The organism is Pelagicoccus mobilis (assembly GCF_016595505.1).
Lineage (GTDB): Bacteria > Verrucomicrobiota > Verrucomicrobiia > Opitutales > Opitutaceae > Pelagicoccus > Pelagicoccus mobilis.
On sequence record NZ_JAENIL010000027.1, the window covers coordinates 56,323 to 101,633 of the forward strand.

39 protein-coding genes (1 of these 39 running past the window's edge) are annotated in these 45,311 nt (G+C 54.4%); 9 read left to right on the forward strand and 30 right to left on the reverse strand.

Going from position 1 to position 45,311, the window contains the following annotated elements:
* A protein-coding gene (locus tag JIN87_RS15105; protein ID WP_200356418.1) for a hypothetical protein crosses the window boundary here: on the reverse strand, positions 1-136 show its 5' portion. 797 nt of this gene lie to the left of the window's left edge; 136 of the gene's 933 nt are visible here — the first part of the coding sequence; it begins with the start codon at positions 134-136; its stop codon lies off the left edge, out of view.
* Between the two features lie 138 nt (positions 137-274).
* On the opposite strand from JIN87_RS15105, the gene JIN87_RS15110 reads away from it, so the two are divergent.
* Entirely contained in the window at positions 275-628 is a 354-nt protein-coding gene (locus JIN87_RS15110) for a Spx/MgsR family RNA polymerase-binding regulatory protein (RefSeq protein WP_200356419.1), read from the forward strand.
* Positions 629-702: 74 nt separating this feature from the next.
* On the opposite strand, the gene JIN87_RS15115 is transcribed toward JIN87_RS15110, so the two are convergent.
* The 3 genes from JIN87_RS15115 to recQ all read right to left on the reverse strand — a co-directional run bounded on the left by JIN87_RS15115 (position 703) and on the right by recQ (position 4,109).
* Positions 703-1,638, reverse strand: a complete 936-nt coding sequence (locus tag JIN87_RS15115; RefSeq protein ID WP_200356420.1) for an IS110 family RNA-guided transposase — start codon at positions 1,636-1,638, stop codon at positions 703-705.
* 315 nt (positions 1,639-1,953) lie between these two features.
* A complete protein-coding gene (locus JIN87_RS15120) occupies positions 1,954-2,238 on the reverse strand; it encodes an Rdx family protein (protein WP_200356421.1) in 285 nt (94 codons plus the stop codon).
* Between the two features lie 32 nt (positions 2,239-2,270).
* Positions 2,271-4,109 (reverse strand): DNA helicase RecQ, encoded by a 1,839-nt coding sequence (gene recQ, locus JIN87_RS15125; protein ID WP_200356422.1) that lies wholly within the window; start codon positions 4,107-4,109, stop codon positions 2,271-2,273.
* Positions 4,110-4,282: 173 nt separating this feature from the next.
* Here recQ and JIN87_RS15130 point away from each other — a divergent pair, with 173 nt between their 5' ends.
* The gene (locus JIN87_RS15130) at positions 4,283-5,188 is read left to right on the forward strand and encodes a TlpA family protein disulfide reductase (protein ID WP_200356423.1); all 906 of its coding nucleotides are present in this window, start codon (positions 4,283-4,285) and stop codon (positions 5,186-5,188) included.
* Positions 5,189-5,200: 12 nt separating this feature from the next.
* On the opposite strand, the gene JIN87_RS15135 is transcribed toward JIN87_RS15130, so the two are convergent.
* A complete protein-coding gene (locus tag JIN87_RS15135) occupies positions 5,201-6,370 on the reverse strand; it encodes an acyltransferase family protein (protein WP_325176392.1) in 1,170 nt (389 codons plus the stop codon).
* A gap of 10 nt (positions 6,371-6,380) precedes the next feature.
* Between JIN87_RS15135 and dusB the strand changes: the two genes are divergently transcribed.
* Positions 6,381-7,481: a tRNA dihydrouridine synthase DusB gene (dusB, locus tag JIN87_RS15140; RefSeq protein ID WP_200356425.1), complete on the forward strand. Its 1,101-nt coding sequence runs from the start codon at positions 6,381-6,383 to the stop codon at positions 7,479-7,481.
* A 9-nt stretch (positions 7,482-7,490) separates the two neighbouring features.
* Entirely contained in the window at positions 7,491-8,852 is a 1,362-nt protein-coding gene (locus tag JIN87_RS15145) for a glycosyltransferase family 39 protein (protein ID WP_200356426.1), read from the forward strand.
* A gap of 140 nt (positions 8,853-8,992) precedes the next feature.
* Here JIN87_RS15145 and JIN87_RS15150 read toward each other — a convergent pair whose 3' ends face one another.
* From JIN87_RS15150 to JIN87_RS15245, 20 genes are all read right to left on the reverse strand, one after another.
* On the reverse strand, positions 8,993-11,839 hold the full coding sequence (locus tag JIN87_RS15150) for a chemotaxis protein CheA (RefSeq protein WP_200356427.1): 2,847 nt from the start codon (positions 11,837-11,839) through the stop codon (positions 8,993-8,995).
* Between the two features lie 267 nt (positions 11,840-12,106).
* Entirely contained in the window at positions 12,107-14,059 is a 1,953-nt protein-coding gene (locus JIN87_RS15155; RefSeq protein ID WP_200356428.1) for a hybrid sensor histidine kinase/response regulator, read from the reverse strand.
* 185 nt (positions 14,060-14,244) lie between these two features.
* Positions 14,245-15,237, reverse strand: a complete 993-nt coding sequence (gene galE / locus JIN87_RS15160) for a UDP-glucose 4-epimerase GalE (protein ID WP_200356429.1) — start codon at positions 15,235-15,237, stop codon at positions 14,245-14,247.
* A 131-nt stretch (positions 15,238-15,368) separates the two neighbouring features.
* Positions 15,369-16,835 (reverse strand): glycosyltransferase family 4 protein, encoded by a 1,467-nt coding sequence (locus JIN87_RS15165; protein ID WP_200356430.1) that lies wholly within the window; start codon positions 16,833-16,835, stop codon positions 15,369-15,371.
* A gap of 13 nt (positions 16,836-16,848) precedes the next feature.
* A complete protein-coding gene (locus tag JIN87_RS15170; RefSeq protein ID WP_200356431.1) occupies positions 16,849-17,958 on the reverse strand; it encodes a DegT/DnrJ/EryC1/StrS family aminotransferase in 1,110 nt (369 codons plus the stop codon).
* A 6-nt stretch (positions 17,959-17,964) separates the two neighbouring features.
* Entirely contained in the window at positions 17,965-18,993 is a 1,029-nt protein-coding gene (locus JIN87_RS15175; protein WP_200356432.1) for a Gfo/Idh/MocA family protein, read from the reverse strand.
* A 19-nt stretch (positions 18,994-19,012) separates the two neighbouring features.
* Entirely contained in the window at positions 19,013-20,185 is a 1,173-nt protein-coding gene (locus JIN87_RS15180; protein ID WP_200356433.1) for a biotin/lipoyl-containing protein, read from the reverse strand.
* Entirely contained in the window at positions 20,179-21,192 is a 1,014-nt protein-coding gene (locus JIN87_RS15185) for an alpha-ketoacid dehydrogenase subunit beta (protein WP_200356434.1), read from the reverse strand. The genes JIN87_RS15180 and JIN87_RS15185 overlap by 7 nt, the downstream gene beginning before the upstream one ends.
* A 2-nt stretch (positions 21,193-21,194) precedes the next feature.
* Complete coding sequence (locus JIN87_RS15190; protein ID WP_200356435.1) at positions 21,195-22,064, reverse strand: thiamine pyrophosphate-dependent dehydrogenase E1 component subunit alpha; 870 nt, start codon at positions 22,062-22,064, stop codon at positions 21,195-21,197.
* 58 nt (positions 22,065-22,122) lie between these two features.
* Positions 22,123-23,154, reverse strand: a complete 1,032-nt coding sequence (locus tag JIN87_RS15195; protein WP_200356436.1) for a glycosyltransferase — start codon at positions 23,152-23,154, stop codon at positions 22,123-22,125.
* A 12-nt stretch (positions 23,155-23,166) separates the two neighbouring features.
* The gene (locus JIN87_RS15200; protein ID WP_200356437.1) at positions 23,167-24,414 is read right to left on the reverse strand and encodes a glycosyltransferase family protein; all 1,248 of its coding nucleotides are present in this window, start codon (positions 24,412-24,414) and stop codon (positions 23,167-23,169) included.
* A gap of 1 nt (position 24,415) precedes the next feature.
* Positions 24,416-26,329, reverse strand: a complete 1,914-nt coding sequence (gene asnB, locus JIN87_RS15205; RefSeq protein WP_200356438.1) for an asparagine synthase (glutamine-hydrolyzing) — start codon at positions 26,327-26,329, stop codon at positions 24,416-24,418.
* Positions 26,330-26,332: 3 nt separating this feature from the next.
* A complete protein-coding gene (locus JIN87_RS15210) occupies positions 26,333-28,114 on the reverse strand; it encodes a hypothetical protein (RefSeq protein WP_200356439.1) in 1,782 nt (593 codons plus the stop codon).
* A gap of 14 nt (positions 28,115-28,128) precedes the next feature.
* Positions 28,129-29,874, reverse strand: a complete 1,746-nt coding sequence (locus JIN87_RS15215; RefSeq protein ID WP_200356440.1) for an SDR family NAD(P)-dependent oxidoreductase — start codon at positions 29,872-29,874, stop codon at positions 28,129-28,131.
* Positions 29,841-30,821, reverse strand: a complete 981-nt coding sequence (locus JIN87_RS15220) for a class I SAM-dependent methyltransferase (RefSeq protein WP_200356441.1) — start codon at positions 30,819-30,821, stop codon at positions 29,841-29,843. The genes JIN87_RS15215 and JIN87_RS15220 overlap by 34 nt, the downstream gene beginning before the upstream one ends.
* Positions 30,818-31,774, reverse strand: a complete 957-nt coding sequence (locus JIN87_RS15225) for a glycosyltransferase family 2 protein (RefSeq protein WP_200356442.1) — start codon at positions 31,772-31,774, stop codon at positions 30,818-30,820. Before JIN87_RS15225 ends, JIN87_RS15220 begins: the two co-directional genes overlap by 4 nt.
* Before the next feature lie 3 nt (positions 31,775-31,777).
* Complete coding sequence (locus tag JIN87_RS15230; protein WP_200356443.1) at positions 31,778-32,962, reverse strand: class I SAM-dependent methyltransferase; 1,185 nt, start codon at positions 32,960-32,962, stop codon at positions 31,778-31,780.
* A gap of 18 nt (positions 32,963-32,980) precedes the next feature.
* Positions 32,981-34,141 carry a radical SAM protein gene (locus tag JIN87_RS15235; RefSeq protein ID WP_200356444.1) on the reverse strand — a complete coding sequence of 387 codons (1,161 nt, stop codon included), beginning with the start codon at positions 34,139-34,141 and terminating at the stop codon, positions 32,981-32,983.
* A gap of 1 nt (position 34,142) precedes the next feature.
* Entirely contained in the window at positions 34,143-34,523 is a 381-nt protein-coding gene (locus tag JIN87_RS15240) for a nucleoside-diphosphate sugar epimerase/dehydratase (RefSeq protein ID WP_200356445.1), read from the reverse strand.
* Positions 34,524-34,551: 28 nt separating this feature from the next.
* Positions 34,552-36,774 carry a hypothetical protein gene (locus JIN87_RS15245; RefSeq protein WP_200356446.1) on the reverse strand — a complete coding sequence of 741 codons (2,223 nt, stop codon included), beginning with the start codon at positions 36,772-36,774 and terminating at the stop codon, positions 34,552-34,554.
* A 160-nt stretch (positions 36,775-36,934) separates the two neighbouring features.
* On the opposite strand from JIN87_RS15245, the gene JIN87_RS15250 reads away from it, so the two are divergent.
* The 5 genes from JIN87_RS15250 (at position 36,935) to JIN87_RS15270 (ending at position 41,294) form a co-directional block, all read left to right on the forward strand.
* The gene (locus JIN87_RS15250; protein ID WP_200356447.1) at positions 36,935-38,092 is read left to right on the forward strand and encodes a glycosyltransferase family 2 protein; all 1,158 of its coding nucleotides are present in this window, start codon (positions 36,935-36,937) and stop codon (positions 38,090-38,092) included.
* Between the two features lie 98 nt (positions 38,093-38,190).
* Positions 38,191-38,766 (forward strand): cytidylyltransferase domain-containing protein, encoded by a 576-nt coding sequence (locus tag JIN87_RS15255; protein ID WP_200356448.1) that lies wholly within the window; start codon positions 38,191-38,193, stop codon positions 38,764-38,766.
* 91 nt (positions 38,767-38,857) lie between these two features.
* A complete protein-coding gene (locus tag JIN87_RS15260; protein ID WP_200356449.1) occupies positions 38,858-39,634 on the forward strand; it encodes a hypothetical protein in 777 nt (258 codons plus the stop codon).
* Between the two features lie 2 nt (positions 39,635-39,636).
* On the forward strand, positions 39,637-40,881 hold the full coding sequence (locus JIN87_RS15265) for a tetratricopeptide repeat protein (protein ID WP_200356450.1): 1,245 nt from the start codon (positions 39,637-39,639) through the stop codon (positions 40,879-40,881).
* Positions 40,882-40,904: 23 nt separating this feature from the next.
* On the forward strand, positions 40,905-41,294 hold the full coding sequence (locus JIN87_RS15270; RefSeq protein ID WP_200356451.1) for a hypothetical protein: 390 nt from the start codon (positions 40,905-40,907) through the stop codon (positions 41,292-41,294).
* A 55-nt stretch (positions 41,295-41,349) separates the two neighbouring features.
* Here JIN87_RS15270 and JIN87_RS15275 read toward each other — a convergent pair whose 3' ends face one another.
* The 5 genes from JIN87_RS15275 to JIN87_RS28300 form a co-directional block, all read right to left on the reverse strand.
* Positions 41,350-43,107 carry a SpoIIE family protein phosphatase gene (locus JIN87_RS15275; protein WP_200356452.1) on the reverse strand — a complete coding sequence of 586 codons (1,758 nt, stop codon included), beginning with the start codon at positions 43,105-43,107 and terminating at the stop codon, positions 41,350-41,352.
* Between the two features lie 174 nt (positions 43,108-43,281).
* Positions 43,282-43,650, reverse strand: a complete 369-nt coding sequence (locus tag JIN87_RS15280; protein ID WP_200356453.1) for a response regulator — start codon at positions 43,648-43,650, stop codon at positions 43,282-43,284.
* A gap of 162 nt (positions 43,651-43,812) precedes the next feature.
* The gene (locus tag JIN87_RS15285) at positions 43,813-44,508 is read right to left on the reverse strand and encodes a response regulator (protein ID WP_200356454.1); all 696 of its coding nucleotides are present in this window, start codon (positions 44,506-44,508) and stop codon (positions 43,813-43,815) included.
* A gap of 1 nt (position 44,509) precedes the next feature.
* The gene (locus JIN87_RS15290; RefSeq protein ID WP_200356455.1) at positions 44,510-45,025 is read right to left on the reverse strand and encodes a hypothetical protein; all 516 of its coding nucleotides are present in this window, start codon (positions 45,023-45,025) and stop codon (positions 44,510-44,512) included.
* Positions 45,026-45,087: 62 nt separating this feature from the next.
* The coding region (locus JIN87_RS28300) for a hypothetical protein (protein ID WP_234033430.1) at positions 45,088-45,311 on the reverse strand (224 nt) is incomplete at its 5' end.

The window sequence follows — 45,311 nt, forward strand, 5'->3', positions numbered from 1 at the left end:
CCATGATCAAGCGGACGGGGTATTGCTTAGGCCAGTTATTTGCTAGCCAATCGAGGATGAGTTCTTCGCTGACCTTGTCTATTTGGTAGATGATGTCTGCTTTGGTTTCGGCGGCGACGGCCGAAAGCGCTTCCACGCTTTGGCTTTGTTGGCGATAGAGCGTGTCGCGGATCTCGTCGGAGAGTGAACAGAGGAGGGATTGAAGAGTGAAAAGTGAAGGCTGAATCGTGAAATGGGGTTGAGTGATTTGTGGGAGGCGTTTGGCTAGTTTGCGATGACGAAGCTTTACATGTACAAGGGGTGCGACGGTTGTCGCAAGGCGAAGAAGTGGCTAGCGGAAAAGGGCGTGGATTTTGAGGAGATCGCGATTCGCGAGGTGACTCCGAGCAAGGGGGAATTAAAGGAGGCTCTTGCGTCTCATGATATGAACCTGCGGAAGCTCTTTAATGTGTCTGGAGGCGACTATCGTAGCATGGGCTTGAAGGAGAAGCTACCCCAGATGGAGTTGGACGATGCGTTGGAGCTTTTGGTGTCGAACGGAAATCTTGTGAAACGTCCGTTTTTGGCGACGGATCGTGGGTGTATCAGCGGATTTGATACGGTGGTCTGGGAGCAGCTGGTTGGGTAGGTTGTTTTGCCCACGAAGTGCACGAAGATGTTATTAGCTGGGTAAGCGATCGGCAACGACGGAGCAACTGTGTCTCATGCAAGCTGTAAGTTGAGTTTTTTCAGTACGCTTTGCATGTGGATTATGAGCTTTCGCATGGCTGCTGTGATGGCGACGTTGTAGGGCTTGCCCGATTCGTTGAGCAGCCTGTCGACCTGCTCGCGTATGACCTTGTTGTGGGTGGCCGCGGTTCTCGCGGCCATGTAGAGGGCTTTCCTGACCTTGGCCTTTCCGCATTGGATGTAGCGCTTGCCTTTCTTGTTTCCGCTGTCGCGGTTGAAGGGGGCGAGCCCGGTAAGGGCGACGAGCTGGTTGCGTCCCATGGTCTCGATCTGCCCCATGTAGGCGATCACGCTCCATGCGGTGACTTCCCCTACGCCGCATATGCTTTGCAGGGCTTGGCTGCGCTGCTTTTGCTCGCGGTCTTCGGCCAGCCGTTGGCGTATTAGCTTGTCGACTTGGTCTATCTGTTCCTTGGCGTGGTCGAGGGTGCTTCGAATGAGCGGGGCGGTCGTTTCGCGGGCCTTTTGCAGGCGGTTCTTTTCCCTTGCGATCAGATCGCTGAGATGGGCCCTACGGTCGAGCAGCTCGGCGACTTGCTTTTGCGTAGCGTTTGGCTTGGCGCTTGGCTGGAGCTTCTTCTCCTTGGCGAAGCGGCTTAGCAGCTGGGCGTCTATGGGGTCGGTCTTGGCCTTTGTCCCTTCGCTTGCGGCGAAGCCCTTGACTCTGCGGGTGTCGACGAGGTGGTAGGCTATGCCTGCCGAGTCGAGGGCGTCCACGAGCTTTCTTTCGTAGCCTCCCGTGGGCTCGAGCGCCACCAGAGGGGAGTCGAACCTCGCTATCTTCTCGAGGATTCCCGGGAGGGAGTCCTTGTTGTAGGCGAAGGACTCGTTGCGTTCGCCGGTGTGTATTTGTAATGACTGTTTGGCTACGTCGATTCCGACGTAGTGGTATTGTTTATTGTAGGACATGGCGTATATCAGGCTTGTGAGGCGAACTCGTCGGCGCTTGGCTGAAGGTTCCGGCAACTGTTCGATATCATGCCAGGAAGGCCGCCCGGGCGGCTATGCTCCGTCTCGAACTCGATGGGTTCCCGCGTTGCCTGGCCTTTCCCTTGCGGCCGCCGGCCCCGAGATGCCTCTCGGGTCCGGCTTCCTGAACGAAAGCGATGGTGCAGCCTTGGGTATGGCAGTTCGAGCCCTTCCTCCGACGAGTTTTATTCCCATTCTCGGAAGGGCTCGAACTACCGCTTGAGGCTATTGAGCTAACCTACAAGCGTTGCCCTCCTATCGGTCGCTGTGGCCTAGAGGGCGGTCGGGGTCGATGCGATCGCGGACGAGCTGTTTGAGCTCTTTCGATTCTGGGAAGCGTCCGGCTTCTTTTCGGGAGAAGATGAGCTCGTCGTCGAGGCGGATTTCCATGATGCCCCCGGTGCCGGGCTGGAGGGCGACTTCGCCTAGGTCTTGGCCGAAGGTGTTGAGTAGTTCTTGAGCGAGCCAAGCGGCGCGAAGCATCCAGTTGCACTGGCTGCAGTAAAGAATGGATACGCGTGGAGATTTGGTGTCGGGCATGGTACTGGGTTTGATAAAAATGCTTCTGGATCTTACCGGAATTCTTCGGGGGCGTCGGGGTTGGTGATGATGAATTCGGTGATGGCTTCTAAGAAGGTCTCGCCGTAGGCGGCTAGCTTCTTGAAGCCGACGCCGGAGATCTCGGAGAGCTTGTCTTCGTTGGCTGGGAAGTAGCGGGCCATCTCGCGTAGGGTGACGTCGGAGAAGACGATGTACGGGGGAACACCTTGTTCGTCGGCGATTTCTTTGCGGAGGGAGCGGAGGATGGCGAAGAGTTCTTCGTTGCACTCGATGCCGCCGGAGGAGCGTTGGCGGTCGCGGCGTAGGGCGTTCTCGGATACGGGGAGTTTTGTGAGGGAGATGGGCGTGCGGTCGCGCAGGGCGGCTTTGCCTTTGTGGGTGAGGCTGAGCGCTCCGAAGGCGTCGGGATCTTGGTAGACGTATTCGTTACGGATGAGCTCGCGGCCGAATGCTTGCCACTCGGCTCGTTTGTGTTCGCCGCCGATGTTGTAGGTGGTGAGGCGGTGGTGCCCCCATTTGAGGACTTTTTCGTTTTTGGAGCCGAGGAGGATGTCGGTGATGTGGTTGATGCCAACGCCGAAGCTGGAGGCTTGGCTGACGCGGAAGATGCAGGACATGAACTTCTGGGCGGGAATGGTGCCGTCGAATGTTTCTTTGGGGGAGTTGCAGTTGTCGCAATTGCCGCAGTTTCCGTCGGTCCACTTTTCGGAGAAGTAGCCGAGTAGGACTTCGCGGCGGCAGCTGGAGGACTCGGCGTAGTTGACCATCTGGCGTAGTTGCTCTTTGGCGACTTCGCGTTCCTGGGGCTCTTTTTCGGCGATGAAGTTTAGCTGCTTGGCGACGTCTCCGGGGGAGAAGAAGAGGAGGCAGTCGGAGGGTAGGCCGTCGCGTCCGGCGCGTCCGGTTTCCTGGTAGTAGCCTTCGATGTTTTTGGGAATGTCCTGGTGGATGACGTAGCGGACGTTGGGTTTGTCGATGCCCATGCCGAAGGCGATGGTGGCGCAGACGACTTTGATCTCGTCTCGGATGAAGGCTTCCTGGTTTTCGGCGCGTTTCTTGGGAGTCATGCCGGCGTGGTAGGCGAGGGCTTCGACGCCTTCTTGGCGGAGCCGGTCGGCGGTTTGCTCGGCGGACTTGCGGGAGTAGCAGTAGACGATGCCGGACTCGAAGGGGCGGGATTGGACGAATTTGAGGATTTGGCGGAAGACGGCCTGCTTTTGCTCGATGCGGTAGGAGAGGTTGGGCCGGTTGAAGGAGGCGACGTAGTTGGTGGGGGCTCGGAGTTTGAGCTGCTTGATGATGTCTCCCCGCACGCGATCGGTGGCGGTGGCGGTGAGGGCCATGAAGGGGGTGTCGGGAAAGCGTCGGCGCAGCTCGGCGAGCTGGCGGTACTCGGGGCGGAAGTCGTGTCCCCACTCGGAGATGCAGTGGGCTTCGTCGACGGCGAAGCGGCAGACCTTCCACTTTTCGAGGTCTTCGAGGAAGCCGGAGAGCATGAGGCGCTCGGGGGCGACGTAGAGGACTTGGTATTCGCCGGCGAAGAGCTTGGCGTAGCGTTGGCGGGATTCGCCTTGGGCGAGGGAGGAGTTGAGGAAGGTGGCGGAGATGCCGTTTTCGGTGAGGCCGTCGACCTGGTCCTTCATGAGGGCGATGAGGGGGGAGATGACGACGGTGAGGCCTTCGGAGAGGACGGCGGGGAGCTGGTAGCAGAGGGATTTGCCGCCGCCGGTGGGGAGCAGGGCGAAGACGTCACGGCCGCTGAGGGCGTCGTTTACGATGTCTTCTTGGAGGGGGCGGAACTGATCGTGTCCGAAGTATTTCTTGAGGGCGGTGTGGACGCGGTCGGGCATTTCGAGAAAAAGGAGGAAGGATGATTTATGAAGTGGGAGGTGGAAAGGGAAAAGGCTGGGAATGGGTAAAGGGGCGTAGGGGGGATTCAAGAGGAAAGCTGGGAATTGACTTGCATGCGGGGGGAGCGGTGGGGCGTTGTTGGGGTATGGATTTATTTAAATGCGTTCGCTCAATGGTTTCTTTGATCGCGACAGTCTCCGTGTTGGCGGGGGCTGCGATGGCCGGGGAGGCTGAGCATGATGCTCTGGTCGCTTTGGCGAAGGACAAGGAGTCGGATTTCGAGACAGCGCTTTCTGAGGCGGTGGAGTCTGGGATGTCGGCGGACTGGATTTTGGAGGCGGAGATCGTGCGTATGTTGAGTACGGGCGACTTTGCGGCGATGACTGGATTGCCTGAACGCATCGACGCGGTGGGGGACGACTTTCGCTTCGGGGTTGGGCGTGATTTTTATTCGGCGGAGCAGCTGGAGGGATTTGCGGACACGCTGCGTTGTGTGATCGCTTACCAGGCGAGCGACAAGGAGGCGTTTGAGAAGTACGCGATTCGTTCTTACGCGAAGGCTCCTGGCTTCAACAGCGCCTTCGGGATTGGCGAGTTGCTGGCCCGCCAGAAAATGGAGGCTGCTCAGGAGATGGCGATGGCGGATTTTAAGGTGCCGATGGACATGGTTTTGGCCAATGCCGAGGGCGAGAGTAAAACGCTGTCCGAGTGGATGGGCCAGGACGAGGTGATGCTGGTCGACTTTTGGGCGAGCTGGTGCGGGCCTTGTATCCGCTTGATGCCGAGTTTGAAGGAGAAGCAGGAGAAGCTGTCCAAGCAGGGCGTTTTTGTGGCGGGGATCAATACCGACAAGCGTGACCAGCTAAACAATGCGACGACGGTTCGCGAGCGTCAGGGGATGGATTCGGTGCCTTGGCTTTTGGATCGCAACGGTGGCGACCTTAGCGGAATGTTGATGATCGATTCGATTCCTCGCATGGTGCTGATCGATCGTGAGGGTAGCGTGCTTTATAACGGGCATCCGCAGGATCCTTCGTTGAACGATGCCCTGGCGAGCGTTGGGGTGGACCTGCACTAAGCTCTTTAGCTTTCAGAATTTTTTGGCCAAGCGTCTACCGAGGTGGATGCTTGGCTTTTCTATGTACCGGTAGCAGAGGTGCGCGAGCGCGAAGGTGAGGGTCGTGCAGAGAGCAAGGAGGAGCTCCAGTCGGACTTGTGGGAGTTCGGCGTTTGTCCAGAGTTTCGCGACTAGGTCGAACACGATTGCGTGGAAGAGGTAGGCGGAGTAGGTGGTTCGTCCTGCGGAGGCTAGCCAGCTGGGAGTTGGTTTTAGGAGAAAAAAGAGGGCGAAGAGTCCAATGCCGAGGGCGTGTCCCCAGCCGTATCCGAACCATGGTGCTTCCCCGGTTAAGAATCCTTTTTGGATGCCCGAGAGGAAGGGCGAGAGGGTCAGGTAGACCATGACTCCGAGGAGGGCTTTGGCCGCCAGCTTGTGATAGTTGGTCTTGCCGAAAAACGGGTCGGTATCCAGTTCGCAGACACAACGCAGGGTGGCGGTGGTGAACATGATGCTGAGCAGATCGCCTAGGATGGGCAAGTTGCCTTGGTATTCCCAAAGTAGTTTGGACTGCCAGAGCGTATAGGACAGGGCGAAGCCGAGAAGGCAGGCCAGGAGTCTGTGGCGGGTGAAGGCAAGGTAGAGGGCGGCGACGAAGACGTAGAATACGAGCTCGATTTCGAGGGTCCAGTAGAGCCCCATGACATGGGGCTCGTTCATGAACGTGGCTCCCATCAGGAAGTTGGCGAGTAGGGTGGTGGCTGGCCACTCTTTGCCACTGCCCTGCCAGATGGCGAGGAGGCCGATAAGTATCGAGAGCCAGTAGATGGGGTAGAGGCGGAAGAAGCGATTGATCGCGAAACGTCTCAAAGCAGGGAAGCGCTCTCCTCTGAGGGAGTTGGGAATGACGAATCCGCTGATGCAGAAGAAGGCGACGACTCCGATGCGGCCGAAATCGTAGTGTTCGGCTACTTCTTTCATCCACGCTCCTCCAGAGGCGATTTGTAGGAGGGATTCGGATACGTGGTGCCAGATTACCAGAAAGCAAGCGATAGCTCGCAGACTGTCTAGGGAAGCGAAACGACTTTTTGAGGGATTTGAGATGTGGGACTTTCTGGGATAAGTGTTGATGCCTGACAAGCTTGCAGCGGTTGGCGGCAAAATTTGGGTTGTCCGAGCGGGTGCTTGGCGGTTTGGTGGCAATTGTCACAAGATGAAAATCGGTAGCTTAGAACTTGAATCGAATCTTTTCCTGTCGCCTTTGGCGGGGTATACGAATCTCCCTTTCCGACTGACTGCGAAGACTTTAGGTGGGCTTAGCCTGGTGACGACCGATCTCGTGAACGCGCGCTCTTTGCTAGAGGGGCGGGCTGTCGCCTACAAGATGATCGCGACGGATGCGCGTGAGCAACCGATGGCGGTGCAGCTTTTTGGTGGTGTTGCGGAGGAGATGCGGGATGCGGCGGTGATCGCTGAGGAGAAGGGGGCGCAGTCGGTGGACATCAATATGGGCTGCCCGGTGAAGAAGGTGGTTAAAACCGGCAGTGGTTCTTCGATGATGAAGGATCAGGACAAGACGCAGGCGTTGGTGAAGGGGATGATCGACGCGGTCGATATTCCGGTGACGGCGAAGATGCGACTTGGCTGGGATTCGGAGAACATCACTGCTCCAGATTTAGCGAAAGCTCTGGAGGATGTAGGCGTATCGGCAATTTTTATACATGGGCGGACGCGTGCTCAGGGATTTTCAGGCGGTGTCGACTTGGAAGGAATTCGGAAGGTGAAAGAGGCGGTGAGGTCGATCCCGGTGATTGGGAACGGCGATGTGACGACTCCGGAAGCGGCGAGAATTATGCTGGAACGCACGGGCTGCGACGGGGTGAGTATCGGGCGCGGGGCGTTTTATAATCCGTGGATATTTAAGCAAACGAACCACTATCTGAATACGGGGGAGTTGCTGGCTGATCCGACTTTCGAGCAGCGTGTCGAGTTGATGCGGGTGCATCTAGAGCGTATGATCGAGTTTTATGGCCAGCTGAAGGGCTGTATCCAATTTCGGAAGGTGGCTGTCTGGTACGCGAAGCGATTTGGTCCTTCGAAGTACTTTAAGGACCGTGTGATCCGTCTCGAGAGTATGGAGCACTTTGAGGAGGTGATGACAGGGTACCGCCAATGGAGGCTACGGTTCTGCGATGACGATGGTGAACTTTTGGAGAAGTATCGCCCGGTGGATCCCTATTCGTCGATTACGCACACGCCTCAAGAACCGCTGGACAAGATCAAGGTGCCGAAGGGGCCAGTTGAGAAGTGGTAGGTCTCTGATATGGATTCGTTTCGCAAGTACTGGTTCTCGATCGTGTTCGCCCTTTTGGCTGGTTATGCGATTTGGCTCAGTTCGGCGCCGGTTCGTAGTTCGTTTTCGTCAGTTGAAAAGCCGAGTAGTATTTATGGATGGGATACATCGTTCTACAACTTTTGGCTGAGGTCACTGGTATTTGACCAGGATGTAGATTTTTCAAATGAGATTGAGCTCTGCGATACGTTGCCCGGACCGCAGAAGCGGTTTGCTCTTTATTCATTGCCCCGGACTGAAAACGATCTGGTTCCCAATAAATACCCTATCGGATGGGCGGTTTTTCACGCTCCATGGTATCTGGTGGGGCATGGAGTCGCCATGTCTCTGGATGCGATGGGAGTGGAGGTCAGGACGGATGGGTTTGGGAAGGTGTATGAGGTTTTCGTATACGCCGGAAGTGTGTCCTATGCTTTCTTGAGCTTGTGGCTGACTTATCTTTTGTTGCGGCGCTATTTTGGAAAAAACAGTTCGGCCACGGCTTTGTGGGTGGTAACGGTTTGTGGCTTTTTGGTGTACTACCAGTTCGGGCAGTATGCTATGGCTCATAACTTGACCTATCTTTGCGTCGTGTCGGTCTTCTACTGGAGTTTGGCGGTTCGGGAGATGCCGCCTTTGGTGAGCAATTGGGTGATGCTAGGGCTTTCGACGGGGCTTTTGCTGATCACGCGCTATCAGGCGGGGGTGTATTTGTTTTTCCCCTTCGCAGTGGTTTTGGTGGATGTCTTGAAAGGTCGAACTGGAGTCAAGGCGGTGGCCTATGGGACGGTCGTATTGCTTGGGGTCGTGGCGTTGCAGCTGGTGGCTTGGAAGGCTCTTTATGGGTCTTGGCTTGTCTATTCCTATCAAGGCGAGGGATTTAATTGGGAGAGTCCGGCGGTGTGGAAGAGCCTCTTCGATCCTTTTCATGGGCTTGTTTACTGGCATCCGATCTTCTTGCTGGGAGGGGTTGGGTTGTTCGGCTTTTTGCTGCAACAGAAGCAGCCTATGGGATTGCTGGTTTTGTTGAGCGTTGCGGCGGTTGTTTATGTTAATTCCGCGTGGGAGACTTGGTGGTTTGGGGCTTCGTTTGGCGGGCGGGCTTATGAGGGGGTGACTCTTTTTGTCTGCTTTGGAATCGCTTGGTTGCTGGAGAAAACAGATGGTGTCGGCTTTGGAGTGGAGATCGGACTGAGGCTCTTTTTTGCGGCGCTTGCTGTTTGGAGTCTTGGTGTGCTGGAGGTTTGCGTGTTGAACTGGAGAAGCGGGATTAGTTTGGAAGAGCCGGTGACGCATGCCGATTTTTGGGAGGCGATCAAAGTGGTTTGGTTGGGGCGTTCTGGCTCTGGGTAGGCAATGACGGAGCATTGCCCTCCGAAAAAAGATTATTCACCAGGTAAGTCGCGCGGAATGTGTTGGCGGGGCAAAAAAGAGGCCCGTTTCCGAGGGTGGAAACGAGCCAACGTGTGGAGGGGGAAGTATTTGAAAGTTTGTTACGCGACCGAGACGAGCGTGGCTGGATCGAGGATGAGAGCGATGGTTCCGTCGCCAAGTATCGCTCCTCCGGATACGCCGGGGATGCCTTGCATCATGCCGCCGAGGGATTTGATGACGACTTCCTGCTTGCTGACCATGTCGTCTACGAGGAGTCCGCATGGCTTGCCGCCAGTCTCGACGACCACGACTGTGGCGTCTTTTGGTTCCGCGACAGCGTCGGGAATTGCGAAGTGCTGGTGAAGGCGGAAGAGTGGAATGACTTGGCCTCGGATGTTGAGGATCTCCTGGTTGCCTTGGATTTTTGCGAGCACTTCGTCGTCGGGACGGAGGGCGACCTTGACCGAAGTGGTTGGGAGGATGAAGCGATCGTTGCCGACCTTGACCACAAGGCCGTCGACGATGGCCATTGTAAGTGGAAGGAGGATACGGAAGGTTGAGCCTTTGCCGAGGGTTGACTCAATCTCTACCTTGCCGCGCAGCTTTTCGATGTTCTTCTTGACCACGTCCATGCCTACGCCGCGACCGGAGATGTCGGTGATCTGGGCGGCGGTGGAGAAGCCGGGAGCGAAGATGAGCTTGTAGATTTCCTCGTTTGTAAGCTGGTCGTTTTCGGAGACGATACCGTTGGCGATCGCTTTCGCGAGAACGCGTTCCGGATCGATGCCGCGTCCATCGTCGGCGAGTTCGATGACGATGTTTGAGCCTTGGTGGTAGGCTTTGAGGCTGATGTTGCCTGTCTCTTCCTTGCCGGCTGCTACGCGATCTTCCGGGGTGGCTTCGAGGCCGTGGTCGAGGGCGTTGCGAACCATGTGCACGAGGGGATCGCCGATTTCTTCGACTACGTTACGGTCGAGTTCGGTATCTTCTCCGTAGGTTTCGAAGCGAACCTTCTTGCCGCACTTGGCGCCGATGTCTCGGACGATGCGGCCCATCTTTTGGAAAGTCGGTTTCACCGGAATCATGCGCAGGGCCATGGAGGTGTGCTGCAATTCCTTGGTGATGCGGGAGAGCTGCGACATGTTGCGCTGCAGGAGCGAGTCTCCGCTGCTGGTGGCGCCGGTGGCGGCGTCTTGGCGTGAGCTTTCGAGAAGCTGCGACTGGACGATGACGAGCTCGCCCACCATGTCCATGAGGTTGTCCAGCTTGGTGGTGTTGACGCGAATGGTGGCGTTTTCGGCTGCTTTGCGTTTTGCTGCCGCGGCGGCCTTTGGATCCTTTGGAGCTTCCGCTTGCTGGGGCGATGGCTTGGAAGGGGCTGCTGCCGGGGCGTCTTGTGCGGCGAGCGGCTCTTCGGTTTCGTTGGCCTCAACCATTGGCTCCGGTTCTTCGGCTTGTGGAGCGGCGATGGTGTTGGAGCTTTCGCCTGTTTTGGCGGCGTAGTTTTCGGGGCCCTCCATTGCCCAGCGTGCGCGGGCCATGAGCTCGGAGACTTCGATGATCTCGGATGGCTCGGTGCCGTTGGCGAGGGCTTCGGTGATTTGCTCGATCAACTGGGTGATGGTGTCCTTGGAGGCGAGGACGAGGTCGATGATGCCGGTGAAGACGTCGAGCTTGTCGTTGCGGACGAGGTCCATGAGGGACTCGACTTCGTGTGCGAGTCGGTTGACCGGGACGAGATTGAGGAAGCCGGCTACGCCCTTGATGGTATGGAAGGAGCGGAACATCGAGTTGATGGCGTCGCGGCTGGTGACGTCTTGCTCGAGTTCTAGGACCGCGGACTCGATTTGCCCGAGGTGGTCGACGGCTTCGGTATGGAATTCTTGGAGCAGCTCCTCGTTTTCCTCCATGTTGAGGTCCATGACGATGTCGTACTGGGCGAACTCGGCGAGGAGGCCGTCGTCTTCGACTTCTGGATTGGAGGTGATGGTGGTGTCTGGCTCTTCCTGGGGAGCTTCTTCGGTATGGGTGAAGGCTTCGGGGTCGTTGCCGGCGTTTAGCTGGGTGAGGGCGGTTTCGAGCCAGACGTTGAACTCGGTGAGAAGCGAGATGGCGTAGTTGTCGTAGGCCGAGGCTTCGTCGAGGAGGTTGTCCATCTTGGCCAAGACGGGAGTGATGGCCTGGTGGACGGTCTCGTTTGTCTCGAACTCGTTTTCGAAGTCTTTGAGAAGGGAGTAGACGGGCAGCATGCCTTCGTCGCTGCCTGCGCTTGCGAGGAGGAGCTCTGCGGAGAATTGCTGGGAAAGCTTGGAGAAGGTTTCGATCTTCTCGGGAGCCCAGTTCGGATTTTGGGAGATTGCTGGCGAAAGAGATACTTCGTCGGGGATCTCGAAGGAGATGGTTTCTTCTCCAGAGTCCGCGACTAGGTCGTCGAGGGAATCGAAGTTCGGGGCGGCGATTTCTTCGGGGGTCGCGTCTTGCGCGGCGGCGAGGTCGTCGAAGCTGGGGACGTCTTCGTTTGCTGGAGTTTCCTCTGGAAGCTCGGCGGAGGAGAAATCGATGGAGTCGAAGCTTGGGAGCTCGGTTGGCTCCGGGGCGTCGGCTGGAATTTCGGTAACGGCTTCTGTTGGGGTGGAGGATTCGCCGATTACGAAGGGGCGGATAGCGGTCTCGTTGCGCAGGCTTTCGACTGCGTCGCAGCACCATTTGGCGAATTCGCGCATGGTCTGCACCGCTGCCTCGTCGAAGAGCTTGGCTTCGTCGAGCATGACCTGGATGACTTCCTGGACGGTGACGACGCCTTGTACGATCTCTGGGTCTTGCGGGAGGGACCAGGTGATCTCGTTGACGAGGCTGAAGATGGGGATGAGGCCGTTGTCGGTCTCGGGTTGGGCGAGGTGAGCTTCGGAAGTGAGCTTCGATGCTATCTCTTCAAATGTGTTAATTTCGTCGGGTGACCACGCCATGATATGAAATTCGTTTGGTGGGAAAGGTGAGTGAGTACGGGTGCCGTAACGGATCTCATCGTCTGGGAGCGGGGAATTCTTGAGTAGAAAAACCGAGAATCGCCCTGCTCTTTAGTCCGGATTACTCATTGGCGTGGGCAGCGGAGGCTATTTTGCGGATATTTTACATGCCGGGTGCCGGGGTGGTGGACTTCTACCGATTTACTCCTTGGGACGATAGGGGGCGACCTGCGATCCTGCATTTGGGACGCGGGCTGAAGCACCGCGCTACGATGCGTCGGCGGTAGCGAGGAGCTTTTGGGCGGCGGTGAGGACGGCCTTGAGGGCGAAGGGCTTTTTGAGAACGACGGCGTCTTGCGGGATGTCGAACTGGGAGAGCAGCTCTTCGGAGTACCCGGTCATGACGATGACTTTCATGCCGGGGTTCTTTTTCAAGAGGCGTTCGGCCAGCTCCGAGCCGCGCATCTTGGGGAGGATGAGATCGGTGATGAGGAGCTTGATGTCCTCGTGCGACTCTTCGAAGAAGTCGAGGGCGTCTTCCGCCTGGTTGGTGGAGTAGACTTGGTAGTTGTACATCCCGAGCAGTCCGGAGATGCAGTCGCACATGGTTTCGTCGTCCTCGACCACGAGAATGGATTCGCGCTCGGTGGAGGCGAGGTTTTCGGGGAGGCCTTCGTCGGTGTCTTCGTCTTCTGCCTTTTTGGAGGCGACGATGGGGAGGAAGATGCGGAAGCGTGTGCCTTTGCCTTTTTCGGAGGCGACCTCGATGTGTCCGTTGACCTGCTTGACGATGCCGTAGACGGTGGAGAGTCCGAGTCCGGTGCCTTTGCCTTGTTCTTTGGTGGTGAAGAAGGGCTCGAAGATTCGCTTTTGGGTTTCGGGGTCGATGCCGGTGCCTGTGTCCTGGAAGGTTAGGACCATGTAGGCGCGCGGGTCCATATAGTCAGGGAGGAGGATCTCGGATTCCTCGGCGTCGCAGCTGACGATGGAGAGCTCCATCTGCCCGCCGTCAGGCATGGCGTCGCGGGCGTTGGTGGTGAAGTTGATGAGGATCTGCTCGAGGGCGGTCCGGTTGATGTTGACGAAGACGGGGGTGTCGGAGAAGCGGAGGTTGTACTGGATGTTTTCCGGCACGAGGCGACGCAGGATCTTCTGCATGTCGCGGGTGACCTTGATGGCGTCGAGGACCTCGGGTTTGAGGTTCTTGTTGCGGCGCGAGAAGGAGAGGAGCTGCTGGGTGAGGTCGGCGGCGCGGTCGGCGGCTTTGCGGATCTCGGTGATGAATTTGCGGTTGGGGTCGTTTTCGTCGATCTTGTCGATGACGAGATCTGAGAAGGAGAGGATGACCGCTAGGATGTTGTTGAAGTCGTGGGCGATGCCTCCGGCGAGGCGTCCGACGGCTTCCATTTTCTGGGATTGGAAGAGGTCTTGCTCGAGGCGGCGGAGGTGGGAGACGTCGCGTTGGATGACGACGTGGTTGGTGACGTTGCCTTCGGGGCTGTGTACGGGGAAGGCTTTCCAGGAGATGATGAATTCGGCGCCGTCTTTCTTGTAGCCGACGGTTTCGCCGGCGGCGGGCTGGCCGGACTGGATGTCCTGGACCATTTCCTCGATGACGGACTCGTCGGTGGCGGGGCCGTTGAGGAGGGAGATGGGCTTGCCGATGACTTCGATATCGGAGTAGCCGGTGATCTGGCTGAAGCCGTCGTTGGTGTAGAGGATGCGGGCGTCGCCGTGTTCCCAGTTGGTGTCGGTGATGAGCACGCCTTCGCCGATGCTTTTGAGGGCGGTGGCGATGAGACGGATCTGGTTTTCGGTGGTGACGGTCTCGCTGAGATCCTTGAAGAAGAGGATGGCCCCGGCGTGTTCGGGGTTGGGCTTGAGGTGGAAGCTTACGGGGATGTATCCACCGTGGGCGGCTTGCAGGTTGCCTTGGGCGTGGGCGAGCTGGGGATTGCGATAGCGTTCGTCGGCGAGGTTGATCGGCTGGCCGTTGACGGGGTCTGTGACGCGGAAGGCTTCGCTGATGTTGGCTCCGACTACGTTCGTTTCGGTGGCGGAGAGGATGCCGAGGGCTTGCTTGTTGGCGCGTTGGATCGTGCCGGTGCGATCGAGAACGATGATGCCTTCGCTGGAGAACTCGAGGAGGGAGTCGGCGAGGCTTTGGTTCGCGAGCTGCTCTTCCGCGGGTGTTTTGGCGGAGGAGTCTGGACGCGTCATGGCGGGATTATCGGAGCTTAAGTCGTTTGGTCTCAAAAGCTGGTACTGTTGAAAGCAGATTCGTTTAACGCAATAGTCAGAGCTATGTCGTTATTACCTAATCGACATCGGTTGATGCGTCAAACGAATCGAGGGTAACCACGTAGCTGAAAGGAAACTACGTGGTTTGTTCCCAGTACCGGGAACTATTTATCGTCGTATCCATTCGGGTGTGACTCGTGCCACGCCCATGCGGTTTCGATGATGCTTTTGATGGTGTCGTACTGCGGCACCCAGTTGAGCTCGGTCTTGGCTTTCACGCTGTCAGCGTAGGCGGAGGGAACGTCGCCATCGCGCTTGGGAGCTACGTCGTAAGGGACGGGGCGGCCGGAGACTTCTTCGACGGCTTTGATGATCTCGAGCACGCTGGCTGGAGTGCCGGTGCCGAGATTGTAGCGGAGGTAGGCTCCTTCTTCTTCGAGGCGAGGGAAAGCGGCGATGTGGGCGCGGGAGAGGTCGTCTACGTGCACGTAGTCGCGCAGGCAGGTACCGTCTGGCGTTGGGTAATCGTCGCCGAAGACGTACATCTTTTCGCGTTGGCCGAGAGCGACTTGGATGGCGATCGGGATGAGGTGAGTTTCGGGGGAGTGGTCCTCGCCGATGACTCCTCCTTCCGCGGCGCCGGAGGCGTTGAAATAGCGGAAGATGGCGGCGCTCATGCCGTAGGCCTTGCAGCAGTACTCGAGGATGACTTCGACGTCTGCCTTAGTCTGTCCGTAGGCGCTGATGGGGCGAAGCGGCATGGCTTCGGTGAAGGGTGGTTCCGCTTCCTCGCCGAGAACGGTGCAGGAAGAGGAGAAGACGAACTTGTTGACGCCTGCTTCGCGCATGGACTTGAGCAGCGAGACGGTCTTGGCGACGTTGTTGTCGTAGTGCTTGAGGGGGTCCTGCATGGACTCGCCGACTTCGATGAAGGCGGCGAAGTGCATGACGATGTCGATGGCTTCGTCCTTGAGGATTTGCACGACCTTAGGGGAGTCGGCGAGGTCGGCCTCATGGAAGGTGACGCCTTCCGGGATCGATCCCTTGTGCCCCTTGACGAGGTTATCGAGGACGATGGGGGTATGCCCAGCGACCTGCAGTTGGCGAACGCAGTGACTACCGATGTATCCTGCACCTCCTACTACGAGTACGTTCATAGGGTGGGACTTTTACTGTCCCGCAGGAAGGATTCGAGCAAAAAGGAAGTGATAATCGGGTCGCGGTTTGTAGTGTTTGGGTCTGGAGAATGGTGAATCTCAATGGGAGCGAAACCGTTCCTGATTTCAGATCAAAACTCCGTCCGGTCGAAGGGCATCTCATCGTTCCCTGCGGCGACGATTTTAGGCAAGGGGGTGTCGAATGATCGGTACAGCTCTTTTATTTGGGAGATGATGTCGTTGGCGAAGTCGGCTGACCCAATGAGGATTTGCTCAGGAAGAAGGGATTCGAGGTCCTGCGGGGCTTGAATTGGGATCCCCATGTATTTTTGTCCGGATTTTGAGGTATCCGAATCGACGATACAGAAGATCTGAATCTTGGAGTCCAAGCACGAGTCCGCTAGGCTTCTGCCAAAGAAGCCTCCTCCGAAGATAGCTGTTTTCGCTGACCGCTCGGCGATTTGAAGAATGGATTGGATGGATGCCTGCATCGGTGGCAGCGATAGAGGCTTGGTGAGTTTAGGTGCTTGTGAATGGGATACCTGATCGAGGATGATGCCGAGTGTGCGAATGAAGCGTTCCGGGGAGTGTTTCCGTTCGATTTGGGCGGTTGCTTCGTTTTTGATCGCTTGCAGTCGGCTTCTATCGAGGTGGAGATCGTGGATGGCTGCGGCCATTTGATCTGTGTCGCCTTGGGGGACGATGAACCCTGACTTGTTGTTTTCGATTAGGGATCGAATGCCGGACTCTATATCCATCACCACGGGGCAATTTCCTGCCGCCATGCCTTCGATTATGGAAACGGGAGTTCCTTCGAAGGCTGAGCAGAGTAGGATTATGTCGTTGTTCGTGAGTTCTTCGAATAGCGCCTCTCTATCGAGGGAGCCTCGGAAAACGATGAATGGTGCTAGTCCGAGGCGCTCGGCGGAAGCTTCAAGTCTAGGGCGCTCGCGACCCTCGCCGATGATTTGGAGGCGAAACGGTACGCTGCGTTCTGTGAGATTTTGGGCCACCTCCAATAGGCGGGATACTCGTTTGTCAGGTTCTTCGAGGCGTCCTGTGTAGGCTAGCCTGAGAGGTTCGGTAGGGTTGGCGGATGACTTGGGCCCTTGATAAGGGTTGGGAAGTGGAAGCTCAAAAATCTCCTTTGATCTGTGAGGCAGTCGGTCGCGAAGCTCGGTTGTCGCTTTTTCGCTCACTGCGAAAAAGGCTGAAAATCGCTCTTCGTTTGGGACGAGGTCGTTGTACGCGTTTGGGGAGTCCCTGTGGATTGTTCCCAATATTCGGATACGGTTTCCGCGTGAAGCGTCCTCCATGGATTTCAATGCTCCAAGGTTTGGGATGATTCCCGCGTTTGGAATCACAGCGAACGTTTCGTTTTCCTCCTGAGCTACGATCTCGAGGATCTTTGATGCCACTTTATCTGGATTGTGGCTATCGGCGAGGGGGAGAGAGGTTTGCCGGTCTTTTGCGAATCGGGAGCTTGGGCCGTTGAGCGAGAGAAAGTAGCTTTCCGGACAATTGTCGTGAATGAACGCTCCGAGGCTGAGCACTCCGTTAGGCGTGTCGCCATCGGGATTGATGAATATGAACTTCATCGGTGGCTGTCGCTTAGGGGCTTGGGGTGAAAGCTGCTTTTAGCGATTCGATGACGTGTTGCTGGATCTGGTCCGGCATATAGGGGTAGATCGGAAGGGAGAGCACTCTGTTTGCTTGTCGAGAAGCGACTGGGTATTCGTTGGAAGAGTCGAACACGCTGAGATGAGGGAGTGGCTTTGGATAATGGATACCGGTAGCGATTCCTTTGTCCGACAGGCTTTGCCTTAAGGTATCCCTATCATCTGATTCGATCACGAAGAGGTGGAAGACGTGACTTGCCTCTTCCCCGATCTTGGGGAGGTCTATGGGAAGATCCTGCAGCTGGGAAATGTAGTTAGCAGCTATTTGTTGCCGCGTTTTGTTCCACTCTGGCAGGTGCTTCAGTTTTGCGGAGAGTATGCTGGCTTGGATACCGTCCAAACGACTGTTTCTGCCGATGAGGTCATGATCCGCTTTGCCTGATCTTCCGTGGTCGCTGATGCGCTTGGTTTTGGTGGCGATGGATTGGTTGTTGGTGATTATGCAACCTGCGTCACCGAGAGCCCCGAGGTTTTTGCCGGGGAAGAAGGAAAAGGTTCCTGCGTCTCCGAATGTACCGATCGGTTTGCCTTTGAAAGTGGCTCCGTGCGATTGGGCGCAGTCTTCGACGACGTAGAGGTTGTGCTTCTTGGCGATGCTGCAAATGGCGTCCATTCGAGCCGGTTGCCCGTACAGGTGAACAGGGATAATGGCCTTGGTTCGGCTTGTAATCGCTGGGGGGATAAGGTCTGGGTCGATCGTATGGTCAGTGGGGCAGCTATCGACAAAGACGGGAGTGGCCCCAACGAGAACGACTGATTCTGCGGTGGATACCCACGTTCGGGCTGGGACAATCACCTCGTCGCCGGGACCGATTTCGAGGGCTCTTAGGGCGAGCTCGATTGCGTCGGTACCGTTGGCGCAACCTACGCAGTGCTCTGCTTGGGAGAAGGAGGCGAACTCGTGTTCGAACTTTTTGACGAAGGGGTTTGCCGCGGTCCCGATAAATGCGCCGGAAGCAATGACCTCTTTGATCGCCGCCTCAATGTCGTCGGCTAGGATCTCATGCTGGAGATGTAAGTCTACTAAGGGAACTTTAGTCATCGGTATTTAGGACTTCTTGTTTTTGTCCAGTTGGGTCTGCACGTCTTCAAGGATTCGTACGACCTGGCAGCCGTTTTCTCCTCCGCTGATTGGCGTATCTCCTGTTTCAATACAGTCGAGGAAATGGTCTCGTTCGTTTTTTAGGGGTTCGCGGTACTGGATGTGCGGCAATGTAATGTCGCCATGCCTCTGGACGAGCGTTTGCCCGGGAGTGTCGAAGTGCATTTCGGAGCCGATGGTTGGGACGGTCTCATAGCCCTTGTCGATGATCGCGATTTTGTCTTGGGCCATGTCGTCGTAGATCACCATCTTCTTTTGGCCTACGATGGTCATTCTCCGCACTTTGTTGGGATCGAGCCAACTCATGTGCAGGTGGGTGCTGAGTTGCGAATTCCATTGTAGGTTTGCGAACACTACATCTTCTAGTCCTGTCTGGAGTACGTCGCGCCCGCTCGCTGTGCCACTTGTGGGTAGTATGTCTGGAAATAGAAACAGGAGGATGCTGATATCGTGAGGCGCGAGGTTCCACCACACGTTTACGTCTTTGCGGACTTGGCCGAGGTTGAGTCGTTGGTTGTAGGTGTAGAACACTTCTCCGAGCTCGCCTTGTTCGAGGAGCTTTTTGAGGTACCTGACGGCGTCGTTGTACACGAAGGTGTGCCCGACCATCAGGATCAGGCTCTTTGCTGCTGCTAAGTCAGCAAGCTCCCGAGCTTCGTTATATGAAGAGGCGAGAGGCTTTTCTACGAACACGTGCTTCCCTGCATTGAGCGCGTCTTTCACGAGCTTGTAGTGTGTCGATACAGGGGTCGAAACGATGATCGCTTGCACGCTTTTGTCTTCGAGGACGGGTTGTGGAGACTCGTGCAAAGATACATTGGGGAAATTCTTTGCTACGAACTGGCGGCGCTTGGGGTCAGGTTCAACTAAGTCGCTGAGCGTGCAGCGATCGGAGGTATTGAAGCAGCGTGTAAGGTTGGGTCCCCAATAGCCGCAGCCTAATTGAGCGATTTTTATGGATGCTTTTGTTGGCATGAGTTGCTTCGTAAGGAGTCTACTGTTTCGGCAGCGGTTTGCTGCTGGGGGCGTTTGTAGATTTGACGATGGTGTTTTCGGATACGTCTTGGGTTATGGTACAGCCTGAAGCGATCACGGATTTGCTGCCGATCGAAATCCATGGTTCTATGAATACTCCAGTCCCGAATTTGCATTGGTCTGCAATTTGAACGGAGCTGGATGTGAGGACGCCTGGACCGAAGCTGTTGTGGTTTCCCAGTTTGCTGTGGTGTTCGATGCTGACGTAAGCAGAGAGGAAGTTGTCGTCTCCTATTTCGGCGCAGGCCGCGATTTGGCAAAAGGCGAGGATAACGTTTCCCGATCCCAGTTTTGCGTTCATCCCGATGTAGGCACGCGGGTGAATTACGTTGGCGAGTGGTATCCCCGCTTCTTTCAGGCGTTCGCAAATGAGTTTTCGAAAAGCGTTGTTGGTACTGATGGAGACGATGGCGGCGTCAAAAGACTTCTTCTCCCAAAGGCTAGCTAAGGTTTGAGAGTCGCAGCCGCCGAGTATTGGAAGTCCCATTACGGTCTTGTCGGATAGGTCTGGGTCGTCGTCGAGGAGGCCTACCGCCTGTTGGGTGTCGCTTTGTCTAAGGGCGTCCAGAATTTGCACGGCTCCGTTGCCGGCCCCTATTATTAGCACGTTTTGTTTGTGGTCCGACTTGTAGGAGTCGAGCACTGTGTCAGCTCCTCGAGGAAGGTTTGCGATCGCTGCCTTCTTGCGGGAGGAGGGCGACGATTGTTTAGCGAGGTAGGCTTGGACGTCTTTTTCGCTTACTCGCGCCCCGCCGCTAGGAACGAGGCTGAGATCTATGTTGTGGCGTTTTGCGAGGATTATCGCTTTCTTTGTGGGGGGCGCTCCTGTTGAGCTCGATGTGTTTGCTGACGCATTCACCCAGTCGCGTACGGCTTTTTCGGTGTCGTCTTTGTCGGACGATATTACGTAGAGAGCAGCTCCGACTGGAAGCGATTCTCCGTCGTTATGTAGCGGATACAGGTATCCTTCCTCTTCTGCGTATACGTCGAAAACGGATTTTGTGTTTTCAAGGGTGCACACGACTTCCCCTTTGTTGACTTTAGAGCCGGTTGAATGCTGCCAGGAGGTTATGATCGCGCTCTGGTCGTTGGCATTTGCTTGGGGGATATTTGTGATTGTGCGTACTACCATTCTAGAGCTTTGGTTGCGGCGGCTTCGATTTTGGCTTTCGACAGAATGACCTCGGTCTCTTGTTCAAAGTTTGATGGAATCAGCTCGCATGTTGCGGAGGCGTGCTGGATGGGCGCTTCAAGTTGGCCAAAGAGTATTTGCTGAAGCGAGTGGGACAATTCTGAGTACCAAGAAAAAGTCTCGTGTCCCTCGTCTGCGATAACGATGCGTCGAGCAAGGGCACCTAGCGTCGCCAGTTCCTCAAGTGGCGGGCTTGATAGGTTTGCTGGAAAGGCGGCGATACAATGGATTTCTTCCTCTTTGTAGTGCTCAAGCGTTTCTAGAACAGGCAGGCTCGCTCCTCCGTAAGCGATGATCAATAGGTCGGGCTTTTGGTCCGGAGAGTAGTTTCTAGCGATGGCGATAGGGTACCCGTCTTTGTGGGCGAGGCTCTCGATGCTGACTTCTTTGTTACCTTTGTAGATCGGAAGTGGATACAGTGTTTTGCTTTCAATGAAGAGGGTTGGCTCTTCTCGATTGAGCGCGTTGGTAAGGACCTTTTCGGTATCGTGCGCGAGAGAGGGGGACACGACTGAAAGGTTTGGTATTCCGAGAAACATTTTCTCAAGACTCTGGCTGTGCGTGGGGCCGTATCCACGACCTCCTCCCATTGGCGTGCGAACCACTAGCGGCAGTGATACGCCTTGTCCGTACATGGCCGGGAATTTGGCGGCATGATTGACCAGTTGGTCGGCGGCTAGGGTTGAGAAGTCTCCAAACATGAGCTCAACAACAGGTTTAAATCCTCGCAGAGCGAGGCCTATGCCCATCCCTGTGATTGAGCTTTCGCATATTGGCATACTGAATACGCGATCGGGAAAGGAGCTGGAGAGACCTTTGGTGACTTTGAACGCTCCTCCGTAAGGATCTACGATGTCTTCCCCGAGGATGACCGCTTTTGGCTCATTCTCGAAGTGACTATGGAGAGCTCTTTGGAGTCCCTCTAAGTAGGTGGGTGGGCGTGACATCTTTAGTTGAGTTGCTCGAACGCTGATTCGATTTGTGTTCGAACTGATTCTTGTATTTGGGAGACTTGGTCCTCGGGTAGGAGCTTCTCCAGTCTCGGAATCGGATCTCTTTTGGCGATCTCTTCAAGCTCTTGCCTTGAACGCGTGTCGTCTCCTTTTGAGTGAGGACCGAGTCGAGTTGTATCAAGTTCGAGGAACGCTGGTTGATTGCTGATTCTTATTTGCTTGGCTAGTTCTCCGACTGTTTGGGCGACCGTTTCTGGGGCGTTGCCATCTATACTCCGGCTGTCGATCCCGAATCCTGCGGCCCGTTGGCAAAAGCTGCTTGCGTGAGTTTCGTTTGTTGGAGTGGTCTGAGCGATATGGTTGTTCTCCAGAACGAATAGGATGGGGAGGCGGAGAGTGGATGAGATATTGAATGCCTCGTAGACGGTTCCTTGCCCCATTGTTCCGTCTCCAATGAAAATGGTTACGATGGCTCCCGAGTTGTTCAGCTTTTCAGCTAGGGCTGCCCCGAGGGCGGAGGGTGCCATACCTCCTTGGATACCGTTTGTGTAGAAGTTTTTCCAATGCAAGTGTTGAGTTCCGCCTGCGCCTGAGCAAAGCCCGCTTGGCTTGCCCATGACCTCAGCGGCTAGCTTGTCGAGAGGGCATCCGTAGGCGATCATGTGCCCGTGTGCCCGATGCGCGGAAAAGACGACATCCTTACTTAAGTCGATTCCTGCCATAACGCCGACGGCGCAGGCTTCTTGCCCTATGCATGTGTGCACCGTGCCCTTGAATTGGCCGAGTCCGTAGCGTCGAAGCAATTCCTTTTCGAAGCTGCGGATGAGGAGGGCTTTGGCAAAAAATACTTCGGATTCTCCGGTCATGCGGTTGCTCGTTTGATTCTCGTTTAAGATGGAGTCTGCGTTTCTGTTTTGTTCGAGCTCAAGTCGCGTAGGTTAGTTTTCTCAGGATCGCCCAGTCATCGTGCTCTCGGTATGAACGTTTCTTTAATGCGGCAGCGATTGGTGTTTGGGCACATGAGGATATAACTAGGAAAGGTTTGGGTTCCGTCAACGTACAGTCTGGAGACCGGATCGGTTTTTCTGCCAAGGTCTGGCCGTGTTTTTTGGGGTCGCTATCTACGAACCCTGAAATTTCGAGTCCTGCCTTTTGGAAAATGGAGAGATGGGCGAGCCCTAGGTCGGACGCTCCCCAAAGCCAGAGTGGGCGTTTTTTGCTGATTGTACGAAGTCTCTCAAAATCGAATTCAGGGAAGAGTTCTTCAGTTTTTGTTGAGTCGATAACCTTTTGTCGTATTGCTCGGTCTGTAGTTCTGCGAGGGGAAGCTCCGGTTAGGCTGTTGTCGTGAACACGGTAGCGACTGCAAGTATTGCCCATGTGCGCTGCTTTGAGACCTTTAATCGCGAACCTCGCCCAAAGGTCGTAGTCTACGGCTCTCGGTAGCGTTACATCGTAGTATCCGATTTTTTGATATGCTTCTTTCTTTAGACAACAGCCTGCGTCAGGGAGCGGGTTTTCTAGAGCAAGCTGGCCTATCAAGCGTTCGGGCGTCCAATCCTCGAATCGTTGGATTCCGGTTTGTTTGCCTTCTTCGTCGATTAGGATGTGGTCGCCGTAAGAGAACATTAAGCCTGGGGTCCTGAGGAAATTCTCCATGTGGCTCTTCAGGCAATGCTCGGGAAGTTCGTCGTCGTCAGCAAGAGCTACGATATAGTCCCCTTTTGCTTCCCTTACTCCGCGGTTACGCGTTTCTGAAACGCCGGAGTGCTCTTTTTTTATGTATCTGATTGATGGAGAGGTGAACTGGGAAACGACCTTTTCCGTTTCGTCTTCGGATCCGTCATCGACGATCAAGATTTCTGTTGCGGGAAGGGTCTGTCGCAAGGCGCTCTCGATCGCGCCTCCAAGGAGGCCCGCCCGATTATATGTGGATAAGCAAATCGTAAACTCCATCTTAAGGCTGTCTCAGTTTAAGAGTTCCTGGATCTTTTCGTGAACCAGGTCGCAACGGTGCGAGATCGTGTGGTCGCGAACCGTTCTGCGGTGCCCTGCCTCGGCTATTTCCTTCGCTGTTTTCGGATTGTTCTGCAGGTATTCAATTTTCTCGATACATTCTTCTGTGTTGCTGAACGACACGACCTCTTTGTCGATTTCGAACAGGTCAGAGAGGTTTGGGCCGTGGTCTGTTAACAGGCAGGAACCCATACCAGTGGCTTGAAACAGCCTTAGGTTTCCGACTTGGCCTTTCGCTGATTCGGTATGGATGTTTAGCGATACTTTGGATTCTTTGAGCAAATCGTAGAAATCGTGTCCGTATGCGGGCTTGCTGGTTTTTTTCGGGAAGAGAGAAGACAAGACGTAGGGAGTCTGTTGATCTAGGCCTATTCGTTTTCTGACGGCCTTGTTTCGAAGTTGAGGCAGTAGGATGGGGGTTTGGTAGGCGATTTCCTTAGCGAGTGTGGTGGCAGGTTTTTCTATGAACTGTTGGAGTGTCGCTCTTTTTTGAATACCTTCATCTAGCCAGGCGTGGATGGGTGACTTGCTGAGGAGATCGTGCAGGAACCAGTAACGTTCGAAGTGGAAGGGGTAGCCGTATCCAGACGAACCTATGAAGGTTGTATTGTGGTTGCGTTTTGAATACTCAGGTATGCTGCTTTCCGACTCTTCGAGAAGGGTCTCGTCCATCGCATGATAGAGAACGGAGGCGGAGTGGCCTTCTTTGCGTAATTCTTCTGAAAGAAGTGGTGTCGTCGTAAATACGTGATCGATGTTTTTGAGATCTTCCGGCGGCGTGGGGAACCCAAGATGGACCAGCATTAAGCGAATGGATGGAACGGCTTCTTTGAGCTTTGTGCGAACGTAGCGCGGTATGTGGCCGAAGTTTTGGAAGTATACGATATCCGGTTTGAACTCCTGGATTTGGCCGAGAGCTGCTTCGATTTGCCAAAGGTCTTTGCGGAATCTCCGATTGCGCTCTCTGAGCCATGCCTTGTGGAGGGGAGGGACGTAGTACATCAGCTCTGTGGCTTCGTACCCTCTTGCTCGCATTCCGTTTTCGAACGCGTTTGTGACGAAGAACTTCTTTTTTAGGTAGAAGGCCTTTTGTTCCTCGTATCCAAGTTTCAGGAAGGAAGGGTCCTCCTTGATTAGGTAAGGAAAAATTCTCGGATACGCAAAATCGTAAACTCTGAGGATCTTTAATTTGCTGCCCATCTTAGCGGTACTTTGCTTGTACTTCTCTCCATTTTGCGGTGAACACCTGGATTAGATGGTGCGTGTGAACGAAACGTATCAGGTCTGGAAGGCTGCCAGGATTACGGTCTGAGAGGTATTGCTTCCAGGTGGACTTGATGGTTTTTGAATTCCAAATGTTGGAGGACTTGAATTCGCTCGCGTTTATCGTGTCGTCGAAAAACTGGCTGAAGTCTCCTTTTAGCCAATGTTCGATTGGGGAGTTTAATCCTATTTTTGAGGTTCGCCAGGTGATCGAATCAGGTAAGAGCCCGTTCGCTGTTTTTCGGAGTGGTAGTTTTGTGTATCCGTCTGCGATCTTTTCGGAACCAGGAGTTGAGAAGGCTTTGACGACGAGTCGCCAGTCCATGAGAGGGGTTCTGATCTCGATGCCGTGGGCCATGGAAAGTCGATCAAAGTTTCTCAATATGGTGGGTAGGATTGTGTAGTGGAAGTCCGAGTAGAGTCTTTGTGTTAGGAAATCGCTTTCAGATAGTGTATCTAGATCTGAATACAGCTTAGAGGCGAAGAGTTCCGATGGTTCGACTTCTAGCCAATTGTGTTTGGATATGAAGACTGCGTCCGGATGACGCTTTTTGACCAGGTGGCGTAGGGGTGGCAGACCAGGCCGCTCGCCGTTGATTTGGGCGTCGTAGTAGGTCTGGCGTAGGCTTCTGATCCTGTTCAGGTTAACTTTGGGGAAGGCCGCATCTATCAACGCGATGATTGGGTGGTGGTGGTATCCTCCCAGGAGCTCGTCGCCGCCGTGGCCATCCATGGAGATCTTGAAGCCAGCCTTAGAAATTTCGCGGTAAACAAGCCAGCCGACGATGGGCAAATCGTAGACTTCCTCGAAGGTATAAAAGAAGTCGGAGAGGTTCTCGACCAGTTCGTCTCCGGACATGACGCGTTTTGTCAGTTGGATACCGAGGTGTTCAGCTACCGCGGCCGCGAATTTGGTTTCGTCTGTGGGGGCATTGGGGAAGCTTGCCACGAACGCATGCCGCCAGTCTTGAGCTCGGTAGTCGTTTTGTGTGTTTGCTTGAGCGCTTACATGAGCGAGTCCAGCTGCGACGCTACTGGAATCAAGCCCGCCGCTGAGGGCTGTCGCAAGGGGAACGTCGCTTCTCATTCGAATGCGACAAGCGTCAAAGAAGAGGTCGGAGAATGTGCTGCCTTCGTCCTTCCCTTCGAGTTCCTTTACCTCTTGGGCGGTGTTCCACCAACGAGTGATGACGGGGGCTCGGTCGTCTCCTAATTTGATGCAGTGCCCGGGCAGGCAGCGGTTTACCCGACTCAAGTAGGTTGGTTCGTCCGGTTCGGCTAGGAACATATTCGCCAGCGATCTGGCTAGGATCTTCTCGTTGAATTCCAGATCAAATCCCTTGAGGTGAAGGAAGGCCTTCAGCTCTGATGCGAATGCAAATCGTTCGTTGGAAGCATAGTAATAGAGCGGTTTTATTCCAAAACGATCTCGAGATAGGAAAAGGCTTCTTTGCACGGGATCCCATACTGCGAAGGCCCACATGCCGTTGAATCGCCTTTGGCAGTCCTCGCCCCAATGAGCGTAAGCGGCTACCGCTACTTCGGTGTCGCAATGGGTCGAGAACGAGTATCCAAACGTTTCGAGCTCTTGGCGAAGCTCCACGAAGTTGTAGATCTCACCGTTGTAGGTGATGTGGAAAACGCGTCCATCTGGCGTTCTGTATTGAAGCGGGCCGTTTGCGCTTTCTGCGAGATCTAAGATCGAGAGTCTTCGGTGTCCCAGTCCAAGATCTTTGTCTATGAAGGTTCCGCGAGCGTCGGGCCCTCTATGAATCAAGGAGTCGGTGAAGAGGTCGAGTTCGAAGGGGTCGACTGCTTGGTTGTTGTTCCAGATGCCTGCGATTCCGCACATACTTTATCGTTCTTTGGGGATCCAGAATATGACAGGGAATCCGGTGGCTGGATTGGTTGTCTCTCCGATGCTCTCGTACCGGCTCAGATTAATGCCAAGTTTGTCCATGTAGGATTCGAAGAAACTGACGTCGCCATGTTGCAGGATGCAGGCACTCTGCCTTCGTTCTTTGGGTACATTGCTCAAATGGTAGTAGTTGGCGTCCAGCATCGCCTTGGTTTCAAAGCCTTTTCTGAAGTACCATTCGTGGCCAGGGGAGACACCGCCAAGGGCGTAGACCATGCCTGGTAAGTCAAAAAGCGCTATGATGTCGCTACCCCATGGACGATCGGCGCGTTTGTAAATCTCTCTAGATTCTTCGATGAATGTTGCGGTTTCTTGGTCGAGTTTCAGAGTGCAGTTGTTGATTCGTACCTTCGTGTTCTGCTTGTGCAATGATGGGTTGCGATACGGGAAAATGATGTTTCCGGTGAACACTTGGGCGGTAGCAATGCAGGTGAGAAGAAGAATGCTGCATTCGAATACCCACGAAACGTTCCACAATGTGGATACGAGGAAGGACTGGATGGCGATGAGAGCGAACCAAGCGGGTCCTTGGTAGATGAAATTGAGATAGATGTAGTTGCCTGTTCCAAATGCGCCGACCACTGGGATTGCGATCATGACAAGAATGGAAGTGTAGAACGAGGTCGAGTCAGGGAACACTAGGGACGGGGTCGCGTTTTGTGCTGTCCAAGTATATATGATAAAGGCGGCGGTCCAGGCGATGAGGCCGAAGTACATTTTCATTGTGTGGAGATTGTAGGCGTCTCCAGAAATGTGGTACTTTTTCTTGAAAATGATATAGAGGAAGGCGGCCCACGCTAGCAGGTAGATGATGAGAAATAGGGTGCGAGTTTGTTCGGCTTGCGCTATTCCTGTTAAGGTGAGCAGAGGAGCGACAACGAGCAGCGCATGAACCGGTGCGAAATCCAGAATGCTGTTTTGCAGGAAGTCTCGCATTTCTTTGTAGTGCCGGCCAAATACGGATCCATCCCACTTGAACAAACGAGCAGTGTATAGCTGATGCTTTACGATACTGCGAAATTGCTTGGGCGAAATGAGGAGCGAAAAAGCGAGTGCTGATGCCGCCAGTCCTCCGAGAATGAATCCCCCCATTTTTGTCGCTAGCAAAGTCAGGTTGTGGAGGTCATGGAGCGTGCAGACGATCAGTATGAGGGGGGTGAACAGAAAGAACGAGCTCGCTTTGAAGAACGGCTGTGTGCCAACGATAAATCCCATTGCGGCAAACAGCCAAAATTGCTGAGCTTGGGATAGCTCGCTCGAGTGCATCGAGTAGAGCAGGAGACCTCCTGCTGTTAGAATGACATAGGAGCTCAAGTGGTTGTATTGAAGTGTCCCGAAGCTGAATCCAAATGAAAGAAGTCCTCCGATATAGAGGAAAAGGTACAGGATGGCGGAGCTGTATTTCAGCTCTAGAATATTAGGGTAGTACGTTTCTAGAAAGGCGATGAATCCCCAGCAAAAAGCCACAGCTGAGATGGCCGTGCATGCGAGCGTGCACATGCGTAGTAGTTGTATGCTTCCGCCAAGTACTCGGTATAGAGGCCAAGTCCATGCGAAGTCGGTGAATGGGAGACAAGCGACTTCTTTCGGATGCTCCATGCACATGTAGGTAGCGGCGTCGTCTGTAAGGTCCAATCCGCGGTCGCAACTCCAGAGGTAGATTGCGCTCAGGGCTGCGGCGACAGTTGCTAAAAGGATTACCGTTATAAGTGGAAGCATTTTGTGTTGTGGGCTTATCGTAGCGACTGCATTAGCTTGCCCCAGAGTTTTGCCTGTTTGGTGTGAGGGAGGATGCGGGCTATCAAATTCATTCCTTTGCAGGATGAGCCGATGAGTACGAGTGGCTTCTTTTGGAGGAATCCTTTTCTTATTATCTGGGCCGCTGTTTCCTCGGGAGTAAGCAATCCCTGATTGCTTGTCTTTTTGACTCCGGCTGTTTCTTGGAAGTTCGTATTCGTTCCGCTAGGACAGACGGTGATGACTTTGCATTTCGAGTTATTGTCTCTGTCGCACTCTTCTTTTAGGGCTAGTGAGAAGGAGAGTAAGAAGGCTTTGCTGGCGGCGTATGGCGCTATGAACGGGAGGGGTTGGAATGCGGAGGAGGAGCAAACGTTGATAATGCTCTCTAGTTTGGGAAACCCGTTTAGAGCGTGGTGGCAGATTCTCAATGGTGCCTTAATGTTGAGGTCGGTTACGAGATCCGCTTTTTCGAGGGAGCTGGTGCGAAACGCTCCACGGTAGCCGACACCTGCATTGTTGATCAGGCCAACTACCTCGCTCTGTAATGAAGACAGATCGCTGAATGCCCGTTCGATTTCTTCGGTTTTGGTGAGGTCTGCTTGAATGGTTAGTGCGTCGAGACTGCGCTTTGCATCCTTCAGCGAAGACTCGTTCTTGTCGATTATGGCGACGTGGTATCCGAGAGCAAAAAGGCTTCGTGAAAGCGCTAGGCCGATTCCTGATGCACCTCCGGTTATGACGATGGTCTCTTTCGAGTGCGATGGTTGTGTGTCTCTCTGCTCGCGAACGAAACGTGGAAGCTCCTCGAGAGGATGGATATCGAATGTGAAACCTAGTTTCTCGACTTTTTTGGGTTGGACCCAGTAGTAGTTGAAAAGGAGGTTAGATAGCGAAGGAGGGAGGAACTTCTTTAGAAATGAAATCCCTTTGGCTAAGTGTTGCGGGAAATTCCATTGGGTTGGGGAGTTGCCGTGCAAGGTTCTCAGCTCGGCTAGCAATCGGCCGAGCGTATGTGACTCGGGATGGCTCAGGTGGAAAGTTTGGTTTTCTGCTTTAGGGTTCGACGCCAGAAACGAGAGCGCTCTCGCAACGTCTTTGACGTGAATGAGCGAGAACAGTCCTGGGAAATTCAGTTTGCTGAGGAGCCCGTTTTTCTGGGCTATTTTACTTAATACGGCGAGGTGGCTATTGTTTCTCATCCCGGGACCGAAGACAGGTCCTACTCGGATGATTGTGTAAGGTAGTCCGCTTTTTTCGATCTGTATTTCGGCTTCTCGTTTGCTCTTTCCGTATTGAGTTCGGGGATACGGAATATCGTCCTCTTGGATCGGCGAATTGTTGTCCCATGACTTGGGGCGATCCATGGCGGCCGTTGTGCTGAGGTATATGAAACGCTTTAGGCCTGTGTTTGACGGGATGAAGCTTAGTAGTCTGCGAGTAAGGTCGATATTTGCTTCCTGCTGAGCGGAAGCGTTTTTGTCATTGAAATTTGGATTTCCGGCTATGTGGAAAATGTAGTCCGCTTCTTGGATGGCGGATTCGCACTCATTCTGGTTCGTCCATAGAATTGCCTTTGTCGTATTTCTGGCGGGCAGCTGCTTGCTTGAGTCCCTTACGATTAGCTTAAGTTGTATGGAGGGGTCTTCGGAAAGGTGCTCGACGAGATGCTTGCCGATGAAGCCGGATGCCCCAGTTACCACTGCGTTCATGCCTTTTTGAGTATCCAGTAGATGCAGCATGGATCCCTGCGAACCCATGACGTTATGACATGCCATGCGGCGGGGAATAGCGCTATCCAAGAGTTTCGAATCAGGAATGTCTTCGCTGCTCTTGGGTCGATTTGCTCGGTCGGGATATTTTTCTTTTTGCTGAGATAGAGGAGGTTTTCGCTTCTGGATTTTTTATTAAGCCAAGTTTGGAACCAGCCGAATATGTCGTATTCTTTTGAATACGATATCTCTTTGTCGATTTTTAGCCCTTTGTTTGCTATTAGCTGCTTGAGGCCTTTGTCGCTAAACTGTGTGAAGTGGTGGTCTCGGTCCAGGTAGGTCCAACCGTAGCCTCCAAACTCCGCTTGCTTGCTGCCGAATCTTGGGACGCAAACGATTATGTTCCCGTTTGGGGAAAGCAACCTCCGCGCTTGTTCGATGGCGCTTGATGGATCGGGGAAGTGTTCCAGCACGTGCCAAAGTGTTATGCAATCGAAGCTTTGGTTCTTGGACTGCAGTTTCGCAACCGCCTCCTCGTCGAAGTAGGAATGTATCCACGAAAGGTTGAGTGATTCAGCGTGGGCTGTGTTGTTCTTGGTTAGGAGCTCTGGTTCGATGGCCGTGACTTCGTATCCGTGTTGGGCTGCCTTTCTTGCGAAGGCGCCTGAACCTGCCCCGATGTCTAGGAGTGATTCTGACTCTGGTGGCTTGGCTCGATTTCGCTTTATTGTTTTGATTCTGTCTTCTAGGAATGAATCTAGCAATCTTTGCTCGAACGAGCTTGATGAAGATAGGTCGTCTTTGGATAGACCGGGTTCGTCGTAACTCGGGAGCGGGGCGGAGTAAGCGTTGCCGCATGATTCGCAAATCTGTATCGAACGTTTGGATGCGGTGAAAACCTCCTGGTCATGAGGCTTCCATTGGTGTGATTTGCTCGAGTGGCAAACGGGACAGCTTGTGCTTTCTGCTACGCTCATTCGTCAGGGTCGTGACTCTGGAGGATTTGAGAAACGATGTAGAGGGGGCGGCCCTTCGCTTCGTCGTAGACGCGGCCAACGTATTCTCCGACCAGCCCCATGCAGAAAGTCTGAAACCCGCCGAAGAACATGAGGAGAAGGATGATTGGTGTGAAGCCCGGCAGGAAGTAGTCTGGATTCGTGAATTTGACTGCTATGACAACGATAGAGGCGATAAGGGAGAGGGAGAGTATCAGCAGTCCCGAGTAGGTGACAAAGCGAAGGGGGGCGGTAGAGAAAGAGGTGATCCCTATGGCGGCAAACTGGATCATCTTGGTGAGAGTGTAGTGGGTCTCTCCTGCGAATCGTGAATGTCTTTCGTATTCAAACGCTTTTTGTTTGAAGCCTATCCAACTGATCATGCCCCGCAGGAAGCGTCGCCTTTCTGGGAGGGCCTTGAGCGCGTCGAGAGCTTTCCGGTTCATCACACGGAAATCACCTGCGTCTCTCGGGATTTCGGTTGATGCGAGCCAGCTGAGTGACTTGTAGAAGAGTTTCGAGGTTGCTTTCTTGAAGAAGGTTTCTCCGTCTCTCTGGGTGCGTTTGCCGTAGATCACGTCGTATCCTGCCGCCAGCTCTTTGAGCATGTCGGGAATCACTTCAGGCGGATCTTGTAAGTCGGCATCGATGAAGCAGGCTGTTTTTCCGCGGGCGCGGTTTATCCCTGCTGATATCGCGGGTTGCTGGCCAAAGTTTCGCGACAGGAGAACGACGGTTGCCTGTGGGTAAGGAGCGATGAACTCTGGGTAGGATTCGCGGGAACCATCGGTGCTTCCGTCGTCGACGAGGATCAACTCGTAGCTGAGCTCGGCGTTTTGGAAAGTCTGGTGAATACGTTTCAGTAACTCGGGGATGTTCTCGAGTTCGTTGTAAACGGGTACTATGACCGATATATCTGGCGTTGGGTTTGCCACGGCTTAATCGATAGGGTTTCTGCAGACTAGAACGACGTTCCAGCAGAGTAGTCTTAGAGGAGGTATCAGCTTTAGCAGTACGTCATCCAGTCGCTTTAATGGCTTGTAGATTGGCGCCCACTGTTCGCTTTCTTCCAGCACGACTTTCCAGTATCTCTCCTTGTTTGGATCTTTGCGTTTCCAGAAATAAAATAGCAGGAAAATCGATAAGGTTGAGAGCCAGTAGTAGCGACTGTTTGAATGCTCGAATCGAGACTTGACCCAGTTTATGTCGGATCGGGTGAGCGGGTGTTCGTCTTCGGTTCTCACCTCCATCGCCATCTTTCTGTAGGCGTTGATGGCTGGATTGTAGGCGACTGGGTCCCAGGATGCGAATACTGCCCCTGGCTTCATAAGCTGTTTCACTTGTTCGATTACGGCGATGATGTCGGCGTGGTGCAGGATGTTGGCTGCATAGACGAAGTCGAAGCGAGTGTCGGTGAGCTGCGCTAATTGTCCGGCGTCTCCGCAGAGAGTGTGGATCTTGACATTGTATTCTTCGGCGAGCTTCTCGGCGTGTTTGAGCATGCCGGGAGACAGGTCGGACGCGTAGACATTGGCGCCCTGCAGGGCCATGTAGACTGAAGTCTCTCCTAGACCGCAGCCAATCTCTAGAACGTTTTTCCCTTTAAGGTCGCCGACTTGCTCTAGGATGTATTTGATTTCTGGTGCGGTACAAACTTGGTGTTGTTTGATAACGTCGATTTTTGTGCTGCTGGCGTCAGCGGCCCAAGCGTCGTGGAAATCGCTTTCGCGTTCGAGGAGGCTTTTTTCTTCGTCGTCTTTTCCTGTTCCCATTTGGTTTTCGATCGCAGTGGCGTTCTTCTCGTAGAAGTTCGCGAGTGTTTGGGCCGCTTCTTGAAAGAATCTCTGGTTGTTGTCCTTTTGCTGGGTAAGGGCTTGGGTTTCTTGGGCTCTGGCTGCTGTGTCGCCTCGTTTGTAGAGTTTTAGGTTTTTGTCGGTTAAATCGAGCGAGGCGATGGTTTCGTCGTTGTATTCAATTTCCAAAGCGCTCTTGGAGTTTGGATTGAATGATAGCTGGTTCAGGAAGGCGTTCCAGTTGTTGCTGCTGGCTTTGTTTGGGCGCAGATCGCGAGCGGTTCGGAGAAGCTGGTAGATGGCGCTATGGATAAGGATGGGCTTGGGCATGGAGCTAGTGGGTGGCTCTTAAGCGTAAGGCAGTGGGTTCTCTTCGCGTATGCGCTTACCGATTTGGGTCAAGTCGTCGTAGCTGAAAGGCCAGTTCTTTGAGGGCTTTTTGACGAAGAACTGTTTTGCTCGCTGGATACGCGCGGCCATGAAGCGAGATGATATTGAGATTTCAGGATAGCTTCCGTACATGCATCCTTCGCAACTTTTGGCTATGTCTACGACTGAGCGCTTGAAGCTCCTGTTCCTGTAGTGTTGGGGGAAGCTTTTGGATTGGGCGTAGATTGGGACAGGGAGACGGTGGTCGCAGCAGGGGGCGAATTCACCGTTGGGCAGCAAGGCGAAATAGAGTGAGGGGCTGTCGCAGACTTGGTTGTTCTTGCTTCTCCAGGTGGTGGCTTCGCCGCTTACGAATCTGTAGATATCGTCGAGATACTGATCGCTATCGTATAGGAGGTAGCCGTTCTCCCTCATGGTGTGTACTTGCTTTAGCAGTTTGGCGACTGCGTCGAACTCTGAGGGAATGAATGCTAGGTTTTGATCGAAGGTCCGGAAGCCTCTCGCTTGGTGCTGGTTTGTGGTGTGGATCGGGACGAGGGAAGTGTACCAGCCTATTTCGGTGCCGAAACGTATGACGTCTGGTATGTGCTCCAGGTTGTTCCTTTGCATGACGCACCCAAAGGAGGCGAAGCTGTCTTCTCGAGGAAGGTATTTGGTGAAGAGGCTGACTGCTCGTAAGGCCGAATGCCATGATTTGTCGAAGCCGCCGTTGATGGCGTCCTGCTGGCCGGAATCGAGGGAGTCGAGGGAGATCGATATGTCGTTGCCGCCGAATTCGATGGCTCTGTGGATTTCTTCTTCTCGAGCGAGCCCGTTGGTCTGCATGCGGACGTGGATATCACGGTCGCGAAATGCTTTTATGATCTCGGGAAGATCCTTGCGGGCGAAGGGTTCGCCACCTGTGAGGAGCACGATGGCGACGCCAAGTTTGGCAAAGTTGTCAGCGATTCGTTGGATGTCGTCGAGAGAGCACTCTGGGAGGTCCGAGTTGGCGTATATGATGTTGCACTGCTGGCAGGTTAGGTTGCAGCGAGCGGTCACGTAGAACTGAACGTAGACTGGGTTACGCCTTGTGATGAGCCCTTTGGCGATGCGGGCGGATTCGGTTAAGGAGAACATACTAGTTGGTGATCAACCAATAGGCGAGAGCGGTAACGGGGAGGAGTATCAGCAACCAGGTTACGCACCCAGACTGGAGAGTCACTGTTGTGGGGATGAGTAGGTTCGGCTCGGCGATCTCGATTTTTGTCAAATCTGCGTCAAGATCGACGAGCTGCTCGAAGATCTCTTCGTGGTAGGAGCTGGCGATCATGATTTTGTCGTACTTCTCTTTTCTTATGTCGTTTGGTGAGATGATTGGCTTACCGAGAAAGGAGGTTCCTTGTTTGTTTCGATCATTGTCGATAAAGGCGACGATGTCGTGGCTGCGTCGCATTTTCTTGAATACGTTTTTGCCTCCAATGGACGCTCCGAATAGAAGGGTTCTGGGTTTTGAGGACATTTGCTTGAGTTTGGAAGGATGTGGAGGATTAGGGCCAGTATTTGAGGGGCGCTTCGACGATTTGGTTGAGTCGCTCTCGGGTCGCTTCGTGGGGAAAGGGTTGTAGGTCCTGGAAGGAGTGTAGGAAGTTGATCCGGTCTGGGGCGACTCTGGTGAGAAATTGCTGGAAGGTCTGTGCGAGGCTTTCGTTTCCTGCGAGCTTGGAGAAAGAAAAGAGAAGCTGAAGGCTCCAAGCGTAACCGCTATAGGTGGTGGTCATTAATTTCAGATCATCCTCGCGTTCTTCTATGGCCTGGATGGCCTGATCGGAATCTCCGTAGAGTAGATTCAGGTGGATGAGTGAACAGAGGGCGTGGATGTCTGAGGCGTGCGGATCGATCGTTTCCTTTTCCAGCAGTTGCTTCGCCTTCGTTTCTTCGCCGAGTTGCCAAAGCCAGACGGACAAGGTCGCGTGCGGGATGAAGGATTGGGGAATCGCTTTTATTGCGTTCTCGATTTGGTCGATTGCTCGGTCGAACTCGCCAAGGAAGCAGAGGCAACGGGCGAAGCATTGATGGTCATTCATGGTCGCCAGCTTGTTCTTGCAGACGGTATCCATAAATTGGATGAGGTCTACCGTTAGGACTTGCTGAGCAGCCTCTATCCCTTGGTGGACGAGGGATTGCCCTTCGCTGCTAGGCGCGAGATAAGCGGCGAGAAATGAGTCAAGCAGGTCTGATGGTTGCTCGCAGCTTTCGCGGTATTCATCCGCTCGCTTGATCGCCGCGGTCCAATCGCCTTTCTTCGCGTAGAGCGCGATATATCGTGGGTAGTACTGAGGGCTGAGGCGTTTGTATTTTGCGTCTAAGGCGTAGAAGTCTTCGAGTCCGGTTTTAGTCGGACTGAGGTGGGCGATGTGATGCGCTAGCTTGGAGGCGAGATCGAAGGTGTCGGAGTAAGTGTCGTAGATCTTCTTTAATTCGCCTTCGAGTTGGAGCTCGGGGTTCTGGTGGTAGCGATGAATGAGCTCGGGAGCTTGAAGGCTGGAAATCTTGGACGGCGAGAAAACTTCGAGAAGAGACGGCTTAAAGCTAGGATCCTGGCATATTGAGTTTAGGTGGGTCAGAAACGCGTTTTCCCACGCTTCGTTTACCACTGTCAGTCTCGGGTTCGCTCTGGCGAGACCGATAAAGCTCTGGAGGAGTTTCGGCTTGATCGCTAGGATACGGCTGAAGGTATGGGCCCAGATCTCGTTTGCTTCTAGGTTCCAGAAGCTTTGTGCCAAATCCTTTAGGGTATAATCGGAGATCTGCCATTGGCTCTCGATGTTGGCACTCCCTTGGAGGATGTGCTCTATGAGTTGCAGCGAGGGTTTGGCGGCTCGTAGTTGTGTTTTCTTACGAAGGTGTTCGAGAGGGCGTTGGAGCACTTGGAGGGTCTTGGCTGAAAACTCAGATGAAGACCATTGGTCGCTGTATTTGTTGGATAAATACGAATCGGAAGGGTGAAAGACTGTTTCGAGTGGTTGGCGCTCTATGGCATTCTTCCCTTTTCTGTTCCATGAGATTAGGGGAGCGAGTATGTCTTTGAGTCGAGCTTTGCCTTTGACGAGCAAGCGAGGGCAGTCGATCACTGTTTCGTTCTTGAACGTGAATCGCTTTAAGGAGTTTGAGCCATCTGTGTACAGGAACATGGGGATCCCTAGTACTAGGCAGCTAGAGTAGATCAGGGAGTTGGTCGTGTTGTCCTTGCAGAACGAGACGACGTATTCGGCATTCGACAGTGCTTGCGGTTCGAATGGAGTATCTTGGCTTGTCTCAAGGCACTCGAACGCATTCGAACTCTCGGCGGAGACTTGTATCAGGTCCTTGGATGCGTTTGCTGTACTCTTTGTCCGTTCTTGAACTAGAACGGGTCTTGAGGGGTGGCCTGATTGATGAGTGAGCCGTTCGAGCTGCGGGTGGAATGGGGGGAGAAAATGATATCTGGCAAGGAGTTGTTCTGGGAAGTCAGGGTTTTGCTCGATCAGCTCTTCTGGGGTCAGGCGACCGAGTATTAGGTCGGGGCAGTCCCAGTCGGAAACGGACACTTGATTTGGCGGCAGGATCGCGACCGAGGCGATATTGTCGCTGTTAGCCTTATTAGCGATGGCCGTAGCGTGTCTCTGCCACAGAGGCTCTTGAGATTCAAGGTGCGTGAGGAGGGATTGAATACCTTGGGCGGTTGAAGTGTCGAAAGGCGTTTGAGTACTTGGGGGGATCGGTTGAGTCATAGACTGCTTACCTGCGAGTAGATCATCCTGTGAGCGTTGGTTAGAGGGCTGAGAGCATTACTGAATGATTGCTCTATGCAAGCGATTTGGCTTCGAGTTTGCTTGATGCTTGCTGTTTGCGGGGTGTCTGATGCACCTTAATTTCCTGAAGGCTATTGGTATGAACTATCTGATTACTGTCGTTATTGCGGCTCGCAACGCTGAGCAGACCATTGAGAGGGCGGTGAATTCGGTTTGCGAGACGGGGGACGCCAAGATCCTTTTGGTGGATGACTATTCTGATGACGATACGGTTCGGCTAGCGAAGTCTAGGGGAGGGGATTTGTTGGAAGTCGTTACTCCGAGGGAGAAAATTGGTTTGGGCAACGCGAGGCAGGCTGGTCTTGAAAGTGTGGATACGCCCTATTTGATGTGGCTGGATGCGGATGACGAGTTGCTTGCTGGTCGTCTGGATAGGATGCTTGCTCGTTTGGAAAAAGGGGCAGATCTGGTGTTTGATTCAGCGGAGTTATGTGATGGTGCGAGTGGTAAGTTTATAAAGAATTTACAGATTCCCTCGTTTCTGTGGGAGGGAATGGGGCTTTACCGGAGTTTCGAGCGTAATTATCTGCCTGGTCCTGCGTGGCCGGCTGCTCGGGTCGAGTTTGCTCGCAAGGTGGGCTATGACCCTGAGCAAAACGCCTGCGAGGATACGGATTTCATTTTGAGGGCTCTGAGGTTGGGGGCGAAGTGGGAGCTCCTCTCTGAGGTGGGATACCGTCAGTTTGCTTACGAAACGAGCCTCTCGCGTGACCTGACTCACCAGCGACGGTTTTTGGCGAGAGCTTTCTCGAAGCACTCGTTTCTTGAGTTGGAGGCTTTCTTGAAGGGGAAGGGTGTTGAGGCTGGCTTGTTGGCTTGGTGTTTGTGTTCGAACGCCCTTTTTCGTGGAGACTGGCCACAGGCGGATTTGTATGCCCGTGAAGCGTTTGGGGAGAGCGCGAAGGAGTCGGAGGAGCTTTTGCTCCCGTGGAGGGTGGGCTTCGATTGGTTGTCGTGTTTTATTCGGGGATCGGTTGCTCTCTTGAACGGAAAGGGTGAAGCCGAGGCGTTGCTTGAGCGATGTGTTGAGCTGGAGGAGAGTCCTGACGCCCTCAATAATTTGGGCGTGGTTCGAGCGAAGCTTGGAAAGCGGAATGAGGCTGTGGATTGCTTCGAAAAAGCGCTCCAATTGATGCCCGGCTACCTCGACGCCCGGCGAAATCTGGAGAATGCGGAGGTGGCGGCAAATATTACCACGCATCCGTTGCGGAGATTTGAGTCAAGATCGGGATACTGATTTAAGTTGTTGGTAGATAAGTGCTAGCAAGGAATGTTTAGTTTGTTGGTATGCTCCTTGCTATGATCTAAAGTACTCTCGTTTCGAGATTTACTGATATGCACGTTGTTGGATCAATCATTGCCCGTTTGGGTAGCAAGAGGCTCACTTACAAGAACCTGCTTCCGTTTGCGGGCAAACCGCTTGTGGGCTTGGGCGTGGAGATTTTGCGGCGGGCGAAGTCGGTGGACGAGATCGTGGTGTCGACGGAGAGCGAGCTGATTGCGAGAGTGGCTCTCGATTTCGGGGCGACGGTGTTGCGGCGCCCGGAGGAATTGGCGGGGGATAAGGTGCCGTCGGTCCCGGTTTTTCAGCATATCGTGGAGAATCACCCGTGCGATGTGCATGTGAATTTCAATATCAATTTCCCGATGTGCGATCCAGCGGTGATCGACCGTGCGGTTGAGTTGGCGTCGCGTGATGGCGAGGCGCTTTCGAATCCGTATGCGGTGTGGGCGCAGTCAGCGGAGCGGCTCGCGAACTACGAGGATCCGCAGAACATTCCGTCCGCGTTTCGCAGCGTTTTTGAGGACGAGCGGGCGGGGCCGTTGGATATTCACACTGAATCGGATTTGCTGGAAACCTACCGAACTTCGCAAGGCCTTAAGCCAGAGGGTCTTCCGGAAGGATTTTAGATGAGTTCAACTACTCAAGAAACAGGTGGAAACTACCGATATATACGAGAGGGCTGAAGCCCTGAAATTTTGACCCGATCGTCTGAGCCAAATGAACAAGAAATCTCCATTCCGAATTTTCGCTTTTTGCATCCTCGCGTTTTTTGTAGCGGGGTCTTCCTGGGCGGCATCCTTGGAGCACGGCAAGGTGCGAGCTCGGACGCGTGGTTGGGAGGTTAAGGATGAAGGTGGGGTAAATGGCTCGAACGCGCCTCAGACCGAGATCACCCAGGAGCAGTCTTATGTAGAGGAATCTTTCGCGGCGGACGCTAGCCAGGCGACGGTCGAGGTGGAGGAGCCTGTGGTCGAGGTGGAGGAAGCTCGTACGGTGAAGCGTCGAGGGAAGCTGATGTTGATCGGTGGGAAGAAAAAGAAAAAGGGGCCGACTCGCTTGGATGGTTACCTCGCGGTTGGGGTTTCGCCTGCATTGCGTTTCTCGGACCTGGATCCTGTGCACTCGCGGCCTCCATCGCCAGCGTTGCCGGAGTTCAATTTCGTTTCTAGCGAATACGTGCCTTATCTGATCGAGGAAGCCCTTCCGGAGGATGCGATGAATGACGCGTCTCTGTTGTCGGAGATCGTGATCGAGATGGAGCCGCATACGGTGGTCTCTGGCACGATCGACACGCGTCGCCACAAGCAGGAGGAGCAGGTCGAGCATTTCCAGCTGGAGGAGCAGCGGACTACGGTTTTGAGACCTGAGGAGGTGCTTATATTTTTCGAGACGGAAACGGCCTCCGGCAAGGCGGGCGCCTTGGTGCCGTTCTCGCCGGCTACGCCTAGCCAGAACACGACTATCAATAGCAAAGCGACTTTGAGGAAAGAATAGCGATGAAGAGTTTTTTGATCAGACTGATGCTGTTTCCAGCGTTTCTCGTGACTGCGGTTTTGGGCGCTGGCGCTCCTGCTCCTGCGGAAGGGGAAGAAGAGGTGACGGAGGAGGTGGAAGATCCTTTCGCGGATCGTATCGTGATCGTGCAGCCGAAGAAGGAGCTCGACCCGGAGTTGGCTTCAGAGCAGGTGATGCGTTACTACGATGCAGCGGTTAACGAGTGGAGTGGGGGCGATTTTGAATTCGCGGAGCGTTATTTTGCGGCAGCTCTGGGAGTCCCGACGGATGTGCCTGAGAAGGAAGTCGTTCTCAACAAGATGGGCGAGCTTTACGCGGCCGCGGGGATGTTTCCGAAGTCGGCGGCGATTTACGAGCGTCTGGCCACGGAATTTCCGGAGAGCCGACGCTTGCCGGAAGCCTACTTGGAGCTTGGGAACATTTACCGCAAAATGGGAGCTCAGGAACTCGCGATTTCGCGTTACTACAAGGTGTTGAACTCTTCGCTCCACGTTTCTTTCGATCAGTTGGAAAAGTACAAGCAAGTCTCGCGTAACGCGCAGCTTGCAATCGCGGAGACGCATAAGGAGCGTGAGGAATATCAGGAGTCGTACCGCTTGTATCAGGCCTTGTTCCGGCTGGAGTTGAAGCCGGTTGAGCGACTGCGAGTACACTACCGGATGTGCTATCTCTTGTATGAGCTATCTAACTACCAGCAGGCGGTTTCGCAGCTGAAGTTGTTTTTGGACGAGTATCCAGAAAGTCCGCACAATCCGGAGCTGCGCTACCTTTTGGCGAAGTCTTACGAAAAGCTGAACCGCAAGCCGGAAGCGTTGCGTGAGGTGGTGAACATCCTGCAAGCCCAGTCGAATCCGTTGACCGGCTACGCGGAGGATGCTGACTACTGGAAGCAGCGTACGGGAAATGAGCTTGCGAACGAGTTTTATGAAAACGGCGACTTCCGCAGTGCGTTGAAGATTTACCAGTCTTTGGCTCGCTACAGCGCGAGCCCGTCCTGGCGTTGGCCGGCGATTCATCAGATCGGTCTTTGTTTCGAGCGTCTTGGTTTGCCGGAGAAGGCGAAGCTGGCCTACCAGGAGATTTTGAATCCTGAAGACGGGCCTATCGATGTGGCGAGTTTGGGAGAGGGAATGCGTTCACTTCGTCAAATGGCGCAATGGAGGCTTGAACACTTGAATTGGGAGGATGATCTTGTGGCGCGTCTTCAATTGTTGAAGGCTCAGTAGACCACGTTCCCCGATTCAAGATTATGGACCCAGCCAAGACTGAAGCGATTCTTCGCGAGCATGTTCGTCTTTGTTCAGACCTGCATGAGCTCTTCATCGAAGAAGGGCAAATGATGCGTACGACCGGAGCTCTTCCTTCGGAGGAATTTTTGGAGCGTAAGAAGTCGTTCGTGACGGTTTTGGACAAGGGCTTGGAGTTGCTGCGTCAGATCAACGAGTCTGGCGAGCCGATCCCGCGTGGCATGGAGCCTTTGGTGAAGGAATGCCGCGACAAGATCATGAAGCTGATGATGGTCGATCGGGAAAACGAACGCTTGCTGCTGAAGAACTCGTTGCCGCCTAAGATGAAGGAAGCGTACGCGAAGGTGGCTCCTGGACAGGTGGCTCGGGCTTACGGGCGGTTCGCGAAGTAGAGAGGGGCAGCTTTTGGCTCCTGCATGGGGTCGCGGGCTGAAGCGCCGCGCTACGTTAGGCGTTGGGGGAGAGCTTGAGTGCGATGACGCAGATGTCGTCGGTCGATGGGGTGCCGTTGAGGGCGTTGTCGAGGGATCCCTTTACTTGCTTTAGTTGCTCGCGGATGCTGCGGCTGTTGGCGTTGCCGAGCGCTTCGACGAGGCCTTGCTTGCCAAACTCTTCTCCTTCCGGGGTGTGTTGCTCGATGATGCCGTCGGTGAAGAGGAAGATGTCGGTTTCGGAATCGAGGTAGAAGGTGGTGTCGCCGAATGGCTCTCCCGGCAGCAGCCCGAGGGCGGGGCCGACGATGTCGCACGGGCATTCCTGGAAATCCTTGTCTCCGGTTTTGAGGATGGGGGCGGGGTGGCCGGCGTTTGCGATGACGGCTTGGCCTTTGCCGAGGTCGACGATCAGGTAGGCTGCGGTGACGAAGCGTGGGAACTCTTCGTCTTCGGCTAGGGAGAGAATGGTTTCGTTGAGGTGCTGCAGAACCCGAGACGGGTGGGCGAGGATATTGGGGATCTCGGCCATCAGACCACGGATAAGCATGGTGACGAGGGCGGCCTTCACGCCGTGACCCATGACATCGCAAACGAGGATCCCGATGCGGTTTTCGTCGACGGGAATGATGTAGAAGAAGTCCCCTGCTAGGTGGTGGCTGGGCTTGTAGAGATAGCAGGCTCGGAAATTCCATTTGTCGCCGTTTTTCAGATACAGGCGGCTTTCGTTGAAGCCCATGGACATGAGCTGCTCTTGGAGCTGGCGAGCGACGAGGAGTTCCTCTTCGTATTGCTCGTTCTTGACTTCGAGCGCTTCCTTGGCCTTGCGGGCAAGCTCTTCGGCGCGTTTTTGCTCGGTGATGTCGAGCGACATGCCGACGATGCCTTCGATCTGGTTTTGCTCGTTGCGGAGTGGTACTTTCGAGGTGAGGACCCAGCGGTTGCCGGCTAGGATGCTCTTGTCGTACTCCAGCTTGTTGCTGATGGGTTCTCCGGTTTCGATGACTTGTAGGTCCTCTGCCAATACGCGGTCGGCCCGTGGGTCGTCGATGATCTCCGTGAGGAGCTTGCCGGTGATGTCGAGATGTGGGGGGATGCCGATGACTTTGCGGTATTCCTGATTGACCAGCATGTAGCGTCCTTCGCGATCTCGAATGAAGAGTCGGCAAGGGAGGATTTGCACGATGGTCTGGAGTAAGCGGCGGTGGCGAAATACGTCGCGCTCGGCTTGTTTCTGTTTGGTGATGTCTCTGGAGAGCCCGAAGGTGCCGCAGATGTTTCCGGATGTGTCGTAGAGCGGGAGTTTCGAGGAGATGACCCAGCGTTCCTGTTTTCCCTCGTGGACGGAGAGTTCTTCCTTGAAGCTCCAGCCTTGGCCGGTGCGGATGATTTCTTGCTCGTCCTCGAACTTGGCGAGGGCGGACTCGGGGGCGAAGAAGTCGAAGTCGGATTTGCCGATGATGGCGGAGGGTTCGCCTACGCCGTGGTATTCCGCCATGGCTTTGTTGACGCAGATGAAGCGGCTTTGCAGATCCTTGAAATAGACGTGGTCTGGCAGCGATTCCATGAGCTGCTGGAACAGCTGGGCGCCCATGTCGTGCTCTTCGTGGAAGACGCTTTTTTTGCCGTCTTTGAGGCCTTGGTTGTAGGCTTTTTCGAGGAGCGTATCGATCTCGTCTTGCGTCAAAGTGATCTCACCGCCTTCGCTGGGCAAGGGGGAGCTGATGCCCGCTTGAGCGAGCGCTTCTTCGAGAATCGAGTCGGTTGGGTTCATCAGGGATTGGTAAAACTGAGGGGAAGATACCCCACTTGGCTCGCTTGGCAAATGCGGAGTTTAGGTATCCTCCTTGAGAAGCTCGTCTAAGCTCTTGCATATGAACACAAAAAAAGCGACTCGGAAGTATCCGAGTCGCTGATACGAAAACTTGTTTTTAACCTGTCTGGAAGCCTAGGTGGTCGGCACGCTATCGTGACATGTTTCCACGATACGGACGAGCTCCTTGATGTTGAATGGCTTTGCCAGGGTGGCGACGAGGTTGGGGTATTTGAAGTGGCGAGCTTCGTCGTGGAAGCCGGAAATGATGATGAACTTGGTCTTGATGTTCTGCCAGCCTGCGAGGAACTCGAGCACCATTTCTCCGGAGAGGCGTGGCATCTTGAGGTCGAGGAGAACCACGTCGAACTGGTGGTTGGGATCGGAGAGGACTGAAACTGCGTTGTGTCCGTCGCAAAGTACCGAGACGTCATGTTCTTCGCCGAAAACGGTGAAGAGCAGGAGTCGGATTGCGGGATCGTCGTCTACGATTAGAATTTTCATGTTCCTGAGCTGTGTAGCGGTTTGGGTGGGTTGAGTGGATTGGATCTCTGCGTAAGGAGCTTAGTTGAGAGAGGGTGAGTTTCCTATAGATCGACTGGGATAGGAGATTCTGAGGTGAAATCTTTGGGGTTTTCCTGCAATTAGCCGCTTTGTTACAGGTGGCTAGTTGTTTCCTGACAGGCAGGGCTTCTTGATCTTGGTGATTAGGGGCGAGGAGAAGCTGCCGGCGTCGAAAAGCGTGTTGTTCATCTTGCCGTAGAATTTCTGGATCTCGGTTTCCATGCAGCGGGCGGTCTCCCGGATGGTGGAGATGTCGGAGGGCTCGATCCAGTATTTCTCGGTAATGCTAGAGAGGAATTCGACCTTTTCGGCGATGGCGGCGACTGCAGCCATGGAGTCCGCGAGCATATCGCTCTCGGTGGGGGAGAGTTTGGGTTGGACGAAGGGTTCTTCGGCCTGGGGCTTTACGGTAGCGGTTTGGGGCTCGTCTACCGGCTGCTGGCTGAGGGTGAGCGTGCGTACGACTTCGAGCAGGTTGCGGTAGTTGAAGGGCTTGGGGAAAATTTTGCTGGCTCCGAGCTCGTTGAATTGGGCTTCGGACTGTGGATTCAAGTAGCCGGTGAGGACGATGACGGGGACGTTCGGGTGGGCGGCCTTAACTGCTTCGATGACCTGGAGGCCGTCTTTCTTGGGGAGGTGGTAGTCGAGAATGATGAGGTCGTTGGATTCGGATAGGCCTTTGTTGATGCCGTCGTCGCCATTGTCCGCTTCGTCGACGTCGAATTCGTCCTTTAGGACTTCGCGCATGACCATACGGAGCGCGGGATCGTCTTCTACGAGTAGTACGTTCTTTTTCATCTTAGTTGTCTCCGATCTGGTGTTGGTTTTGTTGGTAGTGGTCGGCCACGAGCTTGATTTGTCGTGAAGGGGGGAGTTCGTGTCCGGCAAAGAAGAGGGCTATGGTTTGGCCTTGGACGTTGCGGACGGGAAATTTGGAGCCGTGGAGCCAGGTCTTGCCCCAAGCGAGGGTGATCAGTTCTCGCGTTTCGAGAATGGGCTTTTGGCGGTTGGCCACGAATTGGTCGGCGGCGGCTAGGTTTGCGTCGTCTTCCAGCCAGAAGATGGGGGGACCTGAATTGCGGTGCTCGTCGAGCGAGGGGAGTCGCATGCGGAGCAGCTCGCGGCCTTTTTTGTTGAGATAGAAGATGTCGTCGCGGGCGAAGTAGCCGAAGACGCAGCAGCTGAGTTCCTCGAAGGCGCTGACGTTGGCCTGCAGGAGTTGCTTGGGGATGTCGAAGGCCCGGTCGAGTTCCTCGAGAGCGGATTCGAGGGCTTCGGGGAGGTTTGCTTGGAGCAGCTTCTCGTAGTCGGGCATGTTGGGCGTTGGTCGGTTGGGTGAGTACTCGAAGAGTAACATCGACCGTGGCTGGCGCTTCTTTAGCGGAAACTACTCAGCGGCACCCCATTTTTGTTTGGGGTGTTTTGCTTAGCGTTTGGAGGAGGGGTGTGGCCGATGGGGACATCGGCCGCTACCTGATCCGGTATTGGGCGGCAACGACGGACGGACTGTTGCCCAAAGGGGCAAGAAACGGACCGCTTTCCCGAAAGCGTAAAATTCAGAGGGAAAGACTGACGCGGGCCGAAGCTGGAGAGATGCTGCC

Coding starts and splice junctions, on each gene's coding strand:
- JIN87_RS15250 (WP_200356447.1), top strand. CDS start 36,935: ATGAACTATCTGATTACTGTCGTTATTGCGGCTCGCAACGCTGAGCAG.
- JIN87_RS15270 (WP_200356451.1), top strand. CDS start 40,905: ATGGACCCAGCCAAGACTGAAGCGATTCTTCGCGAGCATGTTCGTCTT.
- JIN87_RS15230 (WP_200356443.1), bottom strand. CDS start 32,962: ATGCCCAAGCCCATCCTTATCCATAGCGCCATCTACCAGCTTCTCCGA.
- JIN87_RS15175 (WP_200356432.1), bottom strand. CDS start 18,993: ATGCCAACAAAAGCATCCATAAAAATCGCTCAATTAGGCTGCGGCTAT.
- JIN87_RS15185 (WP_200356434.1), bottom strand. CDS start 21,192: ATGTCACGCCCACCCACCTACTTAGAGGGACTCCAAAGAGCTCTCCAT.
- recQ (WP_200356422.1), bottom strand. CDS start 4,109: ATGCCCGACCGCGTCCACACCGCCCTCAAGAAATACTTCGGACACGAT.
- JIN87_RS15220 (WP_200356441.1), bottom strand. CDS start 30,821: ATGAGCGTAGCAGAAAGCACAAGCTGTCCCGTTTGCCACTCGAGCAAA.
- JIN87_RS15275 (WP_200356452.1), bottom strand. CDS start 43,107: ATGAACCCAACCGACTCGATTCTCGAAGAAGCGCTCGCTCAAGCGGGC.
- JIN87_RS15200 (WP_200356437.1), bottom strand. CDS start 24,414: ATGGGCAGCAAATTAAAGATCCTCAGAGTTTACGATTTTGCGTATCCG.
- JIN87_RS15190 (WP_200356435.1), bottom strand. CDS start 22,064: ATGACCGGAGAATCCGAAGTATTTTTTGCCAAAGCCCTCCTCATCCGC.
- JIN87_RS15285 (WP_200356454.1), bottom strand. CDS start 44,508: ATGAAAAAGAACGTACTACTCGTAGAAGACGATCCCGCGCTCCGTATG.
- JIN87_RS15115 (WP_200356420.1), bottom strand. CDS start 1,638: ATGTCCTACAATAAACAATACCACTACGTCGGAATCGACGTAGCCAAA.
- dusB (WP_200356425.1), top strand. CDS start 6,381: ATGAAAATCGGTAGCTTAGAACTTGAATCGAATCTTTTCCTGTCGCCT.
- JIN87_RS15240 (WP_200356445.1), bottom strand. CDS start 34,523: ATGTCCTCAAAACCCAGAACCCTTCTATTCGGAGCGTCCATTGGAGGC.
- JIN87_RS15290 (WP_200356455.1), bottom strand. CDS start 45,025: ATGCCCGACTACGAGAAGCTGCTCCAAGCAAACCTCCCCGAAGCCCTC.
- JIN87_RS15155 (WP_200356428.1), bottom strand. CDS start 14,059: ATGACGCGTCCAGACTCCTCCGCCAAAACACCCGCGGAAGAGCAGCTC.
- JIN87_RS15255 (WP_200356448.1), top strand. CDS start 38,191: ATGCACGTTGTTGGATCAATCATTGCCCGTTTGGGTAGCAAGAGGCTC.
- JIN87_RS15110 (WP_200356419.1), top strand. CDS start 275: ATGACGAAGCTTTACATGTACAAGGGGTGCGACGGTTGTCGCAAGGCG.
- galE (WP_200356429.1), bottom strand. CDS start 15,237: ATGAACGTACTCGTAGTAGGAGGTGCAGGATACATCGGTAGTCACTGC.
- JIN87_RS15235 (WP_200356444.1), bottom strand. CDS start 34,141: ATGTTCTCCTTAACCGAATCCGCCCGCATCGCCAAAGGGCTCATCACA.
- JIN87_RS15120 (WP_200356421.1), bottom strand. CDS start 2,238: ATGCCCGACACCAAATCTCCACGCGTATCCATTCTTTACTGCAGCCAG.
- JIN87_RS15260 (WP_200356449.1), top strand. CDS start 38,858: ATGAACAAGAAATCTCCATTCCGAATTTTCGCTTTTTGCATCCTCGCG.
- JIN87_RS15170 (WP_200356431.1), bottom strand. CDS start 17,958: ATGACTAAAGTTCCCTTAGTAGACTTACATCTCCAGCATGAGATCCTA.
- JIN87_RS15180 (WP_200356433.1), bottom strand. CDS start 20,185: ATGGTAGTACGCACAATCACAAATATCCCCCAAGCAAATGCCAACGAC.
- JIN87_RS15210 (WP_200356439.1), bottom strand. CDS start 28,114: ATGCTTCCACTTATAACGGTAATCCTTTTAGCAACTGTCGCCGCAGCC.
- JIN87_RS15245 (WP_200356446.1), bottom strand. CDS start 36,774: ATGACTCAACCGATCCCCCCAAGTACTCAAACGCCTTTCGACACTTCA.
- JIN87_RS15215 (WP_200356440.1), bottom strand. CDS start 29,874: ATGCTGCATCTACTGGATACTCAAAAAGGCATGAACGCAGTGGTAACT.
- JIN87_RS15130 (WP_200356423.1), top strand. CDS start 4,283: ATGGTTTCTTTGATCGCGACAGTCTCCGTGTTGGCGGGGGCTGCGATG.
- JIN87_RS15265 (WP_200356450.1), top strand. CDS start 39,637: ATGAAGAGTTTTTTGATCAGACTGATGCTGTTTCCAGCGTTTCTCGTG.
- JIN87_RS15145 (WP_200356426.1), top strand. CDS start 7,491: ATGGATTCGTTTCGCAAGTACTGGTTCTCGATCGTGTTCGCCCTTTTG.
- JIN87_RS15165 (WP_200356430.1), bottom strand. CDS start 16,835: ATGAAGTTCATATTCATCAATCCCGATGGCGACACGCCTAACGGAGTG.
- JIN87_RS15280 (WP_200356453.1), bottom strand. CDS start 43,650: ATGAAAATTCTAATCGTAGACGACGATCCCGCAATCCGACTCCTGCTC.
- asnB (WP_200356438.1), bottom strand. CDS start 26,329: ATGTGCGGAATCGCAGGCATCTGGAACAACAACCAAGCAGTCGACCCC.
- JIN87_RS15195 (WP_200356436.1), bottom strand. CDS start 23,154: ATGGAGTTTACGATTTGCTTATCCACATATAATCGGGCGGGCCTCCTT.
- JIN87_RS15150 (WP_200356427.1), bottom strand. CDS start 11,839: ATGGCGTGGTCACCCGACGAAATTAACACATTTGAAGAGATAGCATCG.